Consider the following 57671-nt stretch of genomic DNA (forward strand, 5'->3'; position numbering starts at 1 on the left):
TGAGCAGTTTATACCATAAATCCGCTTTCAACGATAAAGAAAAGGTAAGAAAAATGAAACATTTAGAAATTGAATTGAAAACACTATTGAAAAAAGATGAGTATGATCGTCTAAAAGACCAGTTCACAGGTGTCACTCCTGTTCTTCAAAAAAATTACTACATCGACACACCTGATTTTGAGCTGCGAGAAAAGAAAGTTGCTATGCGCATTCGAACTTTTGAAGACTGGGCAGAATTGACACTCAAAGTCCCGCAGAGTGTTGGAAACATGGAATACAACCAAAAATTGCAACTAAAAGATGCTGAAAACTATCTGAGCAAGAAAGAATTTCCTCAAGGGATAGTATTGGATGAATTGGCGAAACATGGTATCCAAACTAGTGAATGGCAGGTTCTTGGTTGTCTAACAACGCTTCGCTATGAAATGCAAACAGCTATTGGCCTCATGGCACTGGATGAAAGTCAGTACTTTGATATGACAGATTATGAATTAGAGCTTGAAGTGGAAAATCATGAGCAAGGCAAACAGGATTTCCAGCAATTTTTAGAGGAAAATCAGATTTCCTATCAAAAAGCTCCTTCAAAATTGGTTCGATTTGTCAAAAGCATGAAAAATAGCTGAAATAATCTCCATTTTTTGGTAAAATAGAAAAGATAAAAATACACAGGTTCTAGTTCATATATGTAAGATAAATATCACTAGGATTTAAAAAGTTTACAGAGGACGGTCTATAATGTCAGATAGAAAAAACATGAAACTTTTCGCACTCAACTCTAACCAAGAGATTGCACAGAAAATTGCTGAAGCTGTTGGTGTCCCACTTGGAAAACTATCGTCACGTCAATTTTCAGACGGAGAAATCCAAGTGAATATTGAAGAAAGTGTCCGTGGTTATGATGTTTACATCATCCAATCAACAAGTTTCCCCGTCAACAACCACCTAATGGAATTGTTAATCATGGTCGATGCTTGTGTGCGTGCAAGTGCCCACAGTATCAACGTTGTCCTTCCATATTTTGGCTATGCACGTCAAGACCGCATTGCTTGTCCTCGTGAGCCACTTACAGCAAAACTAGTTGCCAATATGCTGGTTAAGGCTGGAGTTGATCGTATCCTGACTCTTGATTTGCATGCCGTTCAGGTTCAAGGTTTCTTTGATATTCCAGTGGATAATCTTTTCACTGTTCCCCTATTCGCAAAACATTACTGCGATAAAGGATTGCTTGGTTCAGATGTTGTTGTCGTTAGCCCTAAAAATTCAGGTGTCAAACGTGCGCGTAGCCTGGCTGAATATCTTGATGCTCCTATCGCCATTATCGACTACCCTCAAGACGATGCAACTCGTAACGAAGGTTATATTATTGGTGATGTTGAAGGTAAGAAAGCTATCTTGATTGATGATATTTTAAATACAGGACGTACCTTCTCTGAAGCTTCTAAAATCGTTGAACGTGAAGGAGCTACAGAAATTTATGCTGTTTCTAGCCACGGTCTCTTCGTCGAGGGAGCTGCTGAGCTTCTTGACAATACTAATATTAAAGAAATTCTTGTGACTGATTCAGTAGCAACAAAAGAAAAAACTCCTAAAAATGTATGCTACATCACTGCTAGTGAGTTAATTGGTGATGCTATCGTCCGTATTCACGAAAGAAAACCAGTCAGCCCACTCTTTGCCTACAATAAAAAGAAATAAGGTGATTCTTTGATTTATTTGGACAATGCTGCAACGACTCCTATGTCAGCAGTTGCTATTTCAGCTATGACCAAGGTTATGCAAGAAACCCACGGAAATCCTTCTAGTATTCATGGTCATGGTCGTCAAGCTGGCAAACTCTTGCGAGAAGCCCGTCAGGAACTAGCCCAGTTACTAAGGACAAAACCTCAACATATCTTTTTCACTTCTGGTGGGACTGAAGGCAATAATACTACCATCATTGGCTACTGTCTTCGTCACCAAGAACAAGGAAAACATATCATCACAACTGCCATCGAGCACCATGCTGTCCTTGAAACAATTGATTACTTGGTTCAACACTTTGGGTTTGAAGCAACCATTATCCAGCCAGAAAATCAAGAAATCACAGCCCAGCAAATTCAAAAGGCTTTACGTGACGATACGATTTTGGTTTCTACCATGTTTGCCAATAATGAGACAGGAAACCTACTGCCCATCGCTGAAATTGGCCAAATACTCAAGCAACACCCTGCTGCCTATCATGTTGATGCAGTTCAGGCTATTGGTAAAATCCCAATTCATTCAGAAGAATTGGGCATTGATTTTCTCACTGCTTCTGCCCACAAATTCCATGGTCCTAAGGGAATCGGTTTTCTCTACGCATCTAGCATGGACTTTGATTCCTATCTACATGGCGGAGATCAGGAACAGAAAAAACGTGCAGGAACTGAAAATCTGCCTGCCATCGTAGGCATGGTTGCAGCCCTAAAAGAAGACCTAGAAAAACAAGAAGAACATTTTCAACATGTACAAAATCTAGAAACTGCCTTTCTGGCAGAGCTGGAGGGCATTCAGTATTACTTGAATAGAGGAAAACATCATCTCCCTTATGTTCTCAATATTGGATTTCCTGGTCAGAAAAATGACCTCTTACTCCTTCGGCTAGATTTAGCTGGAATTTCAATCTCTACTGGCTCAGCCTGTACTGCAGGCGTTGTCCAATCCAGCCATGTTCTTGAAGCCATGTATGGCGCAAATTCAGAACGCTTGAAGGAATCCCTTCGCATCAGTTTGTCGCCACAAAATACCGTTGAAGACCTACAAACCCTCGCAAAAACCTTAAAAGAAATTATCGGAGGTTAGCCATATGGCATTTGAAAAAATCATTCAGTTAAAAAATTGTCGTTACGACTACACTCTTAGCCCTTCTGTTAAAAAATTCACCCTCAAAGATAACACCTTTTTTGAAACTAAGGTTGGTAACTATGAATTGACTCGCCTTTTGGAAAAAGTGCCAAACAGCGGTGAAGGCTTCCAACTCAAAATCATCATTAACAAGGAACTTACAGGGGCTAAAATCAATATCACTGACAAGTTTGGCCTTCGTCTAGTTGATATTTTCAAATCAGAAGACCACCATATTCATCAGGAAAAATTCTACTTCCTCATGGATAGCTTGGTAGAACGTGGTGTCTTTACAAAATCGGAAAGATAGAGCCAAAATGTTTGAACTGACCTATAAGGACTGCTATCATGTAGAGCGTACTCTCAAGTATGAGGATCATGAGGCTCTCATGTTGACTTTGTCAGGATGTGTAACCTTACCAGATACACTTTATGTGACTTCTCTGACTTTTAGGGGCCAAAAAGTTTATCAGGGTCTGGTCGGAGACCTCTACCGTTTTCTATCTCATGCAGATTTTTTACATCAAAACTAAGATTTTTCTTAGTTTTTTCTTATTTTTGTTGATTTTTTCACAATGTTTCTATAAAATAGAAGAATAGAAAGGTTGTGATTTTGTGAAAGATAAACAATTTGCTATTCCAAAAGCTACAGCAAAAAGACTCTCTCTCTACTATCGAATTTTTAAGAGATTTCATGCAGAAAAGATTGAACGTGCCAACTCTAAGCAAATTGCAGAGGCCATTGGGATTGATTCAGCGACCGTACGTCGTGATTTTTCCTATTTTGGTGAACTTGGTCGTCGTGGTTTTGGCTATGATGTCAAAAAACTAATGACATTTTTTGCCGATTTGCTCAATGACAACTCTATTACCAATGTCATGCTGGTTGGTATTGGAAATATGGGCCATGCCCTTCTCCACTACCGCTTCCACGAACGTAACAAGATGAAGATTATCATGGCCTTTGACCTAGACGACCATCCTGAAGTCGGTACCCAAACTCCTGACGGGATTCCCATTTACGGGATTTCTCAGATCAAGGATAAAATCAAGGATGCTGATGTGAAGACTGCTATCCTAACTGTTCCCAGCGTCAAGTCACAAGAGGTTGCTAATCTCTTGGTTGATGCTGGTGTGAAAGGAATTCTCAGTTTTTCACCAGTCCATCTGCATTTACCAAAAGACGTGGTCGTTCAGTATGTCGATTTGACAAGTGAACTCCAAACCCTCCTCTACTTCATGCGAAAAGAGGATTAGAAAGCGAAAATCATTTTATGAAAAAACCAGTTATTGGGATTACAGGAAACGAAAAAACTCATCCAGATGATGACATCATGATGAGCTACGCAGCAAAAGGCTTTGTTGAAGGCGTTAAAGATGCTGGAGGGATTCCCATCATCCTACCGATTGGTGATCAAGAAATGGCCTGCCACTATATCAGTTTGATTGACAAGCTCATCTTGACAGGTGGGCAAAATGTCGATCCAAAATTCTATGGCGAACCCAAAACCATTGATAGCGATGATTATCACCTTCAAAGAGATATCTTCGAACTGGCCCTCATCAAGGAAGCTATTAAACAGAAAAAGCCCATTTTCTCTGTCTGCCGTGGTACCCAACTCTTTAACGTTGCCATGGGTGGAACTTTGTACCAAGATATCGAAGACCATTGGCAGGATTCTTCTGTTGAGTACACAACTCAACGCTTGGTAACAGAACCAGATACCGTTCTCCAAGAAATCTATGGAGAAATCTCTCATATCAACTCCTTCCACCACCAGAGCATCAAGGACTTAGCACCAAATTTAAAAGTTGTGGCTCATGATCCTAAAGATGGTATCATTGAGGCTGTCATGAGTACGGATGATGTCGCCTTTCTCGGTGTCCAATGGCATCCAGAACTTCTTTTTGAAAATCGTCCCAAAGATAAGAAACTCTTTGACTATGTCGTTAATGAACTTTAGATTAAATCTGTCTTTTCACGATAACTAAAGTAATTAGAATGAGAGACAATCAAATGGTCCAAGAGAACAATCCCCATCAGTTCGCAGGCTTCTTTAACAAGTTTAGTGACATGATCATCATTTTGGCTAGGCGCTACCGCTCCTGAAGGATGATTGTGGACCAAGATGAGTGAAGTCGCCATATGCTTGATAGCATAGTGAAGAATCTCTCGCGGCTCAGCGATACTACGAGTTACAGAACCGATAAAAATGGTCTGCTGATGGATGATTTGATTTTGAGTATTGAGATAGAGTGCCACCAGGTGCTCTTGTTTTTTATCCCCTAATTCCTGCTGCATCTTCTTGGCCAACTTTTGACTGCTGAGAATACTTTCCATTTCAAGAGTCTCGTGTTTGTGAATACGATGCCCCAGTTCAATCATAGCTTGTAATTCTATGGCCTTAACACGCCCAATACCAGACAAACTCTGCAATTCCTGCAGGGTCATTTTTTTCAAATCCGTTAGGCTTGAAAGATTGTTCAAGACTTTTTGGGCAATTTCAAAAACGCTAGCTTGACGTGTTCCTGTCCTGAGTAAAATAGCTAGCAACTCTTGGTTACTAAGCGCTTCAACTCCTTCCTTGGCCAGCCTTTCTCTTGGTAATAGTGAATCTTCTTGGAATGAAATACTGTACATAAAAATCCTCCTCACTTTATTATTCGTGAGAAGGATGGAAAATTAGATTTTTTTCTCAATTGGAGCCACACTGGCTAAAAGTTTTTTCAAACCTACTTCTGGGAAATTGATTTTCAATTCCTGCCTAGCACCGCTACCTGAAACTTCCAGAACGGTTCCCTCTCCCCATTTCTTGTGGAGAGCAATATCACCAATGGACCAATTTGCCTCGCTAGATGCTGGTTTTGCGCCAGCTGTAAATTGACCAAATGGAAGACCGCTTGACTGGATTGATTTTGGGGCAGCACCGCGTTTACGGTCTTGAAGAGCCTGAGCCAAACTCATACCTTGACCAAAGGAAATACTACCACTGCTATATGATCCCTTAAAGCTTGTATTTGCAGGACGAGCCAGACCTTGATACTCAAGCAAGTCTGAACTGATTTCGTTAATAAAACGAGTCGGACGGTTGTAGTTGGTACGACCAAAAAGCAGGCGCGAGTTGGCATTTGTTAGATAGAGAATTTTCTCTGCACGCGTAATTCCTACATAGGCCAGACGGCGTTCTTCTTCTAATTCATCTGGATTCTCGGCTGCACGACTAAGTGGAAAGACATTTTCTTCCATCCCAATCAAAAAGACAACTGGAAACTCGAGACCTTTGGCAGCATGCAGGGTCATCAAGGTCACTTCTGATGTCTCCTGACTACCTGAATCTGTGTCCGCAATCAAGGCCAAGTCATTTAAAAAACGACTCAGTTTATCCAGACCAGTTTCTTCTTCTGGCCCATCAGAGGTGTCATCAAAGTTTTTCGTCACAGAGAGGAACTCCTCGATGTTTTCTACACGAGCCTTGCTTTCTAAGGTCGCTTGGGCGTTAAGAATATCGACGTAACCTGTTTTTTCTAGGACGGCCTCAACCAACTCAGTAATGCTTAAGTGGTCCAGTTGCTCTCGCAAATCTAACATCATATTTGCAAAATCCCAGATATACTGGGCTACTTTACCCTTGATACCAGACAACATGATATTGGCTGAAGCATCTAGCATAGACATGTTTTGCATATTTGCAAAGTCACGAATTTTCTCAACAGTACCTGGCCCAATTCCACGTTTTGGTTCGTTGATAATACGCTCAAAACTGATATTGTCACTCAAATTAGCAATAAGATTAAGATAAGCGATAATATCGCGGATTTCCTTACGGCTGTAGAACTTGGTTCCACCAACCATGGTATAAGGAATGTTTGACTTGAGCAGGGCTTCCTCAATAGTACGAGACTGGGCATTAGTCCGATAGAGAACTGCAAAATCCTTGTGAAGGAAGTTTTGACTGCGACTAAGTTCATCGATGGTTCTGGCTACAAATACAGCCTCATCTAGCTCATCATCGGCACGATAGTAAACGATTTGCTCCCCATCAGCATTTTGGGTCCAGAGATTCTTAGGACGGCGGTTTTTGTTGTTTTTAATGACCTCGTTGGCCGCTTGAAGAATAGTCTTCGTAGAGCGATAATTTTCTTCTAACAAAACAACCTTGGCTTGGGGATAATCTTTCTCGAAATCCAAAATATTCTGCATATCAGCACCACGCCAACCGTAGATGGACTGATCCGCATCCCCAACCACACAGATATTTTTAAAGCGTGAAGCCAAGAGTTTGACCAATTGATACTGAGCGTGGTTGGTATCTTGGTACTCATCAACATGGATGTACTGAAACTTCTGCTGATAGTAGGTCAAGACATCAGGATTTTGATCAAAGAGACGCAGGGTCAGCATAATCAAATCATCAAAGTCAACCGACTCCGACTGACGCAGTTCTTTCTGATAAGCTGTATAACACTGGGACACGATTTGCGTATACATATCGCCAGCTTGGGCAGCATAAGCTACATCATCAATCAGATCATTCTTAGCATTGGAAATGGTTCCCAAAATAGTTCGTTCATTCCATTTTTTAGGATCCAAGTTCAACTGCTTGAGAATGCGTTTCATGAGAGTTCGCTGCTCCCCTGGATCTACAATAGTAAAATTGCGATTGTAACCAATATGGTCCGCATCGCGACGCAGAATACGCACACACATGGAGTGGAAGGTCGCAATCAGACAGTCCTGAGTCGCTGGATTGAGGCTATAAGCACGCTCTTTCATCTCACGCGCAGCCTTGTTGGTAAAGGTAATGGCCAAGATATTCCAAGGATTGACCAGCTTTTCATCAATCAAATAAGCGATACGGTGGGTCAAAACACGAGTCTTTCCAGAACCAGCCCCTGCCATGATTAGCAAGGGACCTTCTGTCGTTTGCACCGCCTCAGCCTGACGGTCATTCATTCCATTTAATAATGCGTTCATCTTCTCTTCCTTACTCTTGAAGTCAATATTTCTATTATATCAGAAATCAGGGAAAATAGAAACTTTACGGGGAGTAGCAAAATATAGCGGATTGAAACTAGAATACTACACTGTAGGTTTCTAAAACACTCGACTTTTTCACTTAATTTTTTCATGAACTAGCTCAATACATCAATATAAAAAAGGTAAATTTAAGATTGGCAATACGAACGTTAAACAGAATTCCATTTCTCTTTTTAAAACCAAAACAACGATATCGTAAAACCTCTACAGGAACAATAGATTACGACACTAAAATATTCTCCCCTAGTTTTGCTTTACTAATAGTATATAGGAGGAGAGCCCTGAATCCTAGACCCTCTGTTATGATGTGGTTACAAACAGAGTTGAAAAAAATCTTAAAGTCAGAAAAACGCATGATATCAGCCCCTAACACTTGATACAATGCGTTTTATTATGAAAAGATCTACTGGATTTTTTATCAAAATAAACTTCCAGTAGTCTTTTCACTTTTTATTAATAAGTTCCTTCTTCACCTTGGCTAGTCAAGATAACAGGTCCATCTTTCGTAATGACAAATTGGTGTTCATACTGACATGACAATCCACCGTCAATGGTCTTATGCGCCCAACCAGTTTTCATATCTGTATCAATTTCCCAATCGCCTGTATTGATCATTGGTTCAATGGTTAAGACCATTCCTTCACGAAGACGGAGTCCACGACCTGCAATACCATAGTTAGGAACCATTGGTTCTTCGTGCATAGTTGGGCCAACACCATGACCAACCAAATCACGCACTACACCGTAACCACGACTTTCAGCGTATTCTTGAATAGCCGCACCGATATCACCGATACGATTTCCAACAACAGCTTGCTCAATACCCTTGTACATAGCTTCTTTGGTTACATCCATCAAGTTTTTGACTTCTTCGGACGGTGTACCAACAGCATAAGCCCAACATGAGTCTGCTAAACCACCAGAATAGCTCTGAGTGTATTTTTTCATTTGTTCAACATTGTTGAAGTTTAATTTTGAGACATTTAGGTCAGATTTAGCAATGGGACCTCCCAAAACCATATCAACTTTGAGCAAATCACCATCTTTCAAGATATAATGACGAGGGAAAGCGTGAGCCACTTCATCGTTAAGAGAGCAACAGGTAGCATAAGGATAGTCCATCATGGCACCGTCAACCCCAATCTGAAGTGGAAGGAAATTTTCTTCTTTACAACGACGGCGGACATATTCTTCAACTTCCCACATATCTACGCCTGGCTTAATCAAATCACGTAAGCCTATATGAATACTTGCTAGAAAATCACCAGCCTTGTCCATAGCTTCGATTTCACGAGCTGATTTTAATGTTATCATCTTTTCTCCTAGTTTCTAATTAATTTTAACAGTCACATTTGCTTTTGAAACAATCTGGTGACCATGATAAATATCGTAATCAATTATAGCTGACCGTCTCGTATGATGAATAATCCGTGCCTGAATGCGCAATATATCATCTATCTGAACAGCCTGCAAAAAGTAGATCAGCATCTGCTCGATAATGAGATTGCGACCACTATTAACAACTAAATCTTGGGTCATGTGAGTCAGTATCTCCGCTAATACACCATTAGCCAAAACACCGTTTTTCTCAAGCATAAAGGGTTCCACTGTAATGACGACTTCATCATGGTGATAAGCGAGTTTTTGACCAATCTGCTCAGAAAAAGTTGGTAGAGCAGAAACTTGGGAACGACTCATCTTCTCCATGACATCTCGTCGTGTCACAACTCCAAGCAAGGTTTGATTATTCCGAACAACCGGTACCATTTCAAAGTCTTCAGCAATCATCCGTTGACTCACATTGGCAATATTTGTCGATAATCCAACTAAAAATAAACTACGAGACATGACCTTGTCAATTGTGGTACTTGGTGACTTATCACCAGCATCTCTCATGGTTACAATGCCAACAACAACCTGATGTTGATTGATAACAGGAAAACGACTGCTACGATTCTTGCGAACTAAGTCCAAATAATCTTTAACGGTGTCTGTCTCTCTCAGAAAACCATATTCATGACTTGGACGATAAAGTTTCTCAACTGTCAAAATATCAGTCTTGATTTGGACATTTGACAAGGCTTTATTGATCATAGTCGCAACAGTGAAAGTGTCATGCTTGCTTCTTAGAACAGGAATCCCTTTTTGATTTGCCAGTTTAAGCACATCATCATGAACATGAAAACCACCTGTAACCAAAACGGCATTTTCATTTTCCAGCGCTAGTAATTGGATACGGGTTCGGTCTCCGACAATCAAGAGTCCCCCATCATGAAGGTAGGATAGGATGTTTTGTTCAGTCATGGCACCGATAGAGAACTTACTAAATTCTCTCTCTAAACCTTCTTTCCCAGCCAGAACCTCAGAAGAAGTCACCTCTGCAATTTCAGCAAACGCTAATCTCTCTATAGCAACTTTCTGGGATTTAACACGAATTGTTCCACTTCTAGGACGGGTCTCCACAATTCCACGGTTTTCAGCTTCTTTAATAGCCCGATAGGCTGTTCCATCACTAACTCCTAGATGATTGGAAATACTACGAACACTGACTCTTTTACCTACTGGTAATTCCTCCAAATAGCTTAGAATTTCCTGATGCTTACTCATTGAACTCTCCTTTTACATACCGAAATTCAAGATAATCCCGCATTTTTCTTGTGTAACGATCACTTCCTTTAAACTGACGAATCAATCGAAATCCAGACTTAAGGGCAACCCGTTGACTTGCTTCATTTTCGAGATGGGTAATAATAGATAATTGTTTTAAATCAAATTCTTCAAAAGAAAGCTGACAAATTTTTCTAACAACCTCTGTCATAAATCCTTGCGACCAAGCATCTTTTCTCAAAAAATAGCCAAGCTCAGCTTCTTTTTTGATTTCATCTAACTTCTCAAATTTAATAGAACCAATCATTTGTTGATTTTTCTGGTCACAAATTGCCCACACTCCCAAAGGGGACTTCATAAAGTAATTGGCAAGTGCATACTGACTTTCTTCCAGACTTGCCTGCGTTGGGAAAATAAATTGAAGATTTTCTGGATTTGAAGCTACCTCGTGGAAGTCCTGATTATCACTAAAAAAGAAAGGACGCAAATACAAGCGATCCGTTTCAAAAAAAGAAAACATTGCTAATTTGGTCCAAATATTCATAAACACCTCTACGGTTTAATACTCAACAAGTCTAATATCCGCTCCTAGATTACGTAATTTTTCGATAATATCAGAATAACCACGTAAGATAAACTCGACATTGATAATTTCAGTTTGTCCCTCGGCCATCAAACCAGCAATAACTAAAGCTGCACCTGCTCTCAGGTCAGTTGCTTTAACACTGGCTCCACGTAAACTACGTCCACCCGTGTACAAAATATGACCATTTGTTGTCGAAATGTTCGCATCCATCTTTACTAGTTCAAAAACATGATTTACACGTTTTTCGTAAATCGTATCGACAATTGTACCACGACCATTCGCTCTTAGTAAAAGTGGGGTAATCGGTTGTTGCAAATCAGTTGCAAAGCTTGGGTAAGGAGCCGTCTTAATATTGATTGCTTTCAAATTAGACTGTTCCTCGACAAAAATGCTGTCTTCAGATACAGTCATTCTCACTCCCATTTCTTCCAACTTAGCAATAAATCCTTCTAGGTGTTCGTAAAGAACATTATTGATACGAATTCCTTTACCAACTGCAGCAGCTAAGGAAATATATGTTCCAGCTTCAATGCGGTCTGGAATCACCTGATGACGGGTCTCATGTAATCTTTTGACACCATCAATAATGATGATATTGGTTCCTGCCCCACGGATATGGGCACCCATATTATTCAAGAGGGTAGCTACATCAATAATTTCAGGTTCACGGGCTGCATTTTCAATAATAGTACGACCATTTGCTTTAACCGCAGCAATCATCGTATTAATCGTTGCTCCCACACTAACCGTATCCATGTAAATACTTGCACCATGAAGTCCTGTATCTTTAGCAGATAACTTCATGTTATCTCCCTCGTAGCTAGCAGTGGCACCCATAGCTTCAAACGCCTTAAGGTGTAAGTCAATCGGACGAGGACCAAGATCACATCCTCCCGGTAGACCAACTGTCGCTTCACCAAAACGGCCTAAGAGGCTCCCATAAAAATAGTAAGATGCACGAAGACTGTTAATTTTACCATAAGGCATTGGAATATTTTGAACACCTCTTGGATCAATCTCCAAGACATCGTCATAACGCTTAACAGTAGCTCCCATCAATTCCATGATTTCGACAAGACTGGCTACATCCGAAATATCTGGAACGCAATCCAAAGTCACCACATCATCAGCCAAGATAATAGCCGGAATTAAGGCCACAACACTATTTTTAGCACCACTAATAGTAATTTCACCTTGCAGTGGTAATCCACCATTGATAACAATTTTTCTCATTCTAAGTTTTCAATACTCTTTCAAGATTTCTAATAAGGTCTTTAAAATAAATTATATCATAAATGCAACCTTTTTTCCATCCTTTTCAATTTTATTGGATAAATCAGAGTTGATGAGTTAGTCACTGATACTCAATGAAAATNNTAGAACTGACGAAGTCAGTTACCTATACCTACGGCAAGGCGATGTTGACGTGGTTTGAAGAGATTTTCGAAGAGTATAATCTTTCTCGAAGCGCTATTGCCCCTTTTTTGTCCCCTGAAACCAAGTAGGAGCTAAGACTAGCTCCCTTATCTAAGTATCGGAATACAGCTGTTCAACTAAATTTTAGCAAGAACTTCTCCACCTTCTCCCAGTTCACAGAAGCATTTTATACATACCGTCCTATATTTCATGAACAAGACGTTTTCAGGCTAGCATCCTATCAGACAATCTATTTTAAAGATAACCGTGACTCAGGATCACTTCTATCTGTCGTTTTCTCTTTATAGTGATAGACCTCACGGGATAAGTCGTACATCTATCCTCGTTTATACAAGATATGAGGACGTTAAAAGGTTACAGTGAAAATAGGAAATCTTAGTACGAATTCAATTACTCTCGTGCTTTATGTACTACCTTTTTGGAATTTAGAGTTCTGAGCCCCCTTATCCACTATATACACCTTACTATCACATTCCTGTTCGTAGAGCCACGATTTCGCTATCCCTTCCTCTGACGATTCTTATTTCCAGCGACAGACTTAAAACGGTCTATCCCCAGACCGTTTTAACCCGCTACCTCACGATAGTCAGGCTTGGGAATCGCTATTTGACTCGCCGAGAACTTTGACATCAGATATACTATAACAAAGTGAAATAAGAATCAAACAATTTAATTTTAAAATTCAAATCAATTTATAACAATATTTTAGAAGATATCCTGTGCTATTCCAGATTCAGTTTGCTATACATGCCCGTCGTACCACAAAATCCCGTGTCTGATGAGGCACGGGATTTTTTAGCTTCTTTACTGAGATGGATTGTCTTTTTTAGTTCGTGCCAATCTCAGAGCACGATTTGGATTGAGACGATTAAATAGTTCTTCCAATTTCTTTTCATTCCAAACATCTGCGGCGGAAACAAAATTGCCATCCGCATCTCGGAAAGATATCGGTTTATCTCCCATACTAGTCTCCTAGTCTACAAATTCAAATTCAAATTTACCAATGCGGACCAAATCCCCATCCTTAGCACCACGCGCACGAAGGGCTTCATCAACCCCCATACCACGTAATTGACGGGCAAATTTCATGACTGATTCGTCACGATCAAAGTTGGTCATATTAAAGAGTTTCATCAGTTTTTCACCGGAAAGTACCCATGTCGCATCGTCATCACGGCTAATTTCAAAGGCTTTCTCTTCCTCGTCAAATCCATAGTAAGCTTCTTCTTCCATATCGGACTCGTCGTAGAGCAAAAATTCTGGTGTCTTGTCTAACAATTCAGCTGTAGCATCTAAAAGTGTTGCCAGACCTTGCTTGGTCAATCCAGAAATTGGGAAGATAGCTGGTAACTCTTCAAATTCATCATAATTTTCAGCCAATTTTTTCTTAAAGTCTTCAAGATTTTCCTGACTCTCAGGCATGTCCATCTTATTAGCTACAATAATCTGTGGACGCTCCATGAGGCGAAGATTGTAAGACTCCAGCTCTTTATTGATAGCTAGGTAATCCTCATATGGATCACGGCCTTCGCTAGCTGACATATCAATGATGTGAAGGATAACACGTGTACGCTCGATATGACGGAGGAACTGAGTTCCCAAACCAACACCTTGACTAGCCCCTTCAATCAAACCTGGCAAGTCGGCTACTGCAAAGGATTCACCTGATTGGGTGCGAACCATACCTAAATTTGGTACAATAGTGGTAAAGTGGTAGGCACCAATTTTAGGTTTAGCTGAGGTAATAACACTTAAAAGTGTTGATTTCCCTACAGATGGGAAACCTACTAAACCGACATCTGCCAAGATTTTTAGTTCCAATTGTAACTCACGTTCCTGACCTGGTTCTCCATTTTCAGAGATTTCCGGTGCAGGATTTTTTGGTGTCGCGAAACGAATATTTCCACGTCCACCACGACCACCGTGGGCAACGATAAATTCTTGCCCATGTTCAATCAAATCTGTTAAAACCTTGCCAGTCTCCGCATCACGAACAGTCGTACCTTGTGGTACTCGAACTCTAAGGTCCTCAGCACCACGACCATGCATCCCTTTGGTCATCCCTTTTTCACCAGAATCAGCCTTGAAATGACGATTGTAGCGGAAATCCATCAAGGTACGTAGTCCTTCGTCTACAACGAAGACCACATTGCCTCCACGACCACCATCACCACCCCAAGGACCACCATTAGGGACATATTTTTCACGGCGAAAGGCAACCATGCCATCACCACCATTACCAGCCTTGACCTTGATCTTAGCTGTATCTAAAAACATACTCATTTTTTCTTCTCACTTTAAAAAAGGGCTGGGAAATCCCAGTCACTAAATTTTCTTGAATCTATTTTATAGATTACTGAGGGCACCAATTGCAGTTGCAAAAATTCCCAATAAACTTGCTACTAGCATGATAATCACGATAAACAAGGTTATTTTCTCAAACATAGTTTTTTTACGATTTCCATTATCTCCAAATGCCATTTTTCTCTCCTTCGTTGCATTCTATTTTCTATTATCTTAGCATGAATTTAGCTAGTTTTCAATAGTCAGTTGCTACAGGTGCGATCATCCATAAAATGATATAAGCTACAATTCCCGCTCCGTAACAGCAAGCAAGAACACCCCATATTACGCGAACAATAGTAGGATCCATATCAAAATAATGGGCTACCCCAGCACAAACACCAGCAATCTTTTTATCACGACCGCTTCTCATTAATTGTTTTTTCATACTGTTCCTCTTTCTATTCTTCATGGTCTTTCCAATAATCTCTCATACTGATCAACTGTGTTTTTGAAGCCTTCAACATGCGTCTAGAGCCTTTTACCGGTACAGCGACCACCTTTTGCGGAAGATACAAAACTGTCTTAAAGATACGCTGACTGACCGTATCATCTTTAGCCAAATCTTTCTGGAAATTATTTGAAATAATGGCATCCAGATAAAACTCATGCACTCGTTTCCCAAAGTTCTCAGCTGAAATCTCGTACAATTTCTCTGATAAGGTATGCTCATTCATGTCTGGTGTTGCAATCAGGGCCTCCAGAATAGCTCCAGCCAAATCATGTTCACCGTAATATAAGGTTCCAAACATTTTATCACTGATAAGATTGTCCAGATAAGGATTTCCATGAGCAATGACAGGCGTCCCACTAGCCAAGCTTTCCAAGTAGGTCAAACCTTGCGTTTCACTTGTAGATGCTGAAATAAAGAAATCTGCTGCCTTATAATAAAGAGCCGTCTCACTAGGAGCAATCATGCCTGTAAAGATGACGGAGTCTTGAATCTCTAGTTTCTGGGCTTGCTCTTTGAGGTTATCCAGATAAGGGCCATCCCCAGCTACCACCAGTTTAACCTTGTCTTCCTCTTTCAGAACATCAGCAAAGGCTGCTAAAACTGCTTGAATATTTTTTTCATAGGAGATTCTCGAAAGACTAAGCAACGTCTTTTCACCATCTTGAATCCCTAGTTTACTACGCAGTTCTTTCAAATTTTCCTGCTTGATTTCCGGACGCTCAAACTTGGCTAATTCAATCCCAGTAGGAATGACCCGTTTTTCAACCTTGACCTTATAATCAGATAGCAAGTCACGGACAATCTCACTAGGGCAAATAACCCCATCCACATCATGCAGGAAACCTCTAACCAGATACTTGACCATACTCGGCCGGATCAACATCCCCTTAGCAATATAATGGACATAGTCTTCATACTGGGTGTGATAGGTATGGATGACTGGAATTTTCAATTCACGCGCAATCCAAATCCCCAACAGGCCAAGAGAAAATTCTGTCTGAGTATGGATAATATCTAGCTGATACTGTTTAGCAATTTCAAGTGCCTTGCTAAAACCTCGGTAGGCAAAGCGACGATCCTTAAAAGCAAAGAAAGGAACACTTGGAATGCGGATAATTTGCCAATCTTCGTAGCGATTGACATCCTTATCTGTCGTCGTAAAGATAAAAACAGCATGTCCCTGCTTTTCAAGTTCTGTTTTCAAGGTTCGAATACTGGTCGCAACACCAGAAACCTGAGGAAAATAGGTATCTGTAAATAAACCAATTCGCATAGATTACCTCACTTTTTACTTTCTCCCTAAAGCGGCTTGTTTCTCATAAAAGTCCAACCAGATTTGTAACAGATGCTCTTCAGAATACTCTCTGGAAATATTCTTAGCCTTTTCTTTGAGATCTTTTAAGGCAACAGGATTTGCTTGATATTCCAAAATAGCCTCTTTCATCTCTTCTCTACCCGCTGTCGCCCGATAATTTCCCTCCAAAATCACCTTATAGAGATCTAAATCACGCAACATAATAGGAGCCTCACAACTCGCAGCTTCTAAAATAGTCATAGGAAAGAGCTCATTGTAACTAGGCAACAAGAAAAGATCCGCTAGAGCATACAATTCGCGCATCCGCTCTGGCGATACAATGCCTGGAAAAATCAAATTTTTAGGGGGATTTTCCATCATTTTCTTATAGTGTTCATAACCATCTGTCATACCACCAAAAGAGAAGCCACCAGCCCAGATAAAGGTAATCTGAGGCAATTCCTCAGCCAGACGGATAAAGTCATCAATCCCTTTACGTTTCTGAACTTGCCCAGCACCTACTACGATAAACTGATTGTCACTAAGACCAAGATCTGTGCGCAGTCTGACTACCTCTTCTTGTGGTAGAGGATGCCATTTTTCCTTGTTGACAAAGTTAGGAATATAGCTCACTTTTTCACGTGAAATACCAGCTGCTACCAAATCCTCAATAAACATAGGATTGACCACAACCAAGTGCTCCATCCGGTTGTAAAAAGAAAATACATAGCGTTTCACAATTCCCTTTAAGAAAAATGGAATTTTCAAACTCCCTTCAAGTGTATCTGGCAAGAAATGCACATAGCCAATCTTTCTCCCTGAGCGTTTCTTTTGAAATGTTGATAAATAATAGGGGAAATCAATGGTATGAAAGTGAGTTACATCTGCCTCTACTGGAAGATTTTCTGTAACAATCAATTGGTCCTTGGCATCACGGTGAAGAAGACGAACTAATTCACGGTAGGCACCTGAAACTCCTTGTCCTGCTACTTTCTCACTTGAACTCAACATATTGATGCGTAATTTCTTTTTTTCCATAACTACCATTATATCATTTTCTTTGAATAAAATCAGCAAAAGAAAGGAGAGACTAGAGGAAAAGATGGGAAATTTCCTCACTTTTCCAATGGTCTCTCACATGCTTTTATCTGTTTACTTAATGCCTAGGGCAATGCGGGCATAGCGACTCATTTTTTCAACAGTCCAGGCTGGATACCAAACTAATTTGACCTCAGTATCCGTTACTTCGGGCACCTCTGTCATAGCATCATAAATCTGGTCCGTCAAAAGGTCAGCTAGGGGACAACCCATAGTTGTCAACGTCATATCAATCTCTGTTTGCCCTGTGTCGCCGTCAAAACGAATCTCATAAATCAAACCAAGGTTGACAATATCGATTCCCAACTCAGGGTCGATGACTTCTTCCAAGGCTGTTAAAATGCGTGTTTTGATGTTTTCGATTTGCTCTTCTGTATAAGCCATATTTTCCTCACTCCTAGTCTTCAATAAAATCACGAAGCGGTTTGCTGCGACTTGGTTGGCGTAGCTTTCTCAAAGCTTTAGCTTCAATCTGACGGATACGCTCGCGAGTCACGTTAAAGACTTTACCCACATCTTCAAGGGTGCGCATTTTTCCATCATCTAGTCCAAAACGCAAACGTAGAACGTTTTCTTCACGGTCTGTAAGAGTATCCAAGACCTCGTCCAATTGCTCACGCAAGACGATACGAGTTGTATAGTCCACTGGATTTTCAATCACTTCGTCTTCGATAAAATCCCCAAGGTGGCTATCATCCTCTTCACCGATTGGTGTTTCAAGAGATACTGGTTCTTGAGCAATCTTCAAGATTTCACGAACCTTGTCAGGAGTCATATCCATACGTTCAGCGATTTGCTCAGGTGTTGGATCTTGTCCCAATTCTTGAAGGAGATTCCGCTGTTCACGAACCAATTTATTGATGGTTTCAACCATGTGGACTGGGATACGGATGGTACGAGCTTGATCAGCGATGGCACGAGTGATTGCCTGACGAATCCACCAAGTTGCATAAGTTGAAAACTTGAATCCTTTAGAATAATCAAACTTGTCAACCGCCTTCATCAAGCCCATATTTCCTTCTTGAATCAAGTCAAGAAACTGCATACCACGACCGACATAGCGTTTGGCAATAGAAACAACCAAACGAAGGTTGGCTTCCGCAAGGCGTTGTTTAGCTTCGATGTCACCCGCTTCAACAGCCAGTGCTAACTCTTTTTCCTCTTCATTGGTCAAGAGAGGAACGACCCCAATTTCTTTCAAGTACATACGGACAGGGTCGTTGACCTTAGCCGAAGTTGACCCAATCAAGTCCTTATCGCTGAGTTCTGGTTCTTCTTCATTGCTAAGAACACGCGCACTTGGATTTCCTTCGTTATCTGTGATAGAAATTCCCGCATCCTGAATCCGTTGCAAGAGATCTTCAATCCCATCAGCGTCCAAGGTAAAAGGAAGGACAAGACTAGCATTGATTTCATCATCTGTTGCTGTCCCTTTTTGCTTATGATTACGGATAAATTCTGCTACTTGTACGTCAAATGTTGTTACTTCTTTTTGTTTTGTTGCCATTATTACTCCATTCTTCTCTTTTGGGAAATTAAACGTTCCAATTCTTCTAAGGCTGTGTCTGTATCTCCTACATGGCTAGCTTCCTGCACCTTCTTTTTGATTCTCATATTGTCCTGATTCAAGAGAGCCTTGTTTCGAGTCATCTCTACTTCACTAAGTTCCTGCGGCGACATCTCAGCAGGCAAATCCTGAGCTAAGACTTGGTACCAAGCTCTTTCAACTTCCTCTGTCTGCTCTGCTAGAACTTCTGGAGGAAGATTGCCATACTGACCAAGCAAGTCATATAAGATCTGAAATTCAGGTGTATCAAATGCAAAGTCTTCTCTCAAACGGTAATCATTCAAAACAAGAGGGGATTCCATCATCCGATAAAGTAGATGGGTTTCTGCCCTCATAATAGCCGATAACTGCTTGGTGACAGGCATTGTGATTTGCGTCGGTCTGGAAATCCCTTCCATGCGATTCTGCCTTTGCGCCTGACGACTTTCATTAACAATCTGCTCAATCTGGGCATAATCAAAGGACGCCAGACTGTCAGCTAAAATATGAATATAGCTGTTTTGAGCAGTGATAGACTTTTCTTGAACAATCAAAGGAGCTATTTTTTCAATAAACTCAATCTGAGCCTGCAAATTTTCACTATTTTCAGGCTTATACTGGTGAATGTAGAACTCAATCGGACTAATACGAGTTTTCGTTAATAGATAGGCCAAGTCTTCTGGGCCATTTTTTTGTAGATACTCATCTGGATCCAAGTTATCAGGCATGCTGACGATTTGCACAGGTATATCACCAATTTCGTCCAGCGCTTTCAATGTCGCAGCTTGCCCAGCCTTATCGCCATCGTATACCAGAACTAACTTCTTGGTTAACCTTTTCAGATGCTCAACATGCTCACGACTCAAGGCTGTTCCCATAGATGCGACAGCATTTTCGATTCCAGCCCGATAGGCTGCAATGACATCCATGAACCCTTCCATGAGGTAAATCTCACTGGCTTTTCCAGAAGATTTTTTTGCCCTATCCATATGATATAATTCGTAACTTTTGTTAAAAATTGCAGTCGATCTGCTATTTTTATACTTAGAAGTTTGTGAATCCGTTTTCTGCCAGATACGACCTGAGAAGGCAATAACCTTTCCCTGATCATTGGTCAGGGGAAACATAATCCGATTATGAAAGGTGTCTACAAATTGATTAGCATCCGAGAGATAAAACAGTCCTGAATCTAGGAAATCCTCTTCACGATACTGACCAGACAAACGTTGATAGAGATAGTTGCGTTCTGGAGGTGCTAAACCAATCCGAAAATGCTTGAGCACTTCATCTGTCAAACCACGCTGATAAAGGTACTTTCTGGCCTCTTCCCCCATGGTCGTTGTCATGAGAATAGCATGGTAAAATTTGGCTGCATCTTCGTGCATATCATAAAGAGCTTGGTGGGGTGAAGCTGGCTTCTGCTCACTATAAAGCGGTTTTTCCACCTCTATCCCAACACGCTGACCTAAGATTTGGACAGCCTCCATAAAGGGAACCCCTTGGTACTCCTCGATGAACTTAAAGACATCACCTGAGCGACCACAACCAAAACAGTGGTAAAACTGTTTATCCTCTACAACGTTGAAAGAAGGTGTTTTTTCACCATGAAAAGGACAGAGCCCTAGATAGTTCCGTCCTGCCTTTTGTAAAGAAATCACATCTCCTATGACTTCTACAATGTTGGCATTGTTTTTGATTTCTTCAATGACTTGTTTGTCAACCATACACAATACCTCCATGTTATCATAGTTTACTTTATATAGTATACTTTATTTCAGAAAAAAAGTAAACCATTTCACTCATTTTCCCTACTTTATTCAAAGAGTTGATAATAATCAGAGATTTTCATTTTTGCTTTTTCTTCTTGGTTCAAATCTTGGATAATCCGTCCTTCTTTCATGACAATTAAGCGATTGCCATACTTAAGAGCATCTTCCATGTGGTGAGTAATCATAAGAGCTGTCAACTGGTCTTTCTTGACAAATTCATCCGTCAATTCCATCAAGGCCACACTGGTCTTTGGATCAAGGGCTGCAGTATGCTCGTCTAACAAGAGTAATTCAGGACGCTTCAAGGTTGCCATCAAGAGACTCAAGGCTTGTCTTTGCCCACCTGATAAGAACTCAATCGGTGTATTCAAGTGTTTCTCAAGACCATTTCCTACTTTTTCAATGGTCGCCTGAAATTCATCCTTATAGCTAGCCAGACGTCTTGGTAACAATCCACGCTTTTCACCACGAAACTTGGCAATCAAGAGATTCTCTGCCACTGTCATACGAGGAGCTGTCCCCATCTTTGGATCTTGGAAGACTCGAGACAGATACTTAGCCCGCTTTTCTGGTGAAAACTTGCTAACATCCTCACCTAAAATACGGATGGTTCCACTGGTTAAGGACAAGGTTCCTGCAATAGTGTTAAAGAGAGTTGATTTCCCAGCACCATTTCCACCTAAAATCGTGATGAAATCCTGTTCAAAAATTTCTAAGGAAACATCATTTAAAATAATCTTCTCTTCATCAAAGCCATTTTTAACGATTTTGGTTGCATTTTTTAATTCTACAATTGCTGTCATTTGCTTAACTTGGCTCCTTTCAAGATGGTTTGCTTAAATGTTGGAATCATGAGGCAGACTGCTAAAATCACGGCGCTGTACAAACGAAGGTAACTTGTATTAAAGCCAAGCGCAATAACCGCCCACACTAAGAATTGATAAGCGATAGAACCTACAACGATGGTAACCAGACGTTCTGCCAAACTCAAACTCTTGAAAATAACTTCTCCAATAATCAAACTTGCAAGCCCCACAACGATAACCCCGATCCCTCGAGATACATCAGCATACCCTTCTTGCTGGGCAATGAGAGCTCCTGCAAGGGCAATCACACCATTTGATAAGACCAAGCCCATGAGCTCCATGCGTCCAGTATGAATCCCGAAACTTCTAGCCATATCAGGATTGTCACCTGTAGCAATATAGGCTTGTCCGAGTTTGGTATCCAAGAAAAAGAGCATGAGAGCAATAACAAAACTGACAAAGATAAGACCTGTCAAGAGTTGGTTCAAATCTGAATCAAAAGGCAAAACATCCTGGATTTGCTTGGTTCCAAGTAAGCCTAAATTGGCACGTCCCATAATCAAGAGCATGATAGAGTGACAGGAAGTCATCACCAAAATCCCTGAGAGCAAAGTTGGGATCTTCCCTTTTGTATAAAGAAGTCCTGCTGCCATACCAGCCAAACAACCTGCTCCTACAGCAAGCAGTGTCGCTAAAAAAGGGTTCACGCCTTTGGTTATCAGAGTGACAGCAACAGCTCCCCCAAGAGGGAAGGAACCTTCTGTTGTCATATCTGGAAAGTTCAAAATCCTAAATGTCATAAAGATTCCCAGACCTAGAATAGCCCAGACAAATCCTTGAGAAATAATGGAAACAATCATATTTTATTTAATCCTTTCTATATTCATCTTTTTAAAAAATGGGAAGAGTCTCCTCCTCCCTACCTTATTTATTCGATGACTTGTCCTGCTTCTTTGAGAACAGACTCAGGAATCGTAATACCTAGTTCTTGAGCTATTTTTTTATTGATCACTGACTTACCAGTTGAAAAGACATTGACTGGGGTATCAGCTGGTTTTGCACCTTTCAGAACTTGCGCAATCATTTTTCCAGTTGCCACACCAAGGTCATGTTGGTCAACTACAACGGATGCCAAACCACCTACTTCTACCATAGCTGCCGCACTTGGATAAATTGGTTTCTTAGAACTTTGATTGCTAGAGACAACCGTTGGAAATCCTGATGCAATGGTGTTATCAATTGGAACCCAAATAGCATCTACCTTGCTAGTCATAACAGTGACAGTTGAGGCAATTTCATTTGTTGAAGGAACTGCAAATGTTTCCACTGTCAGACCTGCTTTTTCAGCATAAGCCTTAAATTCTTCGACCTGTGTTTTTGAATTGTCTTCGCTACTTGAGTAAAGAGCTCCGATTGTTTTCACATTCGGTGTCAAAGCTTTGATGAGTTCAACTTGTTGTTGAGCTGGATTGTGGTCAGATACCCCTGTAATGTTGCCACCTGGTTTTTTCAAATCTTTAACCAAGTTAGCACCAATTGGGTCTGTAATAGCAGCCATAATAACAGGTAGGTCTTTTGTTGCACTAGCCAAACCTTGAGCAGCTGGTGTCGCAATACCAACCACAAGGTCATTGCCATTTGCAACCAATTGTTTACTCATTGTCGCAACCTTACTTTGGTCGCCTTCTGAGTTCATAAAGTCGATTTTCAACTGATCATCTTTATATCCTTCTTCTGCAAGTCCATCTTGGATCCCTTTATAAATCAAATCAAGGGATGGATGGCTCACAAATTGAAGCACACCAATCTTGGTTATTTTCTTCTCATCCTTATTATTCTGAGCTTCTGATTTATTCATTGAAGAGTAAATCAAGCTTCCTGCTACTAAGATTGCTAATGCAGCGATAATTCCAATTAAACGTTTATTTTTCATTCTGTTTCTCCTTTTATTCCTTTAAAATACTTCACTTATCTAATACTCTTCGAAAATCTCTTCAAACCACGTCAGCGTCGCCTTACCGTAGGTATATGATACTGACTCTGTCAGTTCTATCCACAACCTCAAANNGGCTAGCTTCCTAGTTTGTACTTTGATTTTCATTGAGTATAAACAAGCGACGCCATCGTTTTCTTTCCATACTAACCTCCATCAAAAAAATCCTCACACAAAAAACTTGTGTGAGGACGTCGATGCGCGGTACCACCTCAATTATAGGGAATTTCCCTATCGCTCTGTCTCGCAACAACGAGATGCACTGTAAGGTGTGCTCACCGAATTTTTATGATTTCAAATTCTAAATAGCATTCAGCCCAATTTTCATCATCGCCACTTATCTGTTTTCAGCTACCACAGACTCTCTAAAAAGTTTGTATGATTACTTTTCTGAATGGTTAAATTATATCATTTTTCAACTACTTGTCAAGACTCTTTTAGCATTTTTTTGATACTCACTCTTGAAAATTATCAACCTGAATTACGCAATCCTGTCGCAATTCCGTTGATGGTGATATGAATCAATCGTTCTTGATCACTGGACAATTCTCCACGACGTTGGCGTTTAATCAACTCTAACTGAATATAGTTGAGAATATTAAAGTAAGGCATACGGTAATCCAGACTAGCTTTTAGATATGGATTGTCAGCTAAGAGTTCGTCATGTCCTTCAATAGCTAGGATAACGTTCTTAGTAACTTGCCATTCATTTAAAATAGTCTCATAGATGGCCTTAACTTGCTCGTCTTCACAAAGTTTAGCATATTCAAAAGCAATATTCATATTTGATTTTGACAAGACCATATCAACATTTGAAAGAAGCGATTGGAAGAAAGGCCAATTTTGGTACATATCTCGTAAGATAGCAATATTCTCTGGATTTTTATCGATAAATTCCTTGAAGCTTGAACCAACCCCGTACCATCCAGGGAACATAACACGACTCTGTGACCATGAGAATACCCAAGGGATGGCACGCAAACCACCGATTTCAGTAATCGTCTTACGAGCGGCTGGACGAGAACCAATATTAAAACTTGAAATAGCCTTGATTGGACTTGACTCGAAGAAATAATCATAGAAATGCTCATTACCAAAGACCAAATCACGGTAGATATCGTAACTACGATCCACTACTTGATCCATAATGGCTTCATAACGATTTGAGGTATTGGTATCGCTCTTTTTCTGAGTAATTATACGATTAATAGCTGCCGATACTAGCATTTCAAGGTTATAGTAAGCGGCGTCTTTGTTACCGTATTTATTCCCAATTACTTCACCCTGCTCCGTCAAGCGGATACGATCCTTGATAGACTTGAGCGGTTGAGAGGTGATGGCTTCATAGGTTGGTCCACCACCACGACCGACAGTACCACCACGGCCATGGAAGAAGGTAACCTTAACGCCAAATTCATCTCCAATAGCAGTCAATTGTTGTTGAGCCTTGTAGAGGGTCCAACATGATGACAAGTAACCACCATCTTTATTACTGTCAGAGTAGCCAAGCATGATTTCTTGGTAGTTATTTCGTGAGGCAATCCATTTTTTGGCAAGGCTAAGAGAAAGATATTTTCTCATTGTTTCCTCTGAATGATCCAAGTCTTCAATTGTTTCAAAAAGGGGAACAATCTGAACACGCGCCCTTTCCGTATCCACCAGTCCTACTTCTTTTAATAGAATAGCTAATTCTAGCATATCAGAAAGGCTGGTAGCATGTGAAATGATGGTCTGACGGATGACATCATCTCCCAACTTATCTTTCAAAACACGAGCCGTCTTAAAAATAGCTAGTTCTTTTGCTAATAATTCTGATTTTTCTGCGTGAGTCGCAGAAAGAATTCGGGGATCTTCTTCTAATTCTTTCAAGAGAAGGTCACACTTTTCTTCTTCGCTTAACTCGCTATAACGAGAATGAATTCCTGCTGATTTCAAGAGTTCTGCCACACAGGCTTCATAGACGCTAGAGTCTTGTCGCATATCAATTGATGCTAGGTAAAAACCAAATATCTCTACTGCCTGCAATAATTCTACAAAATCACCTGAAATCAAGGACTCGCCCTTATTTTCTAGTAGAGAATCTCGAATGGCAATCAAATCCTTGTAAAAATCATTGGCGGTTTCATAACGAGTCCCAACTTCCTTATCCTCAATCAGATAGGTTTTTGTTACTTGGATTTTTGACTGAATATCAAACAAGGCACGACGGTAAAGCTCTTTTTCGCGGTAAATCGAGTTATCCTTGGATTGACGAGCCATTTCTCTGACTTGCTTGCTGACATTGACAATGCTAGTTGAAAGAGAAAATTCACGATAAAGTTGGTAAATCTTTTCATCATAGTAGTTCATGATGACTTCACACTGAGTGAGTGCAGACTGCTTCAAGGTCTCTGCTGTAACAAATGGATTTCCATCACGGTCACCACCTATCCACATACCCATGGTGATTGGTTTAGCCTGTTTTAAATTCAGACCATGCGCTTGCGCTAAGCGCTTATACTCCGTCGTCAAATGAGGTAGAGCTTTCAAAAAGGAGCTGTTGTAATATTCCATAGCATTCGTGATTTCGTTAGTCACTTTTAATTTTTTCTCACGAATCATGTCTGTCTGCATGATAATTTCGATATAACGGCGCAAATCATTGTGCCATTTTTCTTTATTGATCAACCCCAACTTAACATCACGGTATTTACGCAAAAGACTATGAATATGATTTGTTAAATCCAACATACTTTTTCGTTGCACTTGTGTTGGATGGGCTGTCAAAACAGGGACAACATTCAAGTGTTCAAGAATTTCAACGGCATTTTCTTTTTCAGCAACCATTTTGATCGTTGTAGATAATTTACCTAAATAGTCCTGATCAATATTATTTTGATGATTGATTTCATAAGCTAAATCCACATCCTCTGAAATATTAATCAAAAGAGGTAAGATTGAAAAATAGCGTGAAATATAGACCATTTCATCATTTGATAAGCTAGTCACTAGACGGTTTAGACCTTGATAATCTTCCTGCGTTGATAATTCTTTCAACTGCATGATTTTTTCAAAGGTCTCTGGGGCAAGCATGTTTTTAGTAATATCTTCCAGCAATTCTGTTAGAATCAATACTTCTTCTTGCACAACACTTTTATTACTATAATTTTCTAATTTTTGAAGAGACATAGACTATCCTTTCTTTATTCTACTTCACAGAAGGTTCATTTGTTGATTTTCCAATTCTCGGTACAACTTAGCGCGTTTTTCACTGGCATCAATATTTAAGACAAAGGCCACTGCCACTGATAAGACTAGAAGACTATTTCCACCCTGGGATAAGAAGGGGAAAGTCACTCCTGTAGATGGAATCAAGCCCGAAATCCCTCCGATATTGACAAATACCTGAACCAACATCATCCCTCCGACACCGAGTGCAACCATGGCATTAAAAGGATTCTCCGCTCGGATACCGACCAAGATAATCCGCAGAATCATGAAAAACAAGAGAGCTAAAATAAGACTAGCACCAACAAAGCCAAATTCTTCAATCACGATAGAAAAGACAAAGTCTGTATGAGCTTCTGGTAAATAACCTCGTTTTTCAATCGAGTTTCCAAGACCTAGACCAAACCAACCGCCATTGACCATGGCAAAATAAGAATTAGCTAACTGGTGACCCGCATCAGCACGATCGGCAAAAGGATTAAAAAAGGCACTAAAGCGCTTGGCCACATAGCCAAATACTGGAATTTTTGAAAAGGTCTCAACACCGATTAGGCTGATAGTGGTCAAGACAAAGACAGAAGCGGCAGATACGAGCGCCAGAATGGTTGAAAACCAGCGATAAGCGATTCCACTAACTGTATACATAATCAAGGAAACCAAGACTAAAATAGTCGCATTCCCTAAATCAGGGAAAATTCCCAAACTTCCAATCAGAACTAGGAGAACGAATCGCCAATCATTAAAAGCACGGGGAAGCCATTGATTTTGAGTCAAAACTTGAAAATCATAAATAGCTATTTCTTCTTGCTGTTTGGAGAATCGGTGAGCCAAATACCAAATAATAATGATTTTCAAGTACTCAGCTGGCTGAATAGTTACTCCTGCAACCGAAATCCAACCGTATGCCCCGTTTACGGAAATACCAATAAAACGAGCCAAGAACAATAAAACCATTTCTATCAAGATAACTAAAATGATTAGTCGCTCATTTCTCAAAAAATCTAGTCTTAATTTATAAATTAAGGCAATCAGTATCAAACTAACAATCCAAAAGATTCCTTGATTTCGAACCAATTGCAAGGCGCTCTTGCCTTCTTCAATTAAAATAGCGCTGGTGGTCGAATAGACCACAATCAAGCCCAAAATAGATAAAAGCAAGTAGGGAATCAAGATGGAATAATTTAATAAGTGCCTCTTACTAATCTTCATAGTATCACCACTCTACTAGGATACAGACAAATCTGTTCCAAATTCCGTTTTATTTTCTAGTTTTGATTGCTATTATACCATTTTTTCAGAAAGAAAAAAACTCTTACCTTACAATCCTTCGAATTTTACTGTTTTTACAGAATTAAGGCAGAATTTGAAATCGTAAAACCATTTTGAATAAGAGTTGCTTCAATCCATTGACTCCGACGAATTAAGTTGCTTTCGAAAATGCCAAAATCAGCCGCAATTTGTTCATAAGTGCGCTATTCTCGCATGTATTGAATAGTTACCATGAGGAGATCGTCTAGGCTTAATTTGGTTTTTCGTCCACCTTTTGCGCGTTTACGTTGATAAGCTGTTTTTAACACAGCTAACATCTCTTCAAAAGTCGTGCGCTGAACACCTACAAGGCTCTTGAAACGGCTATCGCTTAATTGTTTACTTGCTTCATCATTCATAGTTTTATTGTATTGTATTTTTGTTTCGCAGGAAGTCTATTATCCCTTTCGTTACAAGGTTTTTACGCTTTTTCAAGCAATCCTACACACTCCACGCGTGGTGCTAGCAAACTTCTATATTATAGAACGAAAGTGATAGAGTTGTTGTTTAAAATTAAACTTTAGAATGAAAATATTTTATAGTTACCATTTTTTAACTTTATAGTTTAGAATTATCATTTTATAAATTTACTTGCTAACTTGTAAACTTTTTGAATCTCTTTACTACTAATATCCCAACCATCAAGTTCTTTTTTGATCAACTCTGGAAATTTTTTGCTAATATCCCTCAAAGCATTACCAACTGATTTTCTAACATATTCACTAGAATCTTCTTTTAATGTTGCGATTCGTTTAATAGCTTCATCTGGATTGTCATTGAAATATGGTCTACTCGTCCATATTCTCAAACCTTCTGTAACAGCTCTTCTAACGTTTGGATTAGTGTTTTGTAACCATTCGTCAATAACCGGAAGTGATTTTTCATAACCTGTTTGCTTACAAAATTCATCAAATGCTTTTGCTAATACTTCTTGAACTCTCCAATTGTCATCCTTTGAAACCTCATCCCTCATGAAGATCAAAATTTCTTCATACGATGACAAATATCCAAAGAGAAATACACTGTACATTCTAACTTGATATACATTGGATTTAAAGGCTAAAAATGCTAATTCTTTGGTATACGCAATATCATTTGATAGATAGTCAGCAAGAGCTCTTTTCTCTTCTTCTTTAAATCCATTTTCTATTAAAGAGAATTCTTTTTCTAAATTTAAAATATATTCTTTCATGTAACTTGACCCTGTCACTGAATTTTAATTATTTTTCTATTTTTTTTGATTCAAGATTATTTAAATAATCTTGGATTTCATTTACTAATCTTAATCTTGAAAACGAATCAATACCACCAGAAAGCATCCTTCCAAAGAAAACAGGAATTTTCCTATCCCCGAAAACTGTAAATGTATTTATATTACTATCACACAACCATTGAGAAACTTGTGAATTATTTATGTATACAAATTTTATACTTTTACCAGCTTCTATAAGAGACTCAATGTGAAGTTCCAACATTTCTTTGCAGTATTGAGGGTAAGATATTGATTTTTTAAGTGGAAGTTTTTTAGAGCTTGTTTCATGATAGTAGAACATATCTCCAATATAGATTGATACTTTACTATTTTGGTGATTTAAATACTCTTCATGTATCACATCTAAAAAATCTTTGCCCTCAGAATGTTCAATTTCTTTACTTAAAATATCCCATGATTTATTACACCAATGCCATTTAGCATCATTATCAAAGATATCATTCATTAGTTCATAAATAGGTTTATAGTATTTATTATAAACATAATCACTTTTAATGCTATTTTTCAAACTATACATATATGTCTTGTTAGTTTTCTCATTTTTTGCAGCTTCTTCATTTCCTGCAAGATTTAAACCAATAACCAAAACACAATCTTTTTCAGATGTTGAATTATCAAATTCAAAGCCTCTAACTCCAAGTCTTGGATCTTTCTTTTTTACATCTAAAGCCCTTGTTGTCTTTTCTATAAACTTATTATTTTCTGGACTAGTTGTCATAATTATAACTCCATTATTTACAGCTTTCTATAATAAACATTTGAAAAATAAAGTTACCAGTAGTACCTTTTCTCACTCAGATATTGTTCTTTTTGTTCTCTAGAATTTTCATGATTTCTAATCCCTAGTAATTCGTCTGTTGAAGAAACTATTGGGTCTATCCAGTCAGCTTTGGATCTAATCCAATCAATTTCTTCTTTGCTAAGCTTCCCCGCTATCTCCAGTTTATCAGCCATCAGTCTTAAATCATTTGCTGTTTGAAAATCTTCTAGTGTATTAAGAAGAGACATTGTCCTCTTCTTCGATTCTATTTTGTAATTTTCTTTTTCTATCTTGTTCTTCTTCGTATAGTCTTTCTCTCTCTTCACGTTCAAGTCGTAAGTTCTTAACTTTATAATACTCTTGGTAAATTAAAACAATTATTTCTGGGATTGATTGTTCAAGTGTGAATTCTTTAGTATCTTTAATGTATTTACCATCTATTATCTTAAATCAAAATTTTCCATTTGGAATATAGTCATACTTCTTTATTCTTGGTTTAAAAGCATATCTATTAAACTTAACGCTATCATTGTACTCTGCTAGTTCTTTAGCTTCTTCTTTTGTTAATTCATGACTTACTTTGTCTGTTGATTCTATAACTTCAAAACGAACGATATCCTTATCAATTTGAATATCCAAATTGGAAGTTACATTATCACCGATTCTTTCAATTACAGTAACTAGAGTATCTAAAAAGCGATATAAACGTGGAAGAGAATTTAGTGAAATATTTTTTACAAATTTAGGTTCTTTTAAATCATTATATCTGTGTCTAGAATCAAAGTAAGGATAGGAAGCAGCTTTTTCCCTCTTATTCCACTCTGCGATTTTATCTCTTAGATTAGCTACAGATTTATGTAATCTCTTATTTGGAGATTGGTTTAGGTTTGAAACGACTTCGATAATAAGTTCTATTTTATCGTCCTCTAAAAATGATAATGAACTTCTTATACTAGTTGTATCAAGCTTAAAAATATCTTTATTTTTATCTTCCGAACTTTCTTCTTTATGTTTACTAGGTTTTATTCTATTGTTCTTTAGACTTTTTCTATCAATATGAACTTCATTTACGTCATTTTGTGGTAATGGAATAATAAGTTCACTTAAATCTTGTCCAGTATTCTTACGATACCAATAACTACCATTTGGAATTGGAATTTCAAATTCTTTGCATTTCTTGAGTAAGTCTGAATAGCTTAAATCATATTTCAATGCAATTTGTTTTGCACTTATCTCCCAGATTTCTTCATAGAGTTCTTCTATAGAAAAGGTCTTTATCATCTTCATTTGAAACACCTTTACCCTTATATTTTACATCACCGTTTTTATATTTACCAAGCGAAAACGCAAATTCAAAGACTTCTAATTCTTCACTTCTGCATTTTCGCTTAATATAAAAAGTAAATCTTGTTTTAAACCGTTAAATTCCTCTATAATTTTATCTAAACTAGTTTCAATATTCTCAACACGAATCTCTGATAGCTTACCGTGATTGTATGAAATCATTCTTTCAGCAATAATATGATATGACCAACTCTCAGTGAAACGTCTGTCTCTTTCTTCGTTATGAATAGCAAAACCAATTGGAAGAAGATTATTTCTAAGACCTATAGCAACTGCCTGTGAACTTATACCTAAATAATCACCAGCAATTTTTAATGTGATTTTATTTAATTTTCTAATATCTTCGTCGGTATATTTCGGCATGTTAGTACTCCTTTGTTATAATTCAAAATGCAATATCATCTATGTAAAAATATCTTGATACGATGCTATCTAGTCGCTTTCCCTAATAATAAAATTAATAAGTTCCACATCTTAAAATATGTAATATAGGTCTACTACTATTTATCTCAATAAGTTGGTATAATATATTTCAGGAGGTAGAAAACTTGAATACACTTTTTATTATTGGAAATGGGTTTGATATGGCCTATCAATTAAACACAGGATACAATGATTTTAGAAAGTTCATAATAGACACTTGTAAAGAATTTGGTAGTAAATTTGACTTTAATAATGCTATTAATAGAATTGAACTTGAAGGTTTTAAAAATTTAACTATCCCTGAAGTCGATGAAGATAGCAAAAAATCATTTAAAGATGGCGGATATTATGGGTCTAACTATCATGAAGGTAATCTAGAAGCTTATGAATTCTTTTTCACTCTAACCGAATATGCAAATCATGATAAAAATGTCGATAATATTACATGGAATGAATTTGAAAAAAACTTTCTAAGATACCTTTCAAACAAATTCTAAAGGATAAGAACATCTGTTTAACAAAATTAAATGATTTAGTTTGTGTATATAAATTATGTCAAAATGCTGCCTTCTTTGATTGGATAAACTCAAAAATACAGAATCCTGAAAAAATCAAAATTAGAAGCAAACTCATTGATTCGTATTCAAATGCTGCTTTTTATTTGGTCTTTAATTGCACTACTGTTTTAGAAATAAAATATAACATTGAAAAAAATAAAATTTGTAATATACATGGTCAAGTTACAAACTCTGATAAAATAGGTACAGAAAACAATTTAGTTGTAGATTTCAAAAGTGAAGTGCCTTTAATATTACAAGACATTCTTCATAATTCATTACTAATTAAACCAGTTAGAAAACTTTTGAAAGAAAATATAGATTTTTTTAATAGCCTATTCACTTTGGAAGAAGTCTATGATTTCGGTCTAAATATTGTACCATCTGACATACCTGATATTCCGTATTTGAAAGAGATTATTAAACATACTGATTCAAATACAAAATTTTATGTCAACGACTATTATCTTACTGAGCAAAATAAGAACGACATACAGAACAACCTAAAAAATTGGGGATATAATGGTGTGGTTCAATTTATTAATATGATGTAAAATTTAAGACTCTAAAGGCAAAAAATATCGATTGTTTCCATACTTCCTGCTTTCCTAATCAACTTTCAAATATATAGCGTTTTCATTATTTTCTTAATCTATTATATCATTATTCAAAACAAAAAACTGCAACTTACTCGTTGCAGATACACAGATTTAATTCTGTTCTTTTTAGAAACTTATATTTTCATTTTCAGGCATAGTAAAGACATCGTTTTTTTCAAAATAAGGTTTTACCATTTCTTTCCATCTAGCTTTATGGAAGTTGATTGAGTTTAAAGGAGATAGGCCATAATTTCCCAATGCATAACCATCATTTACTTCAACAACAAGTGTTCTGCCATCACTAGTAACACCAATATCTAGTCCATAAGCTATTGGCGCATCTTTCCAACATGATATGGCTTTATCAATTACACTAGGATCAAATTGTGCATGATAATCACCTGTATAGGGTCGAACATCTAATACGCTACCATCTAAAACAAAACAACGCCATTCTGCTATGAATTCTGCAACCTCACTAATCCATATAGGATAGTCAAAAGGTAGACCAATACCTATCAAATCACGGGTTCCGTTAACAACTCTTCCAGTAAAGACTTTTGAACCAGCTTTAGGCTTAATAAATTTTCCCCAATTATCAGGTATATTTACAATCTCTCCTAAAACACCTTCATAAATCTTTCGACCATAAAAGTCTTTAAGCTCAATAGGATAGTCATAAACCGGAACATTTAACCCCATCATTTTTAGCAATGCTCTAGTCTCCATTATATAATCTACAACTATATCTTCACTTGTTAACTGTTCTATTTCAGAAAAAGATTGATATAAAATAATTTCTTCTCCTTGTAAGTAGGCACCTACTTGAGCATTGTATTTATTAATTGAAACTTCACTTGGTAGTTTGCTTTGTCTAATATAAACAACCATTTCATCACTCCTGCTTCACTAGTGTTGCACCTGTTTGTAAAAAAATAATAGCATTTTTGCTCTTATTTTTTTGAGTAAATAGCTCCCATAATATCATCGAAATAATCAACAGTATTTAGGAGTAATTCTATAACCTGGGACTTTGTTAGTCGCATTCCTCTTCTATCTCTAGCATCTTCTACTAAATTTTCAAGTTTCTCTAGATTTTTATCATCCAAGCTAATCATTATTCTATTTTTATCGGTTGCCATTTTCTTCACCTCTAGTTAATTCTATCACAGGTGTAACACTTGTGTCAACTGGCTTTTATAATACATTAGTTTAAAAGTGGAGAGAATTTTTAACATAGTAACTTTAAATCTTTAGTATTAAAAAATTTTCACAGTATTTATAGAAATAAAATCTATCTCAAATAAGTTATCAAATCTAGTATAAATTATGAGCGGCTACTCTAATACTTTCCCTCTAAACAAGAAGAAGGCTTACACTCAAGGGTTTTCTTAACCCCCTTCGTTACAACGTTTTGACGCTTTTACTAGCAAAGGTACATACTCACAAGGAACTTTGCTTGACTATTGAATCTCTCCCACCTCTTCTTTAACATATCCTTCTACATCTTCAATCTCTACAAACATTGAGTCTAAATGTGATAAGAAATGCCAATCTTCGGCACCTTTTTTTCTGTAGAGAATCGCTTCGCCGTCTTCACTTCCGAAAAAGCTTCTGTCGATTTCATATCCACGGCTTTCTAAGAAGTCTTTTGCTTTACGATAGTTCGTTTCTCTTGTTTCGACATAGGCTTTAACTTCATGGTTGTTAACGACATATGCATCGATTTTTGAATATCCTTCGATTACTCTATCATTTTTGAGGGATAAATTTGAAATCTCTTTCCAAATAATGTCTACATTTTCCTCAGGATCGAACATAAATTTAGATAAAGGAACAATATTTCCGTTAAAAATAATTTCCATATAATCCGGTATGTTTTTAGGATTAAAATACTCCACTTCAAAACCATCTTCTGTTTCCAGAGTGTATCCCGGAATTTGAGCTACAAAGGCTTTCCCATCTTTTATGGAATCAAATGCGACTAAATCTTTAGAATAATTATTTTGATATAACTCTAATATAATCATTTATAACCTCATCTAAATTATCCGTAGATTGATTTTTCAGAATATAATACTGATTAGTTACCCTTAGGATATAGCAAATTCTTTTTTCCACCTTCTTAAAACATCATTTCAAGGCTACATACTCAGCGGTTCGCTGTTACCCTATCGTTTCGTCGTAAACTTATTACTCTACGACAGCTATCCCATTGGCGGACTCAAAAGGTTTGGGGAACCTTTTGAGGATTAACTGCGTTTCACTAACAAACTCACACTCTCAACATGATGAGTTTGAGGAAATAAATCCACCGGCTGGACTTTCTTCACTTCATATCCTAACTCTTGGTAGAGTTTAATATCACGCGCCATAGTCGCGACATTACATGAGATATAGGCTATGCGATCAGCTCCTGTTTGAGCGCTTGCCTTGATAAAGCTTTCTGTGAGTCCTTTTCTTGGTGGGTCCACTAGGATAAGGTTTGGTTGTATTCCATCTTTGGCCCAATTCTTCATGGCATTTTCAGCTGTGTCACAGACATAGTGGGCGTTTGAAATATTGTTGAGTTGAGTATTCTTCTTGCTATTCTCAACCGCTTCTGGAATTACTTCAACACCATAGACTTCTTTGACCTGTTTGGCAACAGAAAGGCCAATCGTCCCGATACCAGAATAGGCATCAATGACCACATCATCTTCTTTTAATGCAGCAAAGTCAATGGCTGTTTGATAAAGTTTTTCAGCCATTTCGGTATTGACTTGGTAAAAAGCTGGTCCAGCGATTTGGTAGTCATTTCCCAACATCTGGTCAGTGATAAAGTCTTGTCCATAAAGTGTGCGCCATTCCTTACCAAAAATCGCATTTGTGTTCTGGTCGTTGATATTTTGCATAACAGACACAATCTCTGGGAACTGCTTGATTAGTTGCTCAATCAATTGCTCCACTCGGAAAACTTTAGGACGAGTTGTTACCAAAATAACCATAATTTGACCTGAATAGTGTCCGCGACGCACCACAAGGTTTCGAATCAAGCCAGCTTGTTCCTTTTCATCATAAGGTTTCAAATCATAACGACGAAGCAAGTCGCGTAGGACTACTACTACCTCATCAATCACAGGATCTTGGATAAAGAAATCTTCTAGAGGCATGAGGTCGTGGGAATTCTTACGGAAAAATCCAGTTTCCAAGATACCATTCACTCTACGAACAGGCACCTGTGCCTTGTTGCGGTACTTGACTGGATTTTTCATACCCAAAGTTTCAGCAACCTCTACATCTGTAATTCCTGCAATCTTGTAGAGACTGTCCTTAACTTGCTTGGTTTTAAACTTGAGCTGTTCTGAATAGGAAAGATGACCTAAATCAGCGATTCCTGAACGCAGGTAAGCCAAATCTAGATCTTGATTACGGTGTGGTGATTGGACAAGGTATTCTTCTACTTTTCCGAAACCAATCTTTTTATTGACCTTGAGGACACGCATGAGGATTTTTTCACTCGGTAAAGCATTCTCAACAAAAAATACCAAACCATCTACCTTAGCCACACCTGAACCTTCATGGGTCAAGTCAACAATTTCAACTTCTACAATATCATTTTTCTTTAACATTCTCTTCTCTTTCTACTGGCCGACAAAAAAGACGGCAACGTTACGGTTACCATCTATTATACCATGAAATTTCTTAAGAACCAAAACTCTTGAAGAAGTTGACAATAGCTTGCCAGAGGGAGCTTAAGAAATTACCGCCGTCCTCTAGCGCCTTATCAGTATCAAAGTTAAGGTTGATATTTTTAAAACTGTCGCCAGCTTGTGATACGATGCTTTGTTTAAGGTCATTCAGGGTTTTAGTGAAGTCTGCATTGCTGAGGATATCACTCTTTGAGAGATTCAAAGCAAAATTGATGATGATATTGATTTGGTTTCCTGTTATCACCTGATCAAGTTTGTAATTTTTTAAGGTATCTTCAACGATTTTACGGACATCTTCCTCTGTCAGATTTCCCTTGCTTTCTTTAGCTTTGGCAAGTCCTGACTTGATATCGGCTAGGGCAACGTTTAATTTATTAGCATCATAGCCTGTTTTGTCCTTGTTTTCAGCATTGATATCGGACAAAGCCTTCAACTCTTCTTGAGCCAAATCTTTGTTGGCTTGTGACACCTTGGCTCCATTAGCTTCCAGCGAATAGTAAATCCCTGCCAAGGCACTCTCACCTGTAACTGGAATAGGAGCTGCTACAGTGATTTTAGCATGTTCCACACCTAAGGTAACAGCTGCATTTCGATACATATCCTGCGTCACCTTGGTGATATTTTCAGGCGTTTCAATCTTGACTTCTAGAGGCGACTTATCACCCAGCTTTTGAATCTTGGCTGATGAATACAACTGTAAACTAGAGTCATTGGCCACATTCATGATTTTAGAATAGACATCAGGTGTCATGGTCTTGAGTTCTTTGGTGTCTGTTGAAGCATTGTAGCCTAGTTTTTTTAAAGTTTGATTTTTTTGATCTTCAGATAATGATGAACCCAGGACATATTCAGGTTGGACATAGGTTTCATCGATAACTTTTTGCACATCTGTTGCTGCATGGGCGCTATTCATAGCTGTTACTGCCCACAAGACCGCAGCACTGGTCAGAAAGAGTTTCTTTCTCATAGGGAATTTCCTCCTTTACCTTTCTAGAGTAATATATCTATCTTAAAGAAAACTTATAAAAAACACCTGGACTAGCCAGATGTCGAAAAGAGAGTGAAACATTTGATGATGTAAAGGTTGAGTTGCACCTGTCTAGAATAATAATAGTTTCCTCCATTTACATAGAGTTCGGCTCCATGAAAAATGGAAATGGGGTGAATATAACTATAAGTCTTTCCAGTGGTATTGCCAAGCAAGGGAGCAACAGTCTCACGGGAGTACTGTTTCGCCAGTGCTAGGGTATTTTCCTTTCCATTTTGGGCGATATAATCGACATAGGCAGGTCCAAAATTATAGGCTTGAACAGCCGTCCAGACATCTACATCCTTCTTCTGGGCCAGATAGAGATTGTCTGTCAGAGTTTGAACGCCTTGCCGAATGCTAGAGGCATTATCATTGATGGTGTTGGTTGAACCGCTTGCAGACTCACTAGACTGCATAACATCGCCTTCTTTTCCTTTTGTTTCGGTATAAATCATAGCGAGCACAAGCTCTTCGTTTGCTGGGGTGTCTTTTTCACTCAAGATTTCTCGCACCATGGGTTGATAGGTCATGACTTGCTTGACATCTTGGTGAACGCGGTAAGATTTATATCCAGCAAAAAGGAAGACTGCTAGTACAAGCACTCTTCGAATTCGTTTAAACATTATTTACTTTGGATATCCTCGATATTTTTGATTAAGATAGAGTAGGTTCCATTTTCGTTTTGGATAAACTCAACAGACTCGGCGTCTTGATAGACGTTATTGGGAACGATGAGCTCAATTCCATTTGATAAGGAGAGTTTTTGGTTTTCAAATTTCTTTAATTGGCGACTAGCATCAATTTCATCAAATTGAACAGGTTCTGGTACGGCTTCTTTGACTTGGTCAATAAAGCTCAAACGAGCCGTCAGATTGTTGTCAAAAAGGTCATTGGCCAGTTTCTCTGGTGACAATTCATTGCTTTCTTCTAGGTTGTTGAAAATCGCTGATTTGACCTTGGATTGAAATTGAAAATCATCTGTGTTAAAAGATTCAGCAATGCGCTGTGCCGTTTTTTCCAGTTCTTTGATAGATTTCTTGGGTGAAATTTTAGGGGCGACAGCAAGAAGATTATCTGAAAAATAGTTCAAAAAAGTCCCGTTGTACTTGATGCGTTTTTCAATCAGATGGTACTTGCGACTCTGAAGATTGACCACCAAGGCTTCGTCGGCACCCGTTCCAAATCCAGGCAGATTATTCTGAGTCAGCTTGATTGGATTATCAACTTCTCCTCCAAGGTGAGTCAAGGTCTCACGCAGAGCAATTCGTAAGAAAGCAAAATGTTCTACACCTTCTTTAGAAAATTGCACAAAAATCAAGTCATTGGTCTTAAGATTTTCTGAAATGCTGAACTCCTCTTTCCAGAGATTAGCCAGTGTTACTGATGTCTTCAACAAATCGTCTGTGATATGATTGAAGAAGGGATTTTCTTCTTCGAAAATCCCAGTCTTGGCTTCATCTGAATACACACGTTCAATTTTTTTACGCAGGTATTCTTCGATTTTTGGAGTAATATTGAGAAGCTTATCCGCTAGGAACAGCTCGGTATCATCCGGACTGAACTGGTGAATAATGGCTTTCTTAATATAAATATCCATAAAAGTTTTAGTCCTCGTATAATGGGAAGGCATCTGTCAATTCTTTAACTGCACTTCTCACTTCTTCTAAGACAGCTTTATTTTCTGCATTTTTAAGGGTTTTAATGATGAGTTCAGCCACTTTGCGACTTTCTTCTTCACCAAATCCACGTGCAGTAATGGCTGCAGATCCGATACGAATACCACTTGTCTTGAATGGTGACAAGGTTTCATATGGGATTGAGTTTTTATTTAGGGTAATATTGACTTCATCCAGCAAGTTTTGAGCAACTTTTCCGTTTTCTACAACCTTAGTCACATCCACTAGGAAGAGGTGGTTTTCAGTCCCACCAGAAATAATACGAAAATCAGGGTCTTGTAAGAAGACAGCTGCCATAGTCTTGCTGTTCTTGATAACATTAGCAGCATATTCCTTGAAGGCTGGATCCAAAACTTCTTTGAAGGAAACAGCTTTAGCCGCCACAACGTGCTCCAAAGGACCACCCTGAATACCAGGGAAAATAGCTGAATTGATTTTCTTAGCAAGTTCTTCGTCATTAGTCAAAATCAAACCACCACGAGGTCCACGAAGGGTTTTGTGAGTCGTTGTTGTAGTGATATGAGCATATGGTACTGGACTTGGGTGAAGACCAGCAGCAACCAAACCAGCGATATGAGCCATATCTACCATAAGTTTAGCCCCAACAGCGTCCGCAATTTCACGGAATTTTGAAAAGTCGATAATTTGAGAATAGGCTGAAGCACCAGCTACGATCAATTTTGGTTTTACTTCTTGGGCTTGCTTCAATATAGCATCAAAGTCCAATAATTCCGTTTCAGGATCTACACTATAAGAAACAAAGTTGTAGGTTTGACCTGAGAAGCTAACTGGAGCTCCGTGGGTCAAGTGTCCACCTGCTGCTAAATCCATCCCCATAACGGTATCACCTGGCTCAATCAAGGCCATGTAAGCCGCACAGTTGGCTTGGCTTCCTGAGTGAGGTTGGACATTAGCAAATTTTGCACCGAAAATTTCTTTTGCACGTTCAATAGCTAGACTTTCTACCACGTCTACCACATCCGTTCCACCATAATAACGGCGGCCTGGGTAACCCTCGGCATATTTGTTTGTCAAGATAGACCCTTGAGCTGCCATAACAGCCTTGGAAACTACGTTTTCCGAAGCAATCAACTCAATGTTATTTTGTTGGCGTTCTTCTTCTTTGGCAATAGCATTCCAGAGATCAGCATCGTATGCTTTAAAATCATCTTTATCAAAAATCATAGGTCTTCTCCTTTATTGTGTGACTAGTCCATTAGTTTGATTCTACAAGTAAGAAAATAAACTAACAGATGCGAATAAACCGTTTCTGCATTTTATCACAAGTATAACCAACTTTTTCATAAAATGCATGAGCACCCAGACGATGATCGGCAGAGTTTAAGCGGATAAACCCATAACCACGTCTTTTGGCTTCTTGTTCCAACCCTTGTAATAAGCTTTTACCAATACCTTGACCTTGCGCTTGAGGTGAAACTGCTAAGGCTAAAATATTAAATCCTGCTTTAGAATAAAGTGATTCATAGACCTCAGCGTGGACATATCCAAGCAAGGCATGACTAGCTGCATCCTCATAGCCAAGTAGAAAATGATGTGAATCCTGAGACAGTTTAGCTAGTTGGCTAGCCGTTTCCTCTAAACTAAAAGAATAACCCAAAGCATCTTGGTTGATTTCACAAATGGCTTTCACATCAGTTTCTCTTAAATCTCTTAGCATCTCATTCCTCCTCAAAAGAAATCTCTGGCAACCGAGCAAGAATATCTTCTCGCTTAATGGCCCCTTGGCGTAAAATTTTCACCTTGTCTCCCGACAAATCCAAAATAGTTGAATCCTGTCCAGTTAGAAAAACATCGTCTTCCAGACCCAGAACCTCTTGGTCAAAATCCTTCAGAATTTGTTCAAAGGTTACTCCACTTGCCTGACCTGAGATATTAGCAGATGGCCCAATCAGGGGTCCTGTCACTCGAATTAAATCCAGCGTAATGGGATGACTAGGTATCCGAAATCCAACAGTTTCAAGGCCAGAATTGACCCAATAGGGAACTCGGTCATTGGCTTCAAGGATAATGGTCAAGGGACCTGGTAAAAAGGTCTCTACAAGTTTTTGAAGATAAGTTGGCTGATTCTTTGAAAAGTACAAGATATCCTCTAAAGAGGCAACATTGAGATTGAGCGCCTTGTCTCTAGGACGACGTTTGAGTTGGTAAACATGGTTAACTGCTTTTTCATCTAAGGCCTTAGCAAAAAGACCGTAAACCGTCTCTGTAGGCAGAACGACAGCTCCACCCTTTTCCAACTCTTGTTTAATCCTGTCCATCATCAACCACGACCATCCTATCTTGACCAAATTGGTCCTTGAGTGTTCGTACTCGCTTTTCAGGAAGATGTTTCCTAAAAAGTTCAGGAACACTTTGACCTTGCTTGTATCCAATTTCAAGGTAAATCTTACCACCATCTTTGAGATAGTCTTTTGCATCTTCCGCAATTCTACGGTAAATAGCTAGGCCATCCTCATCTGCAAAGAGAGCTAGATGAGGCTCCGAATGCAAGACATTCAAGCCGACCTCTGACTCATCTTCACGAGAGATATAGGGTGGATTGGAGACAATTATATCATATTTTTCAGAAATTTCGGTAAAACAGTCAGATTTTTTTAAAAATATTTGAAGATTTTGATTTTTAGCATTTTCGCTGGCTATATCTAAAGCATCTTGGGAAATATCTGCTGCTGTCACTGACCAATCTGGTCTGTTTTTTGCTAGAGCGAGAGCAATAGCTCCACTTCCAGTTCCGATATCTAGGATCTTAAGATTTTTCACAGGATTTTCAGCCAGGATAAGCTCCACCAACTCCTCTGTTTCTGGACGAGGGATCAATACTCGCTCATCAACTTTTAACTGCATTCCATAAAAATCTGCCTGTCCAATGATATACTGGGCTGGTTTATGAGCTACTAACTGTTGGAAAATTTCTTTTACAAATACTTCTTCCTCTTCGGTCACTTCCTGCTGAAGAGCAAAGACAAAGTCAGTAAAAGAGAGATTTCTCAGGCTACGATAGACAAAAGAGAGGCTTTCAGCTTCCTCCCCTTTTCTTATCAACTCTTCTTCAAAATCTGAAAATAATTGAGCTAATTTCATTATTTGTTTAATTCTTCTAATTTTTGTGTTTGGTCATAGAGAACCAAGGCATCCACAACTTCGTCCAATTTACCAGATAAAATCGTATCTAGTTTTTGGAGAGTTAAGCCGATACGGTGGTCTGTGACACGGTTTTGTGGGAAATTATAAGTACGGATTCGTTCTGAACGGTCACCAGTACCGATTGTCGACTTACGCTCAGCGTCTTGTTCATCTTGTGCAATTTGTGCGAAGTGGTCAGCAACACGCGCACGGATAATCTTCATAGCCTTCTCACGGTTCTTCTGCTGGGTACGTTCTTCTTGCATCTCAACCTTGATATTGGTTGGCAAGTGAACGATACGAACCGCAGTCGCAACCTTGTTGACGTTCTGTCCACCAGCACCAGAGGCGTGATAGATGTCGACACGAAGGTCTTTTGGATCAATGTCGTATTCAACCTCTTCAACTTCAGGCATGACAAGAACTGTCGCTGTCGAAGTATGAACACGACCTTGACTTTCTGTCACAGGGACACGTTGCACACGGTGGGCACCTGATTCGTACTTGAGTTTAGAGTAAACCGACTGACCAGAAACCATAGCAACCACTTCTTTAAAACCACCGACACCATTCATAGAAGCCTCCATGACTTCAAAGCGCCAGCCTTGGGCTTCCGCATACTTTTGATACATAGTTAGAAGGTCTCCGGCGAAAAGTGCTGCTTCATCTCCACCAGCTGCTCCACGGATTTCAAGGATGATATTCTTGTCATCGTTTGGATCTTTAGGAAGGAGCAAGATTTTCAGTTTTTCTTCGTATTCTTCTTTTTCAGCCTTGGCATCTTTGAGTTCTTGCTTGGCCATCTCTTCCAAGTCCGCATCTCCGCCTGATTCCTTAATCATCTCTTCAGCATCAACGATGTTTTGAAGGACTTGTTTGTACTCACGGTAGGCTGTAACCGTGTCACGGGTACTAGCTTCTTCCTTGGATAATTCCATAAATCGCTTGGTATCCGATACCACATCTGGGTCACTGAGCAACTCTCCTAATTCTTCATAACGGTCTTCTACAGCTTGTAGTTGATCATAGATGTTCATTTTTCTTTATTCTCCTTATTGATTTCAGGCGCAAAATAATGTTTACGGCAAACTGAGATATAGGTTTCATTACCACCAATCTGGATCTGTTCTCCATCGTAAACGGGCAGTCCATCCTGTGTACGCAACACCATGGTCGCCTTTTTCTTGCAATACTGACAGATGGTCTTGATTTCGTCAATTTTGTCTGCTAAAAGCAAGAGATACTTGGAACCTTCGAACAGTTCATTGCGAAAGTCATTTTTCAAGCCAAAAGCCATGACGGGTATGTCTAACTCGTCGACAACACGAGCTAGGTCATAAACATGATGACGTTTGAGAAACTGGGCTTCATCAACCAACACACAGTAAGGTTTTTCTGATAGGTCTCGGATATAGCCGAAGATATCAGTTGTTTCCTCAATCGCAATGGCAGGGCGTTTCATGCCAATCCGACTCGACACATAGCCAACACCGTCACGAGTATCAAGAGCTGAGGTCATAATCACAACACCTTTTCCTTGCTCCTCATAGTTATAGGCCACCTTGAGAATCTCAATCGTCTTACCAGAGTTCATGGTCCCATAACGATAATACAACTGTGCCATGTTTCTTGCTTCACGTCCATTTCTAAATTTTTGCTACATTCTAGTATATCATAATTTTCTGAAGCTTTAAACGGCAAAATGTGGTAAAATAGAAGAAATCAAAACTAGTGGAGGAAGCCATTATGCCATTTGTACGCATCGATTTATTTGAAGGACGCACGCTCGAGCAAAAGAAGGCTCTTGCTAAGGAAGTAACGGAAGCTGTTGTCCGTAATACTGGAGCCCCTCAATCTGCTGTCCATGTCATCATCAATGACATGCCAGAAGGAACTTATTTCCCACAAGGGGAAATGCGCACCAAATAAGCTAGCTTAAGCAGAATTGCTTAGGCTTTTTCAATCTCCAAGTAGCATTCATTGAAGAAATAGTTCAAATTTGTTACAATTTGAAAAGAGACTTGGAAAAATTTCCAAGAAAAGAGCCATTTATTAAAGGAAACATTATGATTACACGTGAATTTGATACCATCGCTGCTATCTCTACTCCACTAGGTGAAGGGGCTATTGGTATTGTCCGCCTGAGCGGAACAGACAGTTTTGCTATTGCGCAAAAGATTTTTAAAGGAAAAGACTTGAGTCAGGTTGCTAGCCACACTCTCAACTACGGTCACATTATTGATCCTCTGACTGGTAAAGTCATGGACGAGGTTATGGTTGGGGCTATGAAGTCTCCAAAGACCTTCACTCGTGAGGATATTATCGAGATTAACACTCACGGCGGGATTGCGGTAACCAATGAAATTCTCCAACTAGCTATCCGTGAAGGAGCTCGATTGGCTGAACCTGGTGAATTTACCAAACGTGCCTTTTTAAACGGTCGTGTAGACTTGACACAGGCTGAGGCAGTGATGGATATCATCCGTGCTAAGACTGACAAGGCCATGAACATTGCGGTCAAACAATTGGACGGTTCCCTTTCTGAGCTGATTAATAATACCCGGCAAGAAATCCTCAATACACTTGCCCAAGTTGAAGTCAATATCGACTATCCTGAGTATGACGATGTTGAGGAAGCCACTACTGCTGTTGTCCGTGAAAAGACTATGGAGTTTGAGCAATTGCTAACTAATCTCCTTAGAACAGCCCGTCGCGGTAAAATCCTTCGTGAAGGAATTTCCACTGCCATCATCGGACGTCCCAACGTTGGGAAATCAAGCCTTCTCAACAACCTCTTGCGTGAGGACAAGGCTATCGTCACAGATATTGCTGGTACAACCCGTGATGTCATCGAAGAATACGTCAACATCAATGGTGTTCCTCTCAAATTGATTGATACAGCTGGTATCCGTGAAACGGATGACATCGTGGAACAAATAGGTGTTGAGCGTTCGAAAAAAGCCCTCAAGGAAGCCGACTTGGTACTACTTGTGTTAAATGCCAGTGAACCACTGACTGTGCAAGACAGACAACTTCTTGAAATTAGCCAAGATACCAATCGCATTATTCTACTTAATAAAACCGACCTGCCTGAAACAATTGAGACTTCGGAACTACCTGAAGACGTTATCCGTATTTCAGTCCTTAAAAATCAAAATATCGATAAGATTGAAGAGAAAATCAACAACCTCTTCTTTGAAAATGCTGGTTTGGTTGAGCAAGACGCAACCTACCTATCAAATGCTCGTCACATTTCCCTGATTGAAAAAGCAGTTGAAAGCCTACAAGCTGTAAACGAAGGTCTTGAACTGGGGATGCCAGTTGATTTACTTCAAGTTGACTTGACTCGTACTTGGGAAATCCTGGGAGAAATCACTGGGGATGCTGCTCCAGATGAACTCATTACCCAACTCTTTAGCCAATTCTGTTTAGGAAAATAAGAAAAATCCATGATCGTTCTTACGGTCATGGATTTTATTGTCTTATTAGTAATCTGGTCTTAAGACACCTGTTACAGTTGCCTTAGTTGCTTCGTAGTCGCCATCTACGACAACCTTGATAATGCGTTTGGCATCTTCTTCTGGTGCTGGAACAAGAGGTAGACGAGTTGGTCCAGCTGCAAATCCCATATAGTTGAGAACTGCCTTAACAGGAGCAGGACTTGGATAAGAGAAGAGGGCATTGACTTTAGGAATGAATTTACGCTGAATAGCTGCGGCTTTCTTCATGTCGCTTTCTGCAATGGCAGTAAACATCTCGTGCATCTCATCCCCATTTGTATGAGAGGCAACAGAAATAACCCCATCCGCACCAAGGTTCATGGCATGGAAAGCATCTCCATCCTCACCTGTATAAATCAAGAACTCCTCTGGCTTGTGCTCAATCAAGTAAGCCATATTGGCCAAGCTAGTACATTCTTTAACACCGATGATATTTGGATGGTCAGCCAAACGAAGCATGGTTTCTGGAGTCAATTCGACAACCACACGTCCTGGAATGTTATAGATAATAATCGGTAGGTCCGAAGCATCTGCAATTGCTTTAAAGTGCTGGTACATTCCTTCTTGAGAAGGTTTGTTGTAGTAAGGTACGATAGCAAGTCCAGCAGCAAAACCGCCAAATTCTGCTACTTCTTTGACAAACTCGATCGAGTCACGCGTATCATTGGTACCCACACCCGCAATCAAAGGAACACGTCCATTGACAATCTTTTGTACAGCCGCAAAGAGTTCCAACTCCTCATCGTGGGTCAAGGTCGGACTCTCAGCAGTCGTTCCAGCTAGAAGAATGCCGTCTGTATGATGGGTCAATAAATGCTCAATCAAGGCTGGAATGGCATCAAAGTTGATGGAACCGTCCTCGTGAAAGGGGGTAATAAAGGCTGTGATGATTTTACACTCTTTTAAATCTTGATAAGACATGAAAACACCTCTCTATTTCAAAGAAGGAGTTCATCTGAACTCCTAAATTATATGACTATTTTAATTCAAATTTCAATTCAGCTGTTGGACGAACCAATCCACGTTCGTGCAAAGTTTCTGCAATCTGAACTGAGTTCCAAGCAGCACCTTTGAGAAGGTTATCTGAAACAACCCACATGTGGATTCCTTTTTCAGCATCCAAGTCTTTACGGATACGACCAACAAAGGTATCACGTGAACCCACGGCATTGATGGCTTGCGGATAGATTTGATGAGCTACATCATCTTCAAGAACAGCACCTGGGAAGGCTGCGATAGCTGCTTTCACTTCTTCAATTGGAGCCACTTCTTTTGTTTCGATATAAACAGACTCAGAGTGAGCTGATAAGACTGGAATACGAACACATGTTGCTGAAACGGCAATACTATCATCTTCCATGATTTTCTTAGTTTCCTTAGTCATCTTCATCTCTTCATAAGTGTAATCATTGTCAGTGAAGACATCAATTTGTGGAAGAGCATTAAAGGCGATAGGATAATGTTTCTTGTCACCACCTGAAGGCAAGATTTCGGCATGCAAATCACGTGGGGTTACACCATCATTCAAGACTTCACGAAGTTCACGTTGTGTCTCAAGAATTGCTCCCATACCAGCACCTGAAACTGCTTGGTAAGTTGAAACAATGATACGGTCCAAGCCCCATTTTTGGCAAACTGGCTCAAGAGCCACCATCATTTGAATTGTTGAACAGTTAGGGCAGGCAATGATCCCATTGTGGGCATCAAGTGCGTGAGCATTGACCTCTGGAACAACCAAAGGAACGTCTGGATTTTGACGGAAGTAAGATGTATTATCTACTACTACCGCTCCAGCTTTAACTGCGTATGGTGCATACTTAGCTGATGTCGAACCACCTGCTGAAAAGAGAGCAATATCAACTCCCTCAAAAGCTGTCTCAGTCGTTTCTTCAATCGTAATATCTTGGTCTTTAAATTTCAAAGTCTTGCCTGCTGAACGTGCAGAAGCAAGTAAACGAATTTTATCGATTGGAAGTGTTGATTCTTCCAACATTTTTATCATCTGAGCACCGACAGCACCTGTCGCGCCGACTACAGCAACTGTATATCCCATAAATAACCTCTTTCGGAATTTTCTAAAAATTTCTATAATAGAAGTATTATACTACTTTTTCCATGAATTGCAAAGCTTTTTTATCATTTTTTGAAAAATAAAAATCCCCAGTCGCTAGACCAAGGACTAAGAGGCATCTTCATGTGATAAGCAGGTTCACACAACTCATCAAGGTCCGCTCCTGCGTTATGACCTCCTTATGCTCAATAGTAGTCCGAAGACTACCTATCGACTCATCGCATATTCTATATTACTAGAGATACTTGATTTTGTCAATAAGAAATTTTTTCGATCGAGTATAACAAAAAACTCTCGTATTCAAGAGTTTCCCTATACATATCATGCTAATTGCCGGGATTGAACCGGCGACCTCATCCTTACCATGGATGCGCTCTGCCAACTGAGCTAAATCAGCTTACTTAAGTAAGTATACTATAATCAGAAAAACTTGTCAAGTTTTCTTAGAAATTTTCCATAAGAAAAAGCCAGGTAAAGGCTACCCAGCTTGTCCTGTTCTATTTGCTTAAATCGATTCGACGACCAATTTTACCGATAATAATCGCTCCAATAATCAATGAGGCAAATTCACCAATTCCTGTTGTAAACCAAGTAAGGAAAAATGGTAATTCTGCTACAATATTTAACTCTGCAGCGATGGTAAACATGGAAATTGAAAAGAGGATTGAAAAGAAGAAATGATCTTTTCGAATCAATCCGTTAAAGAGGTAATCCTTGCTGTATTTTGCAAAAAGCCAAACACCTAAACTGAGGAATACCAAGGTTGATCCACCACCAACAAAGACATCTAGGAGTCCGAAGCTAAAGAAATTAGCAATCATACAACCGATAGTAACTCCGATGATGTACTTAGGATTGTAAAAAGCCATAAAGTTCATCATTTCTGAAATACGAAACTGATAAGCACCATAGCTGATGGCATTTAGGGGCGGTGTGACAGTCAAAACGACGTAGATAGCAGCGACGATTGCAATATCTGCAACATCACGAATAGTTAATTTTTTCATCTTTTCTCCTTTGGCGGTTGCCCGCGTGTAATATGCTTGGTGAAAGAAGCTAAGCACCAAGGGTTGCTTTATTCAACCCTACTAGTATAGCACAATAGCCTGCTTTATGCTATACTTAACACATGAAAATTCCTATTCAAAAATTTTTTAACAATGAAATCTTAGCCTATCTCTTTTTTGGCCTTGCAACAACTCTAGTTTCGATTCTCTCGCGATTGGTCATTTATCAACTAAGTCATCAGGAACTTCTTGCTACTGCCCTAGCAAATATTATCGGTATCCTCTTTGCCTTTATCACAAATGATACGATTGTATTTAAGCAAGCAAGGAAGAATCGGCTTATCCGTTTAGTGAAATTTTCTCTTGCTCGCCTTTCTACTTTTCTGTTAGACTTGTTTTTAACTTTTCTCTTTGTAACCCAATTTCCTCACATCATAGGTCAATTCGTAAATGAAAACATTGATAAGATAAATGCTATTGAAACAATAATTGCACAAATACTCATTATTATCATCAATTATATCTTGAGCAAGATCTATATTTTTAGAAAATAATGCTCCATTTATGAGCCTTTTAATTGCCTTCTATAATGATTTAGGATACAATAAAACACGAAACATTGAAAGGAAAACAGTATGTTAAAAAATCTAAAATCGTTCTTGCTTCGAGGAAATGTTATTGACCTTGCTGTCGGTGTTGTCATTGCCTCTGCTTTTGGTGCTATCGTTACTTCACTTGTAAACGACATTATCACTCCTCTTATTTTAAATCCCGCTTTGAAAGCTGCTAAAGTTGAACGTATCGCCCAACTTTCTTGGCATGGAGTCGGCTATGGTAACTTCTTAAGTGCTATTATCAATTTTATCTTTGTGGGTACCGCCCTCTTCTTTATTATCAAGGGCATTGAAAAAGCACAGAAACTCACTGGTATAAAGGAAGAAAAAACTGACGAAAAAAAACCAACCGAATTGGAAGTCCTTCAAGAAATCAAAGCCCTTCTTGAGAAAAAATAATCGATTAAAAGGATCTAGCGCAAAGCTGAATCCTTTTTTCTTTACTCTTTGGGTAACTTGCCTGCTTTTTCAAGCATTTTTTTGAGAAGATAAGGCATCTTAACATTCTCCCGCCCTTTTTTCTCAATCAGTTTTTTCACAAATTCTGGCATTTGTAAATCTTCAGATTCAGCCAAAATGTTTTTCGTCTCGTCTGAAGGAACTAACTCATCAAAGGTCTCTTCTTCTGGGAGAAATTCCTTAAACTCTTGATATTCATTAGCTCTGACTGTATTAACCAAGGCACCAATCAAGCGAGAATCCGTATTGGGCATTGGTGGACGATGGTAGTTGACACCCAATTCCTGACACAAGTCATAACATTCCACATCATTATCAAACAAGACTTCAATATGCTCGCTAATGAAGCTGATAGGAACAAAAATATAATGGTCTGGATGTTCTGTCTGTTCTCTGAGATACTCCAAAACATCTGGCTTAATCCATGGAATCCCAATATCACTCTCACTCTGCCAGGTATTGGTATATTGTTCTGAACTCAAGCCTAGTTTTTCAGCTACTAGCTTGCTATTTTCGAAAATTTGATCGATATAGGGATCACCAAAATCCAAGGCAAAATGGGCACACTGTGGGCTGAAAAGATGACTTTAAAGCTATCCTGCTTTACTTCTTCTTTTAAAATCTTAGCAATTTCATCTGCCCAATAGTTTAAGAGCTCTTCTTCCTGATACCAGTCCTTAATGACCAAAAATTGAATTTGCTTGCTTTCTAAAAATTTCTCATAACCCATGACAGAGTAAAAAGAATAATGAGGCTCCAAAATCAGGCAAATACACTGCTCAATGCCGTCTGCTTCCATCTGACCAATTACATCTGGAATAAAGGGACTGGAAAACTTATTGGCAAAATAGACACTATATTCATTTCCTAGCCTAGCTTCTACCAAGGCAACCTCTTCACGAGTAATTCTTTGCAGAGGCGTGCCTCCAATTCGTACATAATTATCATAGAGAGTTTGAATCTCATGGTCTTGAGGTCTCACTCCACGACGAATATTTGTGAAAAAATCAGCTACACCTTCAAAGGTAATCTCTTCTGGTGAACCGAAGGTCATCATTAAAATTGCTTTTTTCATGACTGCTTCCTTGTGATGTTTTTATCAAGTTTATTTTATCATTAATTCATCGATAAGTAAACGCTAACATAGGGACATTCTCAATCTTCTGTCTTTTGTTTTTCTCTTCTTTCTATGATACAATGGAAAAAATAAATTCAAAAGGAGTTTTTTATGACTTATCCAAATCTCTTGGACCGCTTCTTGACCTACGTTAAGGTCAACACGCGCTCTGATGAACACTCTACTACTACTCCAAGTACACAGAGTCAGGTTGACTTCGCAACCAATGTTCTGATTCCTGAAATGAAACGTGTTGGACTGCAAAACGTCTACTACCTTCCAAATGGTTTTGCGATTGGTACCTTGCCAGCCAATGATTCATCTTTAACACGTAAGATTGGTTTCATTTCCCACATGGATACTGCTGATTTTAATGCCGAAGGAGTTAATCCTCAGGTAATTGAAAACTACGATGGTGGTGTGATTGAACTTGGAAATTCTGGTTTCAAACTCGATCCAGCTGACTTCAAGAGTCTTGAAAAATATCCAGGACAAACACTCATCACAACAGATGGAACAACCTTGCTAGGAGCTGATGATAAGTCTGGTATTGCTGAGATTATGACTGCCATCGAATATCTAACTGGTCACCCTGAAATCAAACACTGTGAGATTCGTGTTGGTTTTGGTCCAGATGAAGAAATCGGTGTTGGTGCTAATAAATTTGATGCAGAAGATTTTGATGTGGATTTTGCCTACACAGTAGATGGTGGTCCACTAGGTGAACTTCAGTACGAGACCTTCTCAGCAGCTGGTGCTGAATTGCATTTCCAAGGACGCAATGTCCACCCTGGTACTGCCAAAGGGCAAATGGTCAACGCCCTTCAACTAGCAATTGATTTTCATAATCAACTTCCAGAAAATGACCGACCTGAGTTAACTGAAGGTTACCAAGGTTTTTACCATCTAATGGATGTGACAGGTAGTGTTGAGGAGGCGCGTGCAAGCTACATCATTCGTGATTTTGAAAAAGATGCCTTTGAAGCGCGTAAAGCATCCATGCAATCTATCGCTGATAAGATGAATGAAGAACTTGGGAGCGACCGTGTCACTCTCAACTTGACAGACCAGTACTACAATATGAAAGAAGTCATTGAAAAAGATATGACTCCAATTACCATTGCCAAAGCCGTTATGGAAGATTTGGGTATCACTCCTATAATCGAACCAATCCGTGGAGGGACAGACGGCTCTAAGATTTCCTTTATGGGAATCCCAACCCCTAATATCTTTGCGGGAGGAGAAAATATGCACGGTCGTTTTGAATACGTCAGCCTTCAGACTATGGAACGTGCAGTTGATACAATCATTGGTATCGTAGCTTATAAAGGCTAAAAAGACGAGGTAGCTCAGCTACTTCGCCTTTCTTTTTATTCTGCTGGTTTTTCTTAGCTTCCAGTACTTGTTGTAGATTCTGTTGTTACCTTTTCTGAAGCTGGTTCAGCAGGTTTAGAATCTCTTGCGTTGCTCGGTTTGTTTTCGTCGCTAGCAGTTTCGCTGTTAGATTCTGTAGTTGCGTTTGGTTGGTTCTCAGCACTGGTGTTATCACCATTTGCTTCAGCATTTCTTGCTGGACTTGTTTCTTCACTTGCGCTAGCTTTTGACTGGATTTGATGATTCAAGCTTTTGCCGATTCAAGTAAAGCTGTTTTGTCTTTACTATTAGCAGAAAGTTGATCTAATAATGCATCCACCTTATCAAAGTCCGCATCAGATCCATTATTACTTTCTAAATAAGAGTGAAGCGACATGAGAATATCGTAGAGTTTTTGATAGAGTACAAGTGTCTGAGAATCTTGCTCAGCATTTTCCTTTTCTTGTTGAAGGGCGCTAGCGATACGAGTCAAAACATCTTTTACCTGACTGTTTACTTCATCCAAGTCTGCATCAGCCTTGTTTGTGGCAGCTTTTAGATTTTCTACTTCTTCTGCCAAGGATTGTCTGATTCCTTCTTCATGGATTTGTTCCAAGAGTTGATTTGCCTTGTTCAAAAGACTTTCTACTTCTTCCTTGCTATCTGTCGCAGATTATTGGTTGCTATCTACCATGTACTCCTAAAACAGGAGAGTTATAATCCAAGATTACAAGGCCTTACAGAAATAAGAAATCCAGATAAGACAATGTTCGTCCAAGACGCTATTCGCTTCGCACAGCAGCACGGATTCAATATGCTTTAATTTTAAAGTTTAGGTGTCAAGACCTCTTTTTAGTGTGCCCAAAATTTAGAGAAGTAATCAATCAACTAACTTTTATTTTTTTCAAACTTTCAGTAAACTGACCTAAAGCTAACTCAGTCTGTCTTTGTTCAATAGGCTTGTCTTTGTAGATACTTCTGCTGTCAGCTAGAAGTTGATCTACTTTTGCTAAAACTGTTTTCTCATCAAAGGCCCCAGGCTGATAGTTGGATTTCAGGGCTGGAATCTTGTTTTTCAAGGCTACTTCATAGCCCTTAGTTTGAACCTTGATGTAGTGATTGTGGTCTCCGTAACTCATGACAAAACCTGATTCATCTTCAGCTATAATACGATTAGCATCAAATCCGTATCCATCTTCTTCATGTTTCTCATGTGAAGTTCCTGGATTGATTGGAAGAGATGGAGAAGGTGTTGCTAGACTATTGTTTGGAAGAGTCGGTTGCCCAATTTGATTTGATTTTGGAATGTAATGGAAATGATCACCATGTCTTACAATATAAGCTATAGCCGTTTCTTCAATGATATCTTTTGGATTAAAAATATAACCATCAGATACTGAAGAGAGCTCCTTACTTGTCGTTAAAGAAGAAGGATTGCTTGAAAGACTGCCTAGACTAGACACTACTTCATTAGGTTTTGCATTTGTAGAAACTGTAGAACCAGTTCCACTGATAGACACCATTCTGGCAATCTTTTCTTCTAAGGCAGAAAGCTTGCTGTAAGGAATAAAGTGGTAATGGTCGCCATGCGGAATCGCAACTCCATTTGGTGTAAGACTGATAATCTTAGCAGGGTCAAAGACCAAGCCATCTGATTCACTGTAACGTTGGGCTCTAGGTGAATCATAGAGTTCCTTCAAAAGACTCTGGAGATTTTCAGATTTATTTGCTGGCTTGCTAGTTGATCCTTTTGCTACAGATTGCGTGTTATTGTCACTAGCTGTTGAAGAATAGCTTAACTGACTCGGTTGCATATTTTTTCCAGCCAGATGTGCTTTAGCTGCTGCTAATTCACTAGCAGATAAATCGCTTTTGGGAATGTAGTGATAGTGATCTCCATGAGGAACGATATAAGCATTACCCGTATCTTCGATAATATCAGCTGGATTAAAGACATAGCCATCATTTGTCGTATATCGTCCCTGAGACCTTGCTACAGCAACATTAGAGTTAACCTTCTCATTATCTTTGACATGTTCTTGTTTTTGACGATTGATTTCATCTTTGGTTCGAACATTATCAGCATGAGCTACATCTTTCAGGTAGACATAATATTTTCCATCGTCCTTGATGATACAACCACCCTTGACTTCATTGACAATATCAGCGTCTTTAAGTTGATAGTTTGGATCCTTCATCAAGAGTTCTTCACTAAAGAGGGCATCATAAGGAACTTTCCCATTATAGTAATGATAGTGGTCACCGTGTGACGTTACATAGCCCTGACCTGTAATTTTGATTACAATTTGCTCAGCCTGAATTCCTTCTTTCTGGCTAACCTGGTCTGGTGTCAAGTTTTCACTTTTCTGACTTGACTGGCTGCCATCCACATAAGAGACACGATTATTGTCCTTATTTTCCTGCGAACGATGCTGGTTTTGTGCATAGGCACATAGACTCAAGGATACGATAACAGCTGATCCAGCTGCTATATATTTTTTACTGAATTTCATAAATCCCTCATTTCAATAAATGATGAAGCTTTTTCTTAACTTCTTTTTTCTCGGTTAAACAATTTTTCTAAACCGCTTATTTAACCATTTAATTAACCAGTAAATAGTTTACTATTTAAAATTATAGAGAAATGAAATAAGAATAGGACAAATTGATCAGGACAGTCAAATCAATTTCTAACAATATTTTAGAAGTCAAGGTGTACTATTCTAGATTCAATCTATTATACTTCTGTCAAGTTTCTGTTACTTTCTTCTAAAAAAGAGAAGCAACACGAAAGGTTACTTCTCCATAAAATATGCTTCATTCTTTTTACTACTGTATAGGAGTCGGTTGACTCTCTTTTAACAAAGCCAAGAGCCTATCTAATTCTGCTGAAATAGTGTTACTGTCTTTCGTTCCGAAAAGAAGACTGCTGTTTAGACCAGACAATGTCTCCATAGCATTTTGGCGAGTACGAGAATCTGTTACTTTTTCTAGCAAGGTCTCCGCCTCTGCTATCTTAACGTCAATAACAGAACGCTCTACTTGTGGAACTTCATCCTCATCTGTAGTATCTTCAGCTTCTTCCTCTGTCTCTTCCGCATCAGTGCTTGGTCTATAAAGATTATCTGCTGAAGGATTTAAACCAGCGTGATTCTCTTTTTCATCAGATTCAGAATGAGTTGGCTCACTTACTTCATCATGTTTCTTATCTTCATCAGGTTTACCGTTTTGGTCTGCCTTATTTTTACGAACATGGTCGCTAGCATTACCCCAACCATTATCTGAATGAGGACGTTGGTCAGGATGTTCAACGTAGTATTTCACTGTCGCAAATAAATCTTCTAAGGTATAGCCTTCAGGAGCTGAGTAAAGTCCTTCATCAAACCATGCAAACTTAAGGTTATGATAGTGATCAAAGTGAGGAATTATAAAGTGACCATTTTGTACAGCTACAGTATACTGTAAATGATTCGGTATTTTTTCTAATGGTACCTTTTTCTCAGCTTTTACGCGGTTATAGATAGCTTCTGTCCCTGTTGCCTCTGGTTTTGCTTCTGTTGCTTCAGTAGAATTTGGAGCTTGTAAGCCTTTTTCTTTAGCATAAGCCTGAGCTGCTGCTCTTTCAGCTTCAGATAAGCTGTCTTTTTTAATCCAGTGGCTATGGTTCAAGTGTGGAGTGACGTAGGCATTTCCTTCATCACTTTCAATATCATGCTCATCAAAGATATAGCCATCCTCTGTTGTATATTTACCTGCTAATTTCGCTAATTTAATTTCATCGTCTGTATAGGCAATTTGAGCATTTGGTTTGCCAAGTCGCTCTGGATGGGTAATTGGTGCTAGGAATGCCAATAAATCATCTACCAATTTTACTTTATTAGAAGATTCATCATTCAAGCGCTCTGCTAATTTGTCTAAAGTTTGGAAATCAGAAACGCGACCTTTATTTTCAGACAAGGCTTTATGAGTCTGGGTTAACAGATTGTAGGCTTTATCATAAAATTCTTGGTCACGAGAAGCGACATTTTCTTTTTTAGCAACTAGAGCATGTGTCTCTTGAGTTTTCTTAGACAAGAGATTTTCAATAGCATCAATCTTATCCTTAGCCAAGTCTTTAGCAAAAACATAGTGACTGACACCAGCAATTTCCACAACATATCCTTCCCCAACTTTTCTAACAACCTGTTCTACTGTAAAATCAGTTTGTTTTTTCTCAGTTGATGGTTGAGCTTGCGGTTTTGGTGCTGGTTTCAAATAATTCATTCCCGGCAAGACTGCACCATTTTGTCCCTTAATAGCTATCATACGAGCCAATTTTTCTTCCAAAGGTGACATTTGTGAATAAGGGATAAAGTGATAATGGTCTCCGTGCGGTACAGCAACACCATTAGCTGTACGATTTGTTATTTGTGCCGGGTCAAATACTAGTCCATCCGATTCTACATGGCGTTCTGATAAGGGTTTAGCATACAATTCACGTAAAAGGCTTGGAATGTCTTCCCCTTGATTTTGATGATAAGTTGGGCTGACAGTCAAATTGTGGTTCTCTGACAAGCTTGGTTGAGCTGGATTTGCATTATGACTAGAACTTGAAGAAGGACGAGACCCCTGCTTCCCATTCCAATAGGCTTGGGCTGCAGCCAATTCTCCTGCAGACAAATCACTCTTAGGAATATAGTGAAAATGATTTCCATGCGGTACAAC

The 57671-nt window shown here is 39.0% G+C and carries 56 protein-coding genes, 1 tRNA gene, 5 pseudogenes, 1 riboswitch and 1 other annotated feature (1 of these 64 running past the window's edge); of the genes and pseudogenes, 15 read left to right on the plus strand and 47 right to left on the minus strand.

Going from position 1 to position 57671, the window contains the following annotated elements:
- The first annotated feature begins 53 nt into the window (after positions 1 to 53).
- The 7 genes from HT723_RS04945 (at position 54) to HT723_RS04975 (ending at position 4826) form a co-directional block, all read left to right on the plus strand.
- A complete protein-coding gene (locus HT723_RS04945) occupies positions 54 to 623 on the plus strand; it encodes a CYTH domain-containing protein (protein WP_000681273.1) in 570 nt (189 codons plus the stop codon).
- 112 nt (positions 624 to 735) lie between these two features.
- Positions 736 to 1695, plus strand: coding sequence for a ribose-phosphate diphosphokinase (locus tag HT723_RS04950; protein WP_138704921.1), 960 nt, complete (start codon positions 736 to 738; stop codon positions 1693 to 1695).
- Positions 1696 to 1704: 9 nt separating this feature from the next.
- Positions 1705 to 2820 carry a cysteine desulfurase family protein gene (locus tag HT723_RS04955; RefSeq protein ID WP_000639662.1) on the plus strand — a complete coding sequence of 372 codons (1116 nt, stop codon included), beginning with the start codon at positions 1705 to 1707 and terminating at the stop codon, positions 2818 to 2820.
- Positions 2821 to 2824: 4 nt separating this feature from the next.
- Positions 2825 to 3172, plus strand: a complete 348-nt coding sequence (locus tag HT723_RS04960) for a DUF1831 domain-containing protein (RefSeq protein ID WP_000863509.1) — start codon at positions 2825 to 2827, stop codon at positions 3170 to 3172.
- Positions 3173 to 3179: 7 nt separating this feature from the next.
- The gene (locus HT723_RS04965; RefSeq protein ID WP_000462488.1) at positions 3180 to 3395 is read left to right on the plus strand and encodes a DUF4649 family protein; all 216 of its coding nucleotides are present in this window, start codon (positions 3180 to 3182) and stop codon (positions 3393 to 3395) included.
- 82 nt (positions 3396 to 3477) lie between these two features.
- Positions 3478 to 4119 carry a redox-sensing transcriptional repressor Rex gene (locus tag HT723_RS04970; protein ID WP_000653403.1) on the plus strand — a complete coding sequence of 214 codons (642 nt, stop codon included), beginning with the start codon at positions 3478 to 3480 and terminating at the stop codon, positions 4117 to 4119.
- Positions 4120 to 4136: 17 nt separating this feature from the next.
- Complete coding sequence (locus HT723_RS04975; protein WP_000743330.1) at positions 4137 to 4826, plus strand: gamma-glutamyl-gamma-aminobutyrate hydrolase family protein; 690 nt, start codon at positions 4137 to 4139, stop codon at positions 4824 to 4826.
- Here the strand turns inward: HT723_RS04975 and radC are convergent.
- The 26 genes and pseudogenes from radC to HT723_RS05100 form a co-directional block, all read right to left on the minus strand.
- Positions 4823 to 5503 carry a DNA repair protein RadC gene (gene radC, locus HT723_RS04980; RefSeq protein ID WP_000286922.1) on the minus strand — a complete coding sequence of 227 codons (681 nt, stop codon included), beginning with the start codon at positions 5501 to 5503 and terminating at the stop codon, positions 4823 to 4825. The genes HT723_RS04975 and radC overlap by 4 nt on opposite strands.
- 42 nt (positions 5504 to 5545) lie before the next feature.
- Positions 5546 to 7837, minus strand: coding sequence for a DNA helicase PcrA (pcrA, locus tag HT723_RS04985; protein WP_172934759.1), 2292 nt, complete (start codon positions 7835 to 7837; stop codon positions 5546 to 5548).
- Between the two features lie 516 nt (positions 7838 to 8353).
- Positions 8354 to 9214 carry a methionyl aminopeptidase gene (locus HT723_RS04990; protein WP_000631543.1) on the minus strand — a complete coding sequence of 287 codons (861 nt, stop codon included), beginning with the start codon at positions 9212 to 9214 and terminating at the stop codon, positions 8354 to 8356.
- Between the two features lie 15 nt (positions 9215 to 9229).
- Positions 9230 to 10507: a CBS-HotDog domain-containing transcription factor SpxR gene (spxR, locus tag HT723_RS04995; protein WP_172934760.1), complete on the minus strand. Its 1278-nt coding sequence runs from the start codon at positions 10505 to 10507 to the stop codon at positions 9230 to 9232.
- The gene (locus HT723_RS05000; protein ID WP_001028719.1) at positions 10500 to 11051 is read right to left on the minus strand and encodes a GNAT family N-acetyltransferase; all 552 of its coding nucleotides are present in this window, start codon (positions 11049 to 11051) and stop codon (positions 10500 to 10502) included. Before HT723_RS05000 ends, spxR begins: the two co-directional genes overlap by 8 nt.
- 15 nt (positions 11052 to 11066) lie before the next feature.
- A complete protein-coding gene (locus HT723_RS05005) occupies positions 11067 to 12326 on the minus strand; it encodes a UDP-N-acetylglucosamine 1-carboxyvinyltransferase (protein ID WP_172934761.1) in 1260 nt (419 codons plus the stop codon).
- 1008 nt (positions 12327 to 13334) lie between these two features.
- On the minus strand, positions 13335 to 13493 hold the full coding sequence (locus tag HT723_RS05010; RefSeq protein WP_007284777.1) for a hypothetical protein: 159 nt from the start codon (positions 13491 to 13493) through the stop codon (positions 13335 to 13337).
- A gap of 9 nt (positions 13494 to 13502) precedes the next feature.
- A complete protein-coding gene (gene obgE / locus HT723_RS05015; RefSeq protein WP_000061641.1) occupies positions 13503 to 14813 on the minus strand; it encodes a GTPase ObgE in 1311 nt (436 codons plus the stop codon).
- 63 nt (positions 14814 to 14876) lie between these two features.
- The gene (locus HT723_RS05020; protein ID WP_000863859.1) at positions 14877 to 15011 is read right to left on the minus strand and encodes a DUF4044 domain-containing protein; all 135 of its coding nucleotides are present in this window, start codon (positions 15009 to 15011) and stop codon (positions 14877 to 14879) included.
- 58 nt (positions 15012 to 15069) lie between these two features.
- Positions 15070 to 15246, minus strand: coding sequence for a PspC domain-containing protein (locus HT723_RS05025; RefSeq protein ID WP_050262050.1), 177 nt, complete (start codon positions 15244 to 15246; stop codon positions 15070 to 15072).
- A gap of 28 nt (positions 15247 to 15274) precedes the next feature.
- Complete coding sequence (locus HT723_RS05030) at positions 15275 to 16600, minus strand: glycosyltransferase family 4 protein (RefSeq protein ID WP_172934762.1); 1326 nt, start codon at positions 16598 to 16600, stop codon at positions 15275 to 15277.
- 15 nt (positions 16601 to 16615) lie between these two features.
- Positions 16616 to 17740, minus strand: a complete 1125-nt coding sequence (gene cpoA / locus HT723_RS05035; RefSeq protein ID WP_172934763.1) for an alpha-galactosylglucosyldiacylglycerol synthase — start codon at positions 17738 to 17740, stop codon at positions 16616 to 16618.
- Positions 17741 to 17773: 33 nt separating this feature from the next.
- Positions 17774 to 18103, minus strand: coding sequence for a metal-sulfur cluster assembly factor (locus HT723_RS05040; protein ID WP_000331929.1), 330 nt, complete (start codon positions 18101 to 18103; stop codon positions 17774 to 17776).
- A gap of 13 nt (positions 18104 to 18116) precedes the next feature.
- On the minus strand, positions 18117 to 19226 hold the full coding sequence (gene rpoD, locus HT723_RS05045; RefSeq protein ID WP_172934764.1) for an RNA polymerase sigma factor RpoD: 1110 nt from the start codon (positions 19224 to 19226) through the stop codon (positions 18117 to 18119).
- Between the two features lie 2 nt (positions 19227 to 19228).
- The gene (gene dnaG / locus HT723_RS05050) at positions 19229 to 20989 is read right to left on the minus strand and encodes a DNA primase (RefSeq protein WP_172934765.1); all 1761 of its coding nucleotides are present in this window, start codon (positions 20987 to 20989) and stop codon (positions 19229 to 19231) included.
- An 89-nt stretch (positions 20990 to 21078) separates the two neighbouring features.
- Complete coding sequence (locus HT723_RS05055) at positions 21079 to 21837, minus strand: ABC transporter ATP-binding protein (RefSeq protein ID WP_172927867.1); 759 nt, start codon at positions 21835 to 21837, stop codon at positions 21079 to 21081.
- Entirely contained in the window at positions 21834 to 22700 is an 867-nt protein-coding gene (locus tag HT723_RS05060) for an ABC transporter permease (RefSeq protein WP_000637229.1), read from the minus strand. The genes HT723_RS05055 and HT723_RS05060 overlap by 4 nt, the downstream gene beginning before the upstream one ends.
- A 68-nt stretch (positions 22701 to 22768) precedes the next feature.
- Positions 22769 to 23773 carry a tryptophan ABC transporter substrate-binding protein gene (gene trpX, locus HT723_RS05065; RefSeq protein ID WP_172934766.1) on the minus strand — a complete coding sequence of 335 codons (1005 nt, stop codon included), beginning with the start codon at positions 23771 to 23773 and terminating at the stop codon, positions 22769 to 22771.
- A 244-nt stretch (positions 23774 to 24017) separates the two neighbouring features.
- Positions 24018 to 24235, minus strand: a binding site (T-box leader).
- A gap of 69 nt (positions 24236 to 24304) precedes the next feature.
- A complete protein-coding gene (gene ppc / locus HT723_RS05070; protein WP_172934767.1) occupies positions 24305 to 27001 on the minus strand; it encodes a phosphoenolpyruvate carboxylase in 2697 nt (898 codons plus the stop codon).
- Positions 27002 to 27025: 24 nt separating this feature from the next.
- Positions 27026 to 28249, minus strand: coding sequence for an FtsW/RodA/SpoVE family cell cycle protein (locus tag HT723_RS05075; RefSeq protein WP_054388329.1), 1224 nt, complete (start codon positions 28247 to 28249; stop codon positions 27026 to 27028).
- 155 nt (positions 28250 to 28404) lie between these two features.
- Positions 28405 to 28707 (minus strand): annotated as a pseudogene (locus HT723_RS05080) (transposase family protein); the annotation flags it as partial.
- A 215-nt stretch (positions 28708 to 28922) separates the two neighbouring features.
- Complete coding sequence (locus HT723_RS05085; RefSeq protein ID WP_172934768.1) at positions 28923 to 29540, minus strand: DNA alkylation repair protein; 618 nt, start codon at positions 29538 to 29540, stop codon at positions 28923 to 28925.
- A gap of 28 nt (positions 29541 to 29568) precedes the next feature.
- Positions 29569 to 30339, minus strand: a complete 771-nt coding sequence (locus HT723_RS05090) for a hypothetical protein (protein WP_172934769.1) — start codon at positions 30337 to 30339, stop codon at positions 29569 to 29571.
- Positions 30340 to 30392: 53 nt separating this feature from the next.
- Positions 30393 to 30713: a hypothetical protein gene (locus HT723_RS11545; RefSeq protein ID WP_240154944.1), complete on the minus strand. Its 321-nt coding sequence runs from the start codon at positions 30711 to 30713 to the stop codon at positions 30393 to 30395.
- 118 nt (positions 30714 to 30831) lie between these two features.
- Positions 30832 to 31668 carry a hypothetical protein gene (locus HT723_RS05095; RefSeq protein WP_240151475.1) on the minus strand — a complete coding sequence of 279 codons (837 nt, stop codon included), beginning with the start codon at positions 31666 to 31668 and terminating at the stop codon, positions 30832 to 30834.
- Between the two features lie 75 nt (positions 31669 to 31743).
- Positions 31744 to 32088, minus strand: coding sequence for a hypothetical protein (locus HT723_RS05100; protein ID WP_001127479.1), 345 nt, complete (start codon positions 32086 to 32088; stop codon positions 31744 to 31746).
- Positions 32089 to 32273: 185 nt separating this feature from the next.
- Between HT723_RS05100 and HT723_RS05105 the strand changes: the two genes are divergently transcribed.
- Positions 32274 to 32645, plus strand: coding sequence for an AbiH family protein (locus tag HT723_RS05105; protein WP_172934770.1), 372 nt, complete (start codon positions 32274 to 32276; stop codon positions 32643 to 32645).
- Between the two features lie 11 nt (positions 32646 to 32656).
- On the plus strand, positions 32657 to 33259 hold the full coding sequence (locus tag HT723_RS05110) for an AbiH family protein (RefSeq protein WP_345890238.1): 603 nt from the start codon (positions 32657 to 32659) through the stop codon (positions 33257 to 33259).
- Positions 33260 to 33430: 171 nt separating this feature from the next.
- On the opposite strand, the gene HT723_RS05115 is transcribed toward HT723_RS05110, so the two are convergent.
- From HT723_RS05115 to HT723_RS05175, 13 genes are all read right to left on the minus strand, one after another.
- Positions 33431 to 34195 carry an ATP-grasp domain-containing protein gene (locus HT723_RS05115; RefSeq protein WP_050252851.1) on the minus strand — a complete coding sequence of 255 codons (765 nt, stop codon included), beginning with the start codon at positions 34193 to 34195 and terminating at the stop codon, positions 33431 to 33433.
- A gap of 62 nt (positions 34196 to 34257) precedes the next feature.
- Positions 34258 to 34446 carry a hypothetical protein gene (locus HT723_RS05120; RefSeq protein ID WP_000179769.1) on the minus strand — a complete coding sequence of 63 codons (189 nt, stop codon included), beginning with the start codon at positions 34444 to 34446 and terminating at the stop codon, positions 34258 to 34260.
- Positions 34447 to 34767: 321 nt separating this feature from the next.
- Positions 34768 to 35334 carry a hypothetical protein gene (locus tag HT723_RS05125; RefSeq protein WP_050971352.1) on the minus strand — a complete coding sequence of 189 codons (567 nt, stop codon included), beginning with the start codon at positions 35332 to 35334 and terminating at the stop codon, positions 34768 to 34770.
- Between the two features lie 222 nt (positions 35335 to 35556).
- Positions 35557 to 36915: a 23S rRNA (uracil(1939)-C(5))-methyltransferase RlmD gene (gene rlmD / locus HT723_RS05130; RefSeq protein WP_172934771.1), complete on the minus strand. Its 1359-nt coding sequence runs from the start codon at positions 36913 to 36915 to the stop codon at positions 35557 to 35559.
- Positions 36916 to 36988: 73 nt separating this feature from the next.
- Positions 36989 to 37963 carry a DUF1002 domain-containing protein gene (locus tag HT723_RS05135; protein ID WP_172934772.1) on the minus strand — a complete coding sequence of 325 codons (975 nt, stop codon included), beginning with the start codon at positions 37961 to 37963 and terminating at the stop codon, positions 36989 to 36991.
- A gap of 71 nt (positions 37964 to 38034) precedes the next feature.
- Positions 38035 to 38649 carry a cell wall hydrolase Pmp23 gene (gene pmp23 / locus HT723_RS05140; RefSeq protein ID WP_172934773.1) on the minus strand — a complete coding sequence of 205 codons (615 nt, stop codon included), beginning with the start codon at positions 38647 to 38649 and terminating at the stop codon, positions 38035 to 38037.
- Positions 38649 to 39623: a nucleoid-associated protein gene (locus HT723_RS05145; RefSeq protein WP_172934774.1), complete on the minus strand. Its 975-nt coding sequence runs from the start codon at positions 39621 to 39623 to the stop codon at positions 38649 to 38651. The genes pmp23 and HT723_RS05145 overlap by 1 nt, the downstream gene beginning before the upstream one ends.
- 7 nt (positions 39624 to 39630) lie before the next feature.
- Positions 39631 to 40887, minus strand: a complete 1257-nt coding sequence (gene glyA / locus HT723_RS05150) for a serine hydroxymethyltransferase (protein ID WP_172934775.1) — start codon at positions 40885 to 40887, stop codon at positions 39631 to 39633.
- 61 nt (positions 40888 to 40948) lie between these two features.
- The gene (locus HT723_RS05155; RefSeq protein ID WP_172934776.1) at positions 40949 to 41380 is read right to left on the minus strand and encodes a GNAT family N-acetyltransferase; all 432 of its coding nucleotides are present in this window, start codon (positions 41378 to 41380) and stop codon (positions 40949 to 40951) included.
- Between the two features lies 1 nt (position 41381).
- A complete protein-coding gene (locus tag HT723_RS05160) occupies positions 41382 to 41984 on the minus strand; it encodes an L-threonylcarbamoyladenylate synthase (protein ID WP_172934777.1) in 603 nt (200 codons plus the stop codon).
- On the minus strand, positions 41968 to 42804 hold the full coding sequence (gene prmC, locus HT723_RS05165) for a peptide chain release factor N(5)-glutamine methyltransferase (RefSeq protein ID WP_172934778.1): 837 nt from the start codon (positions 42802 to 42804) through the stop codon (positions 41968 to 41970). The genes HT723_RS05160 and prmC overlap by 17 nt, the downstream gene beginning before the upstream one ends.
- Positions 42804 to 43883, minus strand: coding sequence for a peptide chain release factor 1 (prfA, locus tag HT723_RS05170; RefSeq protein WP_001028815.1), 1080 nt, complete (start codon positions 43881 to 43883; stop codon positions 42804 to 42806). The genes prmC and prfA overlap by 1 nt, the downstream gene beginning before the upstream one ends.
- Positions 43880 to 44470, minus strand: coding sequence for a thymidine kinase (locus HT723_RS05175; RefSeq protein ID WP_172934779.1), 591 nt, complete (start codon positions 44468 to 44470; stop codon positions 43880 to 43882). The genes prfA and HT723_RS05175 overlap by 4 nt, the downstream gene beginning before the upstream one ends.
- 122 nt (positions 44471 to 44592) lie before the next feature.
- Here HT723_RS05175 and HT723_RS05180 point away from each other — a divergent pair, with 122 nt between their 5' ends.
- Together HT723_RS05180 and mnmE are read left to right on the plus strand one after the other, a co-directional pair.
- Entirely contained in the window at positions 44593 to 44775 is a 183-nt protein-coding gene (locus HT723_RS05180) for a 4-oxalocrotonate tautomerase (RefSeq protein ID WP_001117401.1), read from the plus strand.
- Between the two features lie 137 nt (positions 44776 to 44912).
- Positions 44913 to 46286 carry a tRNA uridine-5-carboxymethylaminomethyl(34) synthesis GTPase MnmE gene (gene mnmE, locus HT723_RS05185; RefSeq protein WP_172934780.1) on the plus strand — a complete coding sequence of 458 codons (1374 nt, stop codon included), beginning with the start codon at positions 44913 to 44915 and terminating at the stop codon, positions 46284 to 46286.
- A 45-nt stretch (positions 46287 to 46331) separates the two neighbouring features.
- Here the strand turns inward: mnmE and dapA are convergent, their stop codons facing one another.
- The 4 genes from dapA to HT723_RS05205 all read right to left on the minus strand — a co-directional run bounded on the left by dapA (position 46332) and on the right by HT723_RS05205 (position 49424).
- Entirely contained in the window at positions 46332 to 47267 is a 936-nt protein-coding gene (gene dapA / locus HT723_RS05190; protein ID WP_172934781.1) for a 4-hydroxy-tetrahydrodipicolinate synthase, read from the minus strand.
- A gap of 55 nt (positions 47268 to 47322) precedes the next feature.
- A complete protein-coding gene (locus HT723_RS05195) occupies positions 47323 to 48399 on the minus strand; it encodes an aspartate-semialdehyde dehydrogenase (RefSeq protein ID WP_172934782.1) in 1077 nt (358 codons plus the stop codon).
- A gap of 342 nt (positions 48400 to 48741) precedes the next feature.
- A tRNA-Thr gene (locus HT723_RS05200) sits at positions 48742 to 48814 on the minus strand.
- Positions 48815 to 48914: 100 nt separating this feature from the next.
- Positions 48915 to 49424 (minus strand): QueT transporter family protein, encoded by a 510-nt coding sequence (locus HT723_RS05205; RefSeq protein ID WP_000737071.1) that lies wholly within the window; start codon positions 49422 to 49424, stop codon positions 48915 to 48917.
- Positions 49422 to 49518: riboswitch (PreQ1 riboswitch) on the minus strand. Its footprint overlaps the gene before it by 3 nt.
- Before the next feature lie 28 nt (positions 49519 to 49546).
- On the opposite strand from HT723_RS05205, the gene HT723_RS05210 reads away from it, so the two are divergent.
- Positions 49547 to 49978 carry a GtrA family protein gene (locus HT723_RS05210; protein WP_023940672.1) on the plus strand — a complete coding sequence of 144 codons (432 nt, stop codon included), beginning with the start codon at positions 49547 to 49549 and terminating at the stop codon, positions 49976 to 49978.
- Positions 49979 to 50059: 81 nt separating this feature from the next.
- Positions 50060 to 50437, plus strand: coding sequence for a large conductance mechanosensitive channel protein MscL (mscL, locus tag HT723_RS05215; RefSeq protein WP_000916792.1), 378 nt, complete (start codon positions 50060 to 50062; stop codon positions 50435 to 50437).
- 41 nt (positions 50438 to 50478) lie between these two features.
- Here mscL and hemH read toward each other — a convergent pair.
- A pseudogene (hemH, locus tag HT723_RS05220) lies at positions 50479 to 51572 on the minus strand (ferrochelatase).
- Positions 51573 to 51725: 153 nt separating this feature from the next.
- Between hemH and pepT the strand changes: the two are divergent.
- Entirely contained in the window at positions 51726 to 52949 is a 1224-nt protein-coding gene (gene pepT, locus HT723_RS05225) for a peptidase T (protein ID WP_172934783.1), read from the plus strand.
- 53 nt (positions 52950 to 53002) lie between these two features.
- Here pepT and HT723_RS05230 read toward each other — a convergent pair.
- Positions 53003 to 53628 (minus strand): annotated as a pseudogene (locus tag HT723_RS05230) (HIT family hydrolase); the annotation flags it as partial.
- On the opposite strand from HT723_RS05230, the pseudogene HT723_RS11815 reads away from it, so the two are divergent.
- A pseudogene (locus HT723_RS11815) lies at positions 53626 to 53790 on the plus strand (IS110 family transposase); the annotation flags it as partial. The pseudogenes HT723_RS05230 and HT723_RS11815 sit on opposite strands and share 3 nt — an antisense overlap.
- A gap of 289 nt (positions 53791 to 54079) precedes the next feature.
- Here HT723_RS11815 and phtE read toward each other — a convergent pair.
- Together phtE and HT723_RS05245 are read right to left on the minus strand one after the other, a co-directional pair.
- Positions 54080 to 55480: pseudogene (gene phtE, locus HT723_RS05240) on the minus strand (pneumococcal histidine triad protein PhtE); the annotation flags it as partial.
- A 316-nt stretch (positions 55481 to 55796) separates the two neighbouring features.
- Positions 55797 to 57671 carry the 3' portion of a pneumococcal-type histidine triad protein gene (locus HT723_RS05245; protein ID WP_172934784.1) on the minus strand. Its footprint extends 1218 nt past the window's final position, so the window shows 1875 of its 3093 coding nt (coding positions 1219-3093); its start codon lies beyond the right edge, outside the window; it ends in the stop codon at positions 55797 to 55799.

The sequence above is a fragment of the Streptococcus sp. 2106 genome (assembly GCF_013277315.1).
Lineage (GTDB): Bacteria > Bacillota > Bacilli > Lactobacillales > Streptococcaceae > Streptococcus > Streptococcus pseudopneumoniae.

What these genes read in the sequence shown, in the direction of transcription:
- prfA (WP_001028815.1), bottom strand. Translation starts at nt 43,883, where the DNA reads ATGAACATCTATGATCAACTACAAGCTGTAGAAGACCGTTATGAAGAA.
- rlmD (WP_172934771.1), bottom strand. Translation starts at nt 36,915, where the DNA reads ATGTTAAAGAAAAATGATATTGTAGAAGTTGAAATTGTTGACTTGACC.
- dapA (WP_172934781.1), bottom strand. Translation starts at nt 47,267, where the DNA reads ATGTCTTATCAAGATTTAAAAGAGTGTAAAATCATCACAGCCTTTATT.
- HT723_RS05090 (WP_172934769.1), bottom strand. Translation starts at nt 30,339, where the DNA reads ATGACAACTAGTCCAGAAAATAATAAGTTTATAGAAAAGACAACAAGG.
- HT723_RS05160 (WP_172934777.1), bottom strand. Translation starts at nt 41,984, where the DNA reads ATGATGGACAGGATTAAACAAGAGTTGGAAAAGGGTGGAGCTGTCGTT.
- HT723_RS04950 (WP_138704921.1), top strand. Translation starts at nt 736, where the DNA reads ATGTCAGATAGAAAAAACATGAAACTTTTCGCACTCAACTCTAACCAA.
- glyA (WP_172934775.1), bottom strand. Translation starts at nt 40,887, where the DNA reads ATGATTTTTGATAAAGATGATTTTAAAGCATACGATGCTGATCTCTGG.
- HT723_RS05030 (WP_172934762.1), bottom strand. Translation starts at nt 16,600, where the DNA reads ATGCGAATTGGTTTATTTACAGATACCTATTTTCCTCAGGTTTCTGGT.
- dnaG (WP_172934765.1), bottom strand. Translation starts at nt 20,989, where the DNA reads ATGGTTGACAAACAAGTCATTGAAGAAATCAAAAACAATGCCAACATT.
- HT723_RS05060 (WP_000637229.1), bottom strand. Translation starts at nt 22,700, where the DNA reads ATGATTGTTTCCATTATTTCTCAAGGATTTGTCTGGGCTATTCTAGGT.
- HT723_RS05125 (WP_050971352.1), bottom strand. Translation starts at nt 35,334, where the DNA reads ATGATTATATTAGAGTTATATCAAAATAATTATTCTAAAGATTTAGTC.
- HT723_RS05210 (WP_023940672.1), top strand. Translation starts at nt 49,547, where the DNA reads ATGAAAATTCCTATTCAAAAATTTTTTAACAATGAAATCTTAGCCTAT.
- HT723_RS05095 (WP_240151475.1), bottom strand. Translation starts at nt 31,668, where the DNA reads ATGAAGATGATAAAGACCTTTTCTATAGAAGAACTCTATGAAGAAATC.
- mscL (WP_000916792.1), top strand. Translation starts at nt 50,060, where the DNA reads ATGTTAAAAAATCTAAAATCGTTCTTGCTTCGAGGAAATGTTATTGAC.
- HT723_RS05025 (WP_050262050.1), bottom strand. Translation starts at nt 15,246, where the DNA reads ATGAGAAGCGGTCGTGATAAAAAGATTGCTGGTGTTTGTGCTGGGGTA.
- rpoD (WP_172934764.1), bottom strand. Translation starts at nt 19,226, where the DNA reads ATGGCAACAAAACAAAAAGAAGTAACAACATTTGACGTACAAGTAGCA.
- HT723_RS04990 (WP_000631543.1), bottom strand. Translation starts at nt 9,214, where the DNA reads ATGATAACATTAAAATCAGCTCGTGAAATCGAAGCTATGGACAAGGCT.
- mnmE (WP_172934780.1), top strand. Translation starts at nt 44,913, where the DNA reads ATGATTACACGTGAATTTGATACCATCGCTGCTATCTCTACTCCACTA.
- ppc (WP_172934767.1), bottom strand. Translation starts at nt 27,001, where the DNA reads ATGTCTCTTCAAAAATTAGAAAATTATAGTAATAAAAGTGTTGTGCAA.
- HT723_RS04965 (WP_000462488.1), top strand. Translation starts at nt 3,180, where the DNA reads ATGTTTGAACTGACCTATAAGGACTGCTATCATGTAGAGCGTACTCTC.
- HT723_RS05175 (WP_172934779.1), bottom strand. Translation starts at nt 44,470, where the DNA reads ATGGCACAGTTGTATTATCGTTATGGGACCATGAACTCTGGTAAGACG.
- HT723_RS05040 (WP_000331929.1), bottom strand. Translation starts at nt 18,103, where the DNA reads ATGGCTTATACAGAAGAGCAAATCGAAAACATCAAAACACGCATTTTA.
- HT723_RS05120 (WP_000179769.1), bottom strand. Translation starts at nt 34,446, where the DNA reads ATGGCAACCGATAAAAATAGAATAATGATTAGCTTGGATGATAAAAAT.
- HT723_RS05115 (WP_050252851.1), bottom strand. Translation starts at nt 34,195, where the DNA reads ATGGTTGTTTATATTAGACAAAGCAAACTACCAAGTGAAGTTTCAATT.
- HT723_RS05010 (WP_007284777.1), bottom strand. Translation starts at nt 13,493, where the DNA reads ATGGGAGATAAACCGATATCTTTCCGAGATGCGGATGGCAATTTTGTT.
- HT723_RS05100 (WP_001127479.1), bottom strand. Translation starts at nt 32,088, where the DNA reads ATGCCGAAATATACCGACGAAGATATTAGAAAATTAAATAAAATCACA.
- HT723_RS05145 (WP_172934774.1), bottom strand. Translation starts at nt 39,623, where the DNA reads ATGGATATTTATATTAAGAAAGCCATTATTCACCAGTTCAGTCCGGAT.
- trpX (WP_172934766.1), bottom strand. Translation starts at nt 23,773, where the DNA reads ATGAAAAATAAACGTTTAATTGGAATTATCGCTGCATTAGCAATCTTA.
- HT723_RS04975 (WP_000743330.1), top strand. Translation starts at nt 4,137, where the DNA reads ATGAAAAAACCAGTTATTGGGATTACAGGAAACGAAAAAACTCATCCA.
- HT723_RS05075 (WP_054388329.1), bottom strand. Translation starts at nt 28,249, where the DNA reads ATGAAGATTAGTAAGAGGCACTTATTAAATTATTCCATCTTGATTCCC.
- HT723_RS05155 (WP_172934776.1), bottom strand. Translation starts at nt 41,380, where the DNA reads ATGCTAAGAGATTTAAGAGAAACTGATGTGAAAGCCATTTGTGAAATC.
- HT723_RS05180 (WP_001117401.1), top strand. Translation starts at nt 44,593, where the DNA reads ATGCCATTTGTACGCATCGATTTATTTGAAGGACGCACGCTCGAGCAA.
- HT723_RS05195 (WP_172934782.1), bottom strand. Translation starts at nt 48,399, where the DNA reads ATGGGATATACAGTTGCTGTAGTCGGCGCGACAGGTGCTGTCGGTGCT.
- pepT (WP_172934783.1), top strand. Translation starts at nt 51,726, where the DNA reads ATGACTTATCCAAATCTCTTGGACCGCTTCTTGACCTACGTTAAGGTC.
- prmC (WP_172934778.1), bottom strand. Translation starts at nt 42,804, where the DNA reads ATGAAATTAGCTCAATTATTTTCAGATTTTGAAGAAGAGTTGATAAGA.
- pmp23 (WP_172934773.1), bottom strand. Translation starts at nt 38,649, where the DNA reads ATGTTTAAACGAATTCGAAGAGTGCTTGTACTAGCAGTCTTCCTTTTT.
- HT723_RS04945 (WP_000681273.1), top strand. Translation starts at nt 54, where the DNA reads ATGAAACATTTAGAAATTGAATTGAAAACACTATTGAAAAAAGATGAG.
- HT723_RS05005 (WP_172934761.1), bottom strand. Translation starts at nt 12,326, where the DNA reads ATGAGAAAAATTGTTATCAATGGTGGATTACCACTGCAAGGTGAAATT.
- HT723_RS05000 (WP_001028719.1), bottom strand. Translation starts at nt 11,051, where the DNA reads ATGAATATTTGGACCAAATTAGCAATGTTTTCTTTTTTTGAAACGGAT.
- pcrA (WP_172934759.1), bottom strand. Translation starts at nt 7,837, where the DNA reads ATGAACGCATTATTAAATGGAATGAATGACCGTCAGGCTGAGGCGGTG.
- HT723_RS05085 (WP_172934768.1), bottom strand. Translation starts at nt 29,540, where the DNA reads ATGAAAGAATATATTTTAAATTTAGAAAAAGAATTCTCTTTAATAGAA.
- HT723_RS05020 (WP_000863859.1), bottom strand. Translation starts at nt 15,011, where the DNA reads ATGGCATTTGGAGATAATGGAAATCGTAAAAAAACTATGTTTGAGAAA.
- obgE (WP_000061641.1), bottom strand. Translation starts at nt 14,813, where the DNA reads ATGAGTATGTTTTTAGATACAGCTAAGATCAAGGTCAAGGCTGGTAAT.
- HT723_RS05135 (WP_172934772.1), bottom strand. Translation starts at nt 37,963, where the DNA reads ATGAGAAAGAAACTCTTTCTGACCAGTGCTGCGGTCTTGTGGGCAGTA.
- spxR (WP_172934760.1), bottom strand. Translation starts at nt 10,507, where the DNA reads ATGAGTAAGCATCAGGAAATTCTAAGCTATTTGGAGGAATTACCAGTA.
- HT723_RS05055 (WP_172927867.1), bottom strand. Translation starts at nt 21,837, where the DNA reads ATGACAGCAATTGTAGAATTAAAAAATGCAACCAAAATCGTTAAAAAT.
- HT723_RS04960 (WP_000863509.1), top strand. Translation starts at nt 2,825, where the DNA reads ATGGCATTTGAAAAAATCATTCAGTTAAAAAATTGTCGTTACGACTAC.
- HT723_RS05205 (WP_000737071.1), bottom strand. Translation starts at nt 49,424, where the DNA reads ATGAAAAAATTAACTATTCGTGATGTTGCAGATATTGCAATCGTCGCT.
- radC (WP_000286922.1), bottom strand. Translation starts at nt 5,503, where the DNA reads ATGTACAGTATTTCATTCCAAGAAGATTCACTATTACCAAGAGAAAGG.